Annotated in this window: 35 protein-coding genes and 1 pseudogene (2 of these 36 cut by a window edge); 10 read left to right on the top strand and 26 right to left on the bottom strand. The window is 71.6% G+C overall.

The genetic code is table 11. The features are described from left to right. The 4 genes from ACZ6K0_RS28000 to ACZ6K0_RS27985 form a co-directional block, all read right to left on the bottom strand. Positions 1–93, bottom strand: the 5' portion of a protein-coding gene (locus ACZ6K0_RS28000; protein ID WP_469232253.1) for a BTAD domain-containing putative transcriptional regulator. It extends 1,968 nt beyond the left edge of the window; 93 of the gene's 2,061 nt are visible here — the first part of the coding sequence; the start codon lies at positions 91–93; the stop codon falls past the left edge of the window. 70 nt (positions 94–163) lie between these two features. After that, a complete protein-coding gene (locus ACZ6K0_RS27995) occupies positions 164–358 on the bottom strand; it encodes a hypothetical protein (RefSeq protein ID WP_376396259.1) in 195 nt (64 codons plus the stop codon). Positions 359–493: 135 nt separating this feature from the next. Beyond that, positions 494–3,550 (bottom strand): AfsR/SARP family transcriptional regulator, encoded by a 3,057-nt coding sequence (locus ACZ6K0_RS27990; protein ID WP_469232255.1) that lies wholly within the window; start codon positions 3,548–3,550, stop codon positions 494–496. A gap of 173 nt (positions 3,551–3,723) precedes the next feature. Continuing rightward, positions 3,724–5,580: a hypothetical protein gene (locus ACZ6K0_RS27985; RefSeq protein WP_469232257.1), complete on the bottom strand. Its 1,857-nt coding sequence runs from the start codon at positions 5,578–5,580 to the stop codon at positions 3,724–3,726. 422 nt (positions 5,581–6,002) lie between these two features. Here ACZ6K0_RS27985 and ACZ6K0_RS27980 point away from each other — a divergent pair. Then, positions 6,003–6,251 (top strand): annotated as a pseudogene (locus tag ACZ6K0_RS27980) (MobF family relaxase); the annotation flags it as partial. A 690-nt stretch (positions 6,252–6,941) separates the two neighbouring features. Next, positions 6,942–7,709, top strand: a complete 768-nt coding sequence (locus tag ACZ6K0_RS27975) for a transposase (RefSeq protein WP_376396268.1) — start codon at positions 6,942–6,944, stop codon at positions 7,707–7,709. A gap of 22 nt (positions 7,710–7,731) precedes the next feature. Here ACZ6K0_RS27975 and ACZ6K0_RS27970 read toward each other — a convergent pair whose 3' ends face one another. Beyond that, on the bottom strand, positions 7,732–8,235 hold the full coding sequence (locus ACZ6K0_RS27970; RefSeq protein ID WP_376396271.1) for a hypothetical protein: 504 nt from the start codon (positions 8,233–8,235) through the stop codon (positions 7,732–7,734). A 467-nt stretch (positions 8,236–8,702) separates the two neighbouring features. On the opposite strand from ACZ6K0_RS27970, the gene ACZ6K0_RS27965 reads away from it, so the two are divergent. Next, a protein-coding gene (locus ACZ6K0_RS27965; RefSeq protein WP_469232259.1) for an IS5 family transposase occupies positions 8,703–9,520 on the top strand; the annotation gives its coding sequence in 2 pieces (ribosomal slippage) (positions 8,703–9,050 and positions 9,053–9,520; 816 coding nt in all). A gap of 365 nt (positions 9,521–9,885) precedes the next feature. Then, positions 9,886–10,218, top strand: a complete 333-nt coding sequence (locus ACZ6K0_RS27960; protein ID WP_376396277.1) for a hypothetical protein — start codon at positions 9,886–9,888, stop codon at positions 10,216–10,218. A 196-nt stretch (positions 10,219–10,414) separates the two neighbouring features. On the opposite strand, the gene ACZ6K0_RS27955 is transcribed toward ACZ6K0_RS27960, so the two are convergent. The 10 genes from ACZ6K0_RS27955 to ACZ6K0_RS27910 form a co-directional block, all read right to left on the bottom strand. Continuing rightward, complete coding sequence (locus ACZ6K0_RS27955) at positions 10,415–10,633, bottom strand: MbtH family protein (RefSeq protein ID WP_365781151.1); 219 nt, start codon at positions 10,631–10,633, stop codon at positions 10,415–10,417. Positions 10,634–10,723: 90 nt separating this feature from the next. After that, on the bottom strand, positions 10,724–20,824 hold the full coding sequence (locus ACZ6K0_RS27950; RefSeq protein WP_469232262.1) for an amino acid adenylation domain-containing protein: 10,101 nt from the start codon (positions 20,822–20,824) through the stop codon (positions 10,724–10,726). Positions 20,825–20,934: 110 nt separating this feature from the next. Next, entirely contained in the window at positions 20,935–21,939 is a 1,005-nt protein-coding gene (locus tag ACZ6K0_RS27945) for a TauD/TfdA family dioxygenase (protein ID WP_376396284.1), read from the bottom strand. A gap of 23 nt (positions 21,940–21,962) precedes the next feature. Continuing rightward, positions 21,963–22,739, bottom strand: coding sequence for an SDR family NAD(P)-dependent oxidoreductase (locus ACZ6K0_RS27940; RefSeq protein WP_376396287.1), 777 nt, complete (start codon positions 22,737–22,739; stop codon positions 21,963–21,965). An 85-nt stretch (positions 22,740–22,824) separates the two neighbouring features. After that, positions 22,825–29,214: an amino acid adenylation domain-containing protein gene (locus tag ACZ6K0_RS27935; RefSeq protein ID WP_469232264.1), complete on the bottom strand. Its 6,390-nt coding sequence runs from the start codon at positions 29,212–29,214 to the stop codon at positions 22,825–22,827. Between the two features lie 225 nt (positions 29,215–29,439). After that, positions 29,440–30,198 (bottom strand): thioesterase II family protein, encoded by a 759-nt coding sequence (locus tag ACZ6K0_RS27930; RefSeq protein WP_376396293.1) that lies wholly within the window; start codon positions 30,196–30,198, stop codon positions 29,440–29,442. Further along, the gene (locus tag ACZ6K0_RS27925; protein ID WP_376396296.1) at positions 30,195–31,364 is read right to left on the bottom strand and encodes a 50S ribosomal protein L11 methyltransferase; all 1,170 of its coding nucleotides are present in this window, start codon (positions 31,362–31,364) and stop codon (positions 30,195–30,197) included. Before ACZ6K0_RS27925 ends, ACZ6K0_RS27930 begins: the two co-directional genes overlap by 4 nt. Positions 31,365–31,370: 6 nt before the next feature. Next, positions 31,371–31,640 (bottom strand): phosphopantetheine-binding protein, encoded by a 270-nt coding sequence (locus tag ACZ6K0_RS27920; protein WP_365781143.1) that lies wholly within the window; start codon positions 31,638–31,640, stop codon positions 31,371–31,373. A gap of 14 nt (positions 31,641–31,654) precedes the next feature. After that, positions 31,655–34,840, bottom strand: a complete 3,186-nt coding sequence (locus ACZ6K0_RS27915) for a non-ribosomal peptide synthetase (protein WP_469577220.1) — start codon at positions 34,838–34,840, stop codon at positions 31,655–31,657. A 31-nt stretch (positions 34,841–34,871) separates the two neighbouring features. Then, positions 34,872–36,179 (bottom strand): cytochrome P450, encoded by a 1,308-nt coding sequence (locus ACZ6K0_RS27910; RefSeq protein ID WP_376396303.1) that lies wholly within the window; start codon positions 36,177–36,179, stop codon positions 34,872–34,874. Between the two features lie 241 nt (positions 36,180–36,420). Here ACZ6K0_RS27910 and ACZ6K0_RS27905 point away from each other — a divergent pair, with 241 nt between their 5' ends. Beyond that, positions 36,421–37,752 (top strand): MFS transporter, encoded by a 1,332-nt coding sequence (locus ACZ6K0_RS27905; protein WP_376396306.1) that lies wholly within the window; start codon positions 36,421–36,423, stop codon positions 37,750–37,752. A 153-nt stretch (positions 37,753–37,905) separates the two neighbouring features. On the opposite strand, the gene ACZ6K0_RS27900 is transcribed toward ACZ6K0_RS27905, so the two are convergent. Continuing rightward, a complete protein-coding gene (locus tag ACZ6K0_RS27900; RefSeq protein ID WP_376396309.1) occupies positions 37,906–39,192 on the bottom strand; it encodes a helix-turn-helix domain-containing protein in 1,287 nt (428 codons plus the stop codon). 222 nt (positions 39,193–39,414) lie between these two features. After that, the gene (locus ACZ6K0_RS27895; protein WP_376396312.1) at positions 39,415–40,203 is read right to left on the bottom strand and encodes a thioesterase II family protein; all 789 of its coding nucleotides are present in this window, start codon (positions 40,201–40,203) and stop codon (positions 39,415–39,417) included. Positions 40,204–40,576: 373 nt separating this feature from the next. Here ACZ6K0_RS27895 and ACZ6K0_RS27890 point away from each other — a divergent pair, with 373 nt between their 5' ends. Both ACZ6K0_RS27890 and ACZ6K0_RS27885 read left to right on the top strand, forming a co-directional pair. Then, positions 40,577–40,792, top strand: a complete 216-nt coding sequence (locus ACZ6K0_RS27890; protein ID WP_469232269.1) for a hypothetical protein — start codon at positions 40,577–40,579, stop codon at positions 40,790–40,792. 105 nt (positions 40,793–40,897) lie between these two features. Further along, positions 40,898–41,050 (top strand): hypothetical protein, encoded by a 153-nt coding sequence (locus tag ACZ6K0_RS27885; protein WP_376396317.1) that lies wholly within the window; start codon positions 40,898–40,900, stop codon positions 41,048–41,050. A gap of 45 nt (positions 41,051–41,095) precedes the next feature. On the opposite strand, the gene ACZ6K0_RS27880 is transcribed toward ACZ6K0_RS27885, so the two are convergent. The 3 genes from ACZ6K0_RS27880 to ACZ6K0_RS27870 all read right to left on the bottom strand — a co-directional run bounded on the left by ACZ6K0_RS27880 (position 41,096) and on the right by ACZ6K0_RS27870 (position 45,773). Then, a complete protein-coding gene (locus ACZ6K0_RS27880) occupies positions 41,096–44,140 on the bottom strand; it encodes an AfsR/SARP family transcriptional regulator (protein WP_376396320.1) in 3,045 nt (1,014 codons plus the stop codon). A gap of 494 nt (positions 44,141–44,634) precedes the next feature. Then, complete coding sequence (locus tag ACZ6K0_RS27875; RefSeq protein WP_469577238.1) at positions 44,635–45,213, bottom strand: ATP-dependent nuclease; 579 nt, start codon at positions 45,211–45,213, stop codon at positions 44,635–44,637. A 245-nt stretch (positions 45,214–45,458) separates the two neighbouring features. After that, positions 45,459–45,773 (bottom strand): AAA family ATPase, encoded by a 315-nt coding sequence (locus tag ACZ6K0_RS27870; protein WP_469577216.1) that lies wholly within the window; start codon positions 45,771–45,773, stop codon positions 45,459–45,461. Between the two features lie 479 nt (positions 45,774–46,252). Between ACZ6K0_RS27870 and ACZ6K0_RS27865 the strand changes: the two genes are divergently transcribed. Then, complete coding sequence (locus tag ACZ6K0_RS27865; protein ID WP_376396329.1) at positions 46,253–47,620, top strand: MFS transporter; 1,368 nt, start codon at positions 46,253–46,255, stop codon at positions 47,618–47,620. Between the two features lie 61 nt (positions 47,621–47,681). Here the strand turns inward: ACZ6K0_RS27865 and ACZ6K0_RS27860 are convergent, their stop codons facing one another. From ACZ6K0_RS27860 to ACZ6K0_RS27835, 6 genes are all read right to left on the bottom strand, one after another. Next, complete coding sequence (locus ACZ6K0_RS27860; RefSeq protein WP_376396331.1) at positions 47,682–49,574, bottom strand: helix-turn-helix domain-containing protein; 1,893 nt, start codon at positions 49,572–49,574, stop codon at positions 47,682–47,684. 80 nt (positions 49,575–49,654) lie between these two features. After that, on the bottom strand, positions 49,655–50,482 hold the full coding sequence (locus ACZ6K0_RS27855; RefSeq protein WP_469232273.1) for a 3-hydroxybutyrate dehydrogenase: 828 nt from the start codon (positions 50,480–50,482) through the stop codon (positions 49,655–49,657). Positions 50,483–50,537: 55 nt separating this feature from the next. Continuing rightward, entirely contained in the window at positions 50,538–51,020 is a 483-nt protein-coding gene (locus ACZ6K0_RS27850; protein ID WP_376396336.1) for an NUDIX hydrolase, read from the bottom strand. 29 nt (positions 51,021–51,049) lie between these two features. Then, positions 51,050–52,654: an apolipoprotein N-acyltransferase gene (gene lnt, locus ACZ6K0_RS27845; protein ID WP_469232275.1), complete on the bottom strand. Its 1,605-nt coding sequence runs from the start codon at positions 52,652–52,654 to the stop codon at positions 51,050–51,052. A 198-nt stretch (positions 52,655–52,852) separates the two neighbouring features. Further along, positions 52,853–53,419, bottom strand: coding sequence for a hypothetical protein (locus tag ACZ6K0_RS27840; RefSeq protein ID WP_376396342.1), 567 nt, complete (start codon positions 53,417–53,419; stop codon positions 52,853–52,855). 62 nt (positions 53,420–53,481) lie between these two features. Next, complete coding sequence (locus ACZ6K0_RS27835) at positions 53,482–54,276, bottom strand: glutamate racemase (protein WP_469232277.1); 795 nt, start codon at positions 54,274–54,276, stop codon at positions 53,482–53,484. Positions 54,277–54,334: 58 nt separating this feature from the next. Here ACZ6K0_RS27835 and ACZ6K0_RS27830 point away from each other — a divergent pair, with 58 nt between their 5' ends. Then, positions 54,335–55,684, top strand: a complete 1,350-nt coding sequence (locus ACZ6K0_RS27830) for a glycosyltransferase (protein ID WP_469232278.1) — start codon at positions 54,335–54,337, stop codon at positions 55,682–55,684. Between the two features lie 378 nt (positions 55,685–56,062). Continuing rightward, a protein-coding gene (locus tag ACZ6K0_RS27825; RefSeq protein ID WP_469232280.1) for an ATP-binding protein crosses the window boundary here: on the top strand, positions 56,063–57,671 show its 5' portion. Its footprint extends 755 nt past the window's final position; only the first 1,609 of its 2,364 coding nucleotides appear in the window; its start codon is at positions 56,063–56,065; its stop codon lies off the right edge, out of view.

The raw sequence follows: 57,671 nt of genomic DNA, 5'->3' as shown, positions 1-57,671 counted from the left end.
GTCCCGCTGGCTGACCCCGTTGCGGGTCCGCGCGGCACGGACCAGGGTGGCGACGTCTCGTTCCGCCAACGCCGCCGGACTACCACCCGTCATGACTCCCCCATGCATGCTCGTTCGTTTCGCCGTCCGTCCCCGTCGTCCGCGACGGACCGCGCCGACGTGGTCAGCCGCGGCTGTTCCACTCCTCCTGGGGGTCGGTGACGATCGGGCCGTCGGCCACGACGGTGCTCGGCGCGGGGGCCGAGAGCTGCTGTTCGGCGACGGCCAGAACCGAGAGGCCGAGCATCAGCGCGGTGGCCGCGACGCAGGCGGTGCGCAGGGTGTGGGCGGTGCGGGTGGTGGAGGTGATCGCTCGCATGTCTCGGTCTTCCGTTCGCTCGTCGTTCGTGCTGCCGAGTGAGACTCTGCCAACTGTCGATCTACGCTGGATAAATCCTGGATATGCGCTCTGAGCTGCGGATATATCGTTCCTGCCGGAGGGCCGGGGGCAGCTTCACAGGGGTTCACCGAGGGCTGTGAGGAGGGCCGCCGCGTGGTCGGCGTCGGGCAGCCCGAGCCGGGTGAACAGCGTGTGGGCCTGCCGGGCCCTGGCCGCCGCGACCCCGGAGTCGCCGAGGTCGGCGAGGGTACGGCCGAGCACCAGGAGGGCGAGCCCCTGGTCGCGCTCCGCGCAGCGCTGCTCGCACAGCACCAGCGCACGGCTCGCCTCCCTGACGGCCTCCTCCCGGCGGCCCGTGGTCCGCAGGGTCTCGGCCAGCCGGAAGCGGGCCTGCGCCTCCTGTCCGCGGATCTGCCAGGCCGCGCACAGGTCCAGGCACCGGGTGTGGCTCGCGACCGCCTCGTCGTACCGCCCCAGTTCGTGCAGGGCCATGCCCTGCACGTAGAGCGCGTAGGCGGCGCCGTGATGGTCCTCGACCTCCCGCAGCGCGGCCAGCGCCTCGGCGCACGCGACGAGCGCCTCCTCGGCGCGGCCGCCGCTCAGCCGGGCCTGCGCCGCGTTGAGCCGCGTCACCAGTTCGCCCGAGCGGTGCCCGAGCTTCTCCGCCAGCTCGATCGCCTGGTCGTAGCAGTGCACCGCGTCCTCGTAGCGGTGCTGGAACTGCGCTATCAGACCCCGGTCGTTGAGCGTCTGCCGGAGGATCACCCGGTCGCCGACCCGCTCGCAGGCCTCCGCTGCGAGCCGGGTGAACAGCTCGGCCTCGGCGAGCCGGACGCTCTGCAGGGCGGCGTTCCCGCAGACGAAGCGGGCCCGCCCTGCGACATGGTCGTCGCCGCGCAGCGCGGCGGTCTCGGCCAGCGCCTGCGCGGCGGCGGCGAGCTGCCCGTACGGGATGTCCTTGCCGAACGGCGTGAGGGCGATGAGCAGGTCGGCGGCTACGCGCAGGATCCGCGGGGCCGCCCCGGCGGGGCTGCGGGCGGCCAGCATCACCGCGTTGGTGAGGCATTCGAACTCGGCGGTCACCCAGGCGCGGGCCGCCGCTAACCCGGCGAAGTGAGGCGCGGGCACGGAGCCGGGGGTGAGGAAGATTCCGTCCGGGTCGCCGGGCACCATGCACTGGAAGGCGGCGCGCCCGGCGGCCAGCAGGTGGTCGAGGAGCGGCGGCAGCACGGGGATGCCGGCCTCGGCACCGCCGTCGCCCGGCGACACGCCGAGCTGGAGCGCGAAGGACCAGACGAGGTCGTGGTAGCGATACCGGCCGGGCTGCGGGGCCTCCAGCATGGCCGCGTCGACCAGGGACTCGAGGATCTCCTCGGTGTCGTACGGGTCGAGACCGAGGGCCGCGGCGGCCACCCCCAGTCCGATGCTGGGCCGGGCGACCGGGGCGAGGAGCTGGAAGGCGCGCGCCTGTTCCTGCGGGAGCTGGCGGTAACCGAGTTCGAAGGTGGCCGCGACGGCCAGGTCACCGGCGCGGAGCTCGCCGATGCGGCGGCGCTCGTCGGCGAGCCGACGGGTCATGGTCTCGATCTGCCAGCGCGGCCGGGCGGCGAGGCGGGCGGCCACGATCCGGACGGCGAGCGGGAGATGTCCGCACGCGGTCACCAGTTCGGTCGCTGCGGCGGGCTCCGCCTCCACGCGTGCGGCGCCGACGATCGCGGTGAGCAGCTCGATCGCCTCGTCGGCCGCGAAAACGTCCAGGGCCACGGCGGTGACCGCGCTGGGGATGCCGACGAGCCGGGTCCGGCTGGTGACGATCACGGCGCAGCCGGCCGAGCCGGGCAGCAGCGGGCCCACCTGGGCGGGGTCCCGGGCGTTGTCGAGGAGCAGCAGCATGCGCCGGCCGTCGAGCAGGGTGCGCAGGAGCCGGGCGCGGTCGTCGGTCATGACCGGGAGCGCGTGCGGCGGCACGCCCATCGCGGCGAGCATGCTGCCGAGGACGGCCGACGGGTCGGCGGGCTCGAGACCGCTGCCGCGCAGATCGACGTAGAGCTGCCCGTCGGGGAACTCGTGCTTGATCCGGTGGGCGACCCGCAGGGCGAGGGTGGTCTTGCCGAGGCCGCCCATGCCGCTGATGGACGCGACCGGGAGCGAGGTCCGATCCGGGGCGGTGAGGACCCGGCTCAACTCCTCGACCTGTTCGGCGCGGCCGGTGAAGTCGAATGCGTCGGCGGGGAGTTGGGCGGGGCGGGCCAGAACCGGTGCGGCGGACTCGGGGTCGGGTGCGGAAGTGGTGCCGGTGTCGGGTTCGACGGTCCGAAGCGCCGGGGAGGGCTGCGGATCCTCGGGACTCCGCGGGTCGCGGGGGGCCTCGGGGGCGGCTGCGGCCGGCGCGGTGCCGCGGACCGAGACGTCGAGGAGCGGGTCGCCCGCGAGGACCCGTTCGTGCAGCGCGGTCAGTTCGGGACCGGGGTCGACGCCGAGTTCCTCGGCGAGGACACGGCGTGCTCGCGCGTAGACCGCCAGCGCGTCCGCCTGCCGCCCGGAGGCGTACAGGGCGCGCATGAGAAAGCCGTACGGCCGCTCCTGGAGCGGGTGTTCCTGTGTGAACACGGTGAGGTCGGGAATGACCGCGCCGTACCGGCCCGCCTGCAGCTCATGAGCGAAACGTTCCTCCTCCAGCCCCATCCGCAGCTCGGTGAAACGAGCCCGCTGCTGCTCGGCGTAGGGGCCGGGCACTCCCGCCAGCGGCGCGCCCTGCCAGAGGCCGAGCGCCTCGGCCAGCAGCCGCCCGCAGGCCTCGTCGTCGCCCCCGGCCCGGGCCCGGCCGGCCTCGGCGGCGAGCTGCTCGGCACGGTGCAGGTCCACCGAGAGCGGCGGCGCCACCATGCGGTAGCCGTCGGGCTGGGAGAGCAGCAGCCGAGGTGCGGCGGAGTCCTCCTCCAGGAGCTGCCGCAGCCGCCACACGTAGGTGCGCAGGCTCGCCAGCGCGGAGCCCGGGGGCTCCTCGCCCCAGACCGAAGCGATCAGTTCGTGCGTGGAGGCGACCCGGCCGGAGCGCAGCAGCAGCGCCACGAGCAGGGCCTGCTGCTGGGGAGAACCGATGGTGATCGGCGTCTCGCCCCGGTGCACGGACACGGCTCCGAGCACGCTGAACCGAATCGACCCCCCCATGGATCCTGCCTTCTGCACTCGCGTCTTCGCGACCCCCCGTCGCACAGTCGCCGGACGCCAGGCGTCCGGTCACGAGATCATTACACGGCCCGCAAGGAAGCGGCACCTGCCCCCGGGAATGTTTCCCGCGAACCCGTGCCCGGCATCGGGCCCGAACCGGGCATGAGGGGGCGTCAGCCATCAAGCAGCGCCACATGGACAAGATACGGGAGGAGGCGGACGGCCTCCGGATCGTGGTCGAGCAACACCGCGACGGGAGTGCGCCCTTGGGCCCGGAGCACCTCGACGAGCCCCGCTCGCGCGGACACCCCGTCCTCCACCGGGAGCGGCCGGGCGGCCGCCTCCCGGTCCGGTGTGACGGAGGGGACGGTCGGGACGGCGGGGCCGGTGGGAGGGGCGCCCTTCTCCCGGGCGATCAGGGCGCGTTCCGCGGCGGCCGCAAGGGCCTCGCTCCATGTGGCGGCGACGGCGACGACGGTGTCGTCCCCGAGCCGGATCGCGCAGGCCGGAACGGAGAGCAGCGCGGACAGGTCGTGGGCGACGGGTTCACCCGCCGCACGCAACGCGTGGAGGGCGGCGGGGCCCCCGTGACCCGGGAGCGCGAGCCGGGGGACGCGTACGCCCGGCTGGGCGAGTCGGTGGGTCACCAGCACCTCGCAGTGCCCGGTCAGCGCGGCCTCCACCGCGGCCGCCCAGGTGAGCCCGGCCGCCGCGCCCGCCGGCAGCCGGTAGGGCGTGCCCGGCGCCGGGGCCGGGTACGCCTCGGCCGCGGGGACCAGGCGCAGCCGGTCGGTGACGAGGTCCAGGCCCCAGACCTCACGACCGCTCCGGGCGTTCGGGGCGGCGGCGAGGGTCCCGTACGTGGCGAGCGCGTCGAGCAGGGCCGCGAGGCGGGCGCTCCGGGCGTCCCGCCCGTGACCCCACACGGTGACACCCGGCGCCTCGGCGGGCAGCGGCCCGAACGGGTCGGGCACCGCGACCGCGCACCCCCACAGGCCGGTCGGCCCCGGCGTAGCCTCCGGGACCGGACCGAGAAGCCCGGTCCGGGCGTCCGCCACGGCGTCGATCAGCTCCAACAGCCGTGCGGGCTCGACGGCCGCACCCCCGATCCGCCCGAGGAACGCGACCCGCGCCCCCGTCTCGGTACTGGCCCGGGTGGCCGATCGAGCGGGCCGGGGCAGGGGCACGACGGGGTGCCGGCTGCTGGACGACGTCCGCACGTCGGTACGCACGAGGTACGGCTCTTCGGGGTGCCCGAGGCCGCCTGCGACGCCTCCGACCCGTGCCGCTCCAGCGGCTCCGGCCTCTCCCGCTCCCGCGGCTCCGACGCTTCCCGCTCCTCCCGCTCTTGCGGCTCCGGCGCTCCCGGTCCCTTCCACGGCGCCCGCCACCCCTGCGCCGCCGCGGCCCAGCCAGGCGCTCAGGAGCCGGTCGGCGATCCATTCCGTCCGCCCGACGGCGAGCACCGCGCCGGCGGGGCCGTCCACCGCACCGCCCACCGGCGCGGCGCCGAAGCCGTCCGGCGCGGTGCCCACCGGCCCGTCCAGCCGGCCCTGCGGCGGAAAACCGCGCAGTCGCCGCCAGGCCGAGGCCGCGGCGGTGCGGTCCGCGGGACCGAGCGGACCGGTCCACAGTTCGTCTTCGTGCACCAGCACCTGCCCCAGCCAGGCCCCGACGTCGGCGCACCGGTCGGCCGTGGCCGCCAACTCGGCTGTCGAACGCGCGACGTGAAGCACGGTGTCGGCGGCCGTGAGCCTCTCCCTCTCCGCCCACTCCGCGAGGCCGCCGAGAGCCTCGGCACCGCCCTCGTCCGTCCGGCGGACCCGGACGTCAGGGCACCCGGCCCGCTCCGCGGCCGCCGTGAGCGCCCGGAGCGCGTGGCCCTCGCCGGCGAGCAGCAGCCGCCCGTCCGGAGCCCGTCCGGGCCCGGTCCCCCGGACGGGCGGGCAGACGTAGGCGTCGCCGTCCGCGCTGCCCTGTGGCGCGACCTCGTCACGAGGCCGGTCGTCGTCACTCCATCGCGGACGCATGCGTCGGCTCCTGTCCCCTGGCTCACTGACGGTCGGTCGAGGGGCTCCGCGCCCCCGGCCTTGATGAAAGAGGAAGGAGATAGGCAAACGATCAACGCGGGATATAGCGGGCCGGTTTCCACTCCCCTCCAGCGCGTCCAGCCGGTCGCCGTCGTAGCCCTTCGCCTCGCCGAAGCAGGAGCCGGTCATCCAGTCCTCCCTCGCCTTCCGCATCTCCTCGTCCGTACGGCCGACGAAGTTCCACCACGACACAGAAATCCGTCCCGCCGACACACACCAGGCCGCTGGTGATGGCCTCCCGCCCGGCGGGAAGGACCCCGGATCGCGCTTTTGTGCCGGTCAGCGCCAAGGTTCCAGGGCCGATGATCAGCATGTCCCCAGTTCGCCCGGGGAACGGGCGGCGCTACCTGTTCCGTGGCGTGATGGTCGGCGACGGCCACCGCCCCGCGGACACGCCGCTGCGCTCCGCCCAGGACGAAGCCCGTGTCCCGCCCGGAGTGTGGAAGAGCCGGGGCCTGGCCGCGCTCGGCCTGACGGACGGGGACGTGGTGACCGAGCGGCAGGCCGAACTCCTCCTGGAGGAGGGCCGGCACCCGGACGCCGACCGGATCGAGCACGGGCTCCTGGCGCAGGGCAAGAGCCCGGAGCAGGGCCGACGGGCGACCGTGCTGGACGGGCGAGGCCCTGGGGAGCCGGACAAGTCCTGAGCAGGCACACATGAGGACCCATCCTGATCCTGAGCGGAATAGTGCCGACCGCTGCCATGACGACCGTGCCCGGTCTGCCCCATGTACGCAGGTTCCACTCACTGTAGTCAGCACGAAGTCAGCACGGGAGGGATGAACACGGGTGCTGGCATGGGACTTCAGTCAGCACCGAACCAGCACGGGAGTCAGCACCGCACCACCAAAACGTGCCCGATCAGTGCAACCCGGACAGCCCCTCCCCAGGCCCCTCGAAGGCCTTCGGCAGGGTCGCAGCAGCAGGCCATGGAGGCTGGGCGCACACGGCACACCCGAACTATGGTGTCCCACCACATACGCCGCTGACCTGCGTTTTCCTACGGTGTGGCGACACGAACACGTCCCCGCCCTTGCCTGGAAGTGGTGCACATGGCCGCCGCAACTCCCTCCCCGACCCCGCCCGGTTCCCTGAAGCGCATCGTCGCCGCCAGTCTCATCGGCACGACCATCGAGTGGTACGACAACTCATCAGACTGAAGCTCCGACCTGCGCTTTCCTCGTCGCCATGCCCCCGAAGTCAGCACCAAACCAGCACGGGAAAGTGCTGTGCTGATCGAGGAGACGAAGGCGAGCTAAGGGTTGTCCCGTAAGTGATCTTGCTCTGCGATGATCTCAACCGTGTCAGGCGTGATCACGGCATCCGAGCCGTCATGGATAGCTCCGTTCACCGGTCTGAGTCCCCGCGTCTTCGGCAGGTTGGTGACCGCGCTGCGTCGCGAAGGGGCCGAATCTCAGGGTCGGGGCCGACCGTGGAAGCTGTCGTTGGAGGACCGGGTGCTGCTGGTCGCCGCGTATTGGCGGACGAACTTGACGATGCGGCAGTTGGCCCTGCTGTTCGGAGTGTCGAAGTCGGCGGTGGACCGGGTGGTCGACGACCTCGGCCCGAGGTTTGCGCTGCTCCCTCGTCGGCGGTTCGCCAAGGACGCGGTGCTGATCGTGGACGGCACCTTGGTACCCACCCGGGACCACACCGTGGCCGAGCGGTCAAAGAACTATCGCTATTCCACCAACCATCAGGTGGTCATCGACGCCGACACCCGCCTGGTCGTGGTGGTCGGTCGGCCGTTGCCTGGCAACCGCAACGACTGCAAGGCGTGGGCACTGTCCGGAGCCGAGGAAGCCGTCGGCCGCACCACCGCGATCGCCGACGGAGGCTACCGGGGCACCGGCCTGGTCATCCCGCACCGCCGCGAGCGCGGGCAGCACGAACTGCCAGCCTGGAAGGAAGAGCACAACGCTTCCCACCGCCAGGTCCGTGCCCGTGTCGAGCACGCCTTCGCCCGCATAAAGACCTGGAAGATCCTCCGCGACTGCCGTTTGAAGGGCGACGGCGTCCATTACGCGATGAGTGGCATCGCCCGCCTGCACAACCTCGCACTCAGCTGACAGGCGAGCAGCAGATGAGGACCTACCCTGCCCAGATTTCCGGCCCCTGCTTGACGATGACGAGTCCGTACGTCCGGTCGGAGGGCCAGAGATCCACCTGATACAGAAAGTGGTCACCAGGACCGCCACCAGTGCCGTCCGGTGGTGGTCCGGCCGGGACGTAAGAGACCCGAGCACGGAGCAATCCAGCGGGAACGGCCAGGCTCGGCCCGTCGGCAGGATCGGTCCCGGGACTGGACATGGTGAGCTGACCCGTGGGGGCGTCAAGGTCGGTCTCCACGATGTGTTCGGCCGCCGGGTCCGTCGTGGGCGCGGAAGCGTGAACAGTGATGAGCGACTCGACCATGTCGTCCCGAGCCGTGCCGACGGAGATCGAGTGCGGTTCCACACCGATGCGGTGGACGTAGACTGCTTCGTCCGTCCAGCCGGCGGGTGCCAGGTCCGGGTCCATCGCGTGCTCGGCGATCCACGCGTCATAGGGATCAAGGTCTTGGACGTAGAACTGCCCGTGATCGGCGTCGATCATGAATCTCAGCGAAGCATCAGCCACTAGCGCAGACTATCGAAGCCGATGTGAGCTGCTGAGACAGGTGTAACCCAACTGGTCAGCCCAGGGCAGACCAGACCGGGCGGCCACCGAACCCCGCCTCGATCGCTCAGTCGACCACGTGGTCCAGAGCGGCACCAGACCCGTTTGCGGGACAGCCCTTAGTCGACGCCGCCGTAGGCCCAACCATTGACCCATCAGATGGTCACTCACAGCCACCAAATCGCCCGATGTTGACCGCTAACCGCTGGCCACCGATCTCACCACACCCAACGCGCACTGCATGCCCACAACAGGCGGAACGCGTGGTGCCGCAAGCCGGCCGGCCGAGTGGCCAGGGACTCGCGATGTCAGGTGGACTCGAGCACCGACTCGAACTCCAGCGGCAGGTGCAACTCAGAGGACGTCTCACGTGGAGAGTTGATGGTGCGGCATGATGCTGTCTCGTGAGGGTTGATCTGTCGCGCCGGCTGGTTCCGGATGAACTGTGGGAGCTGACAGCTCCGTTGTTGCCGAAGTTCGCCACCCGTCCGCAGGGCGGGGGTACTGCTCCGGTGGACGAGCGGGCGGTGTTCGCGGCCGTGGTGTACGTACTGACGAGCGGGTGTGCCTGGCGGGATCTGCCGGAGTCCTTCGGTGTCTCCCCGGCCACCGCGCACCGCCGGTTCACTGTGTGGACCGAAGCGGGGTTGTGGCGGCGGCTGCACCGGGCGGTGCTGGACGGGCTGGGTGCCAGGGGCGAGTTGGACTGGACGTCCGCGATCGTCGATGCCGCGTCGGTGCGGGCGAAAAGGGGGGCTCGTTGACCGGTCCGAATCCGGTCGATCGGGGCAAGAAGGGCAGCAAACTGCATGCGCTGTCCGAGGCCCAGGGCCTGCCGCTGGCCGTCGCGGTGTCCGGTGCGAACGTGCACGACAGCCAGGCGTTCAAGCCGCTGATCATGGGCATACCCGCCGTCCGTTCCCAGCGCGGACCACGCCGCAGACGGCCGGTGAAAATCCGCGCGGACAAGGCGTATTACTCCGCCGAACACCTCCGCTGGCTCCGCGGCCGGAATCTCGTCCCACGGATCGCCCGGCCCGGCATCGAGTCCGGCGAGCGACTCGGCCGGCACCGCTGGAAGATCGAGCGGTCGATCTCCTGGCTCTTCGACTACCGCCGCCTCACCGTCCGGTACGAGCGAAAAGGCAGCCACTTCCTCGCCTTCCTCGCCCTCGCCGCAGCCCTCGCCTGCTACAAGAAACTCGCCAAACTCACCACGTGAGACATCCTCTTATTGATCCGGAAGAATTGGGGTTCTGAGTCGTTGCTCCCTGCGTGAGTGAACTGGTGGGGACGCGGCAGTTCTCGCCTTTGGCGCAGGAGGCCCTTGGAAACCTGTTACGACTCACGGGAGTTCCTGGCATCCCCGTGGCCCGGCAGTTCATGGCCACGCCGGTCCGACAGGGCTGCTGGGCCGTTGGCGGTGACCGGCTGATTACCTCGGAGGTCATTGATGCCCTTCCGTGGGCCGCCCTGATGTACGAGAGGAAGACGACAGTGGCTTCGACGCAGTACGACCGGGTTGCCTCATCCGCAAGGGCGACAGGATCCGACGGTTTCGCGAGGCTGGCGCTCAGGCTGGACGCCGTGGTCACCGGTCTCAACGGCATCGCCTACCTGGCGCTCGCCACGGTCCTCGAATCCTTCTTCGGCGTCCCGACGGCGGTCCAATACCCGGTCGGGGTGTTCCTGCTCCTCTACTCGCTCGGAGTGCTGGCCCTCGGGACGCGGAAGGAGATCAACCGCACGGGACTGGCGGCGGTCATCGTGGCGAACCTGTTGTGGGTCGTGCTCAGCCTGGTGGCGGTGGGCTCCGGCCTGCTGTCCCCGACCGGCGTCGGCGCGGTCTGGACCGTGCTGCAGAGCCTGGTGGTCGGTGGCTTCGCCGCCCTCCAGTACGTCGGACTCAAGCGGCTGTGACCTCGTCCGGGCCCGGCCCGGGAGGGCCGCGGCGAGCAGCACGGCGCTCGGCGCCGGGAACACCCGCGAAGCAGCGCCACGTCATCGAGACGTCAGGGGTGCCCGGCAGGCGTTCGAGCAGGCGGACCCGTGCGTGGACGGGTGGACGGTAGGAGGCCCGGCCGCCGGGCGGCCGGGCCTCCTACTGGTTCTCTGCTCAGACCGCTGTGGCGCTCATCGCTGCGACGAGGCTCTTGGGGCGCATGTCCGTCCAGTGCTCGTTGATGTGGCCGAGGCAGACGTCCCTGTCCGCAGGGCCGCGGACGACTGTCCAGCCTGCGGGCACCTCGGCGAATGCGGGCCACAGGGAGAACTGGCCTTCGTCGTTGACCAGTGCCAGGTAGGAGTAGTTCTCGTTCTCGAACGGGTTCGTCATGACGTCCTCAATTCCTTTGGTGTGTGGAGTGGGGTGGGGGGGTGTGGAGTGTGGGGTGGGGTTCGGCTCTTGGGTGGCGGAGCGGGCGTCTCACTCGTCCCAGGGCGCCTCGAACTCCTCCAGCTCCTCGGCGCTGAGTGAGATCAGCGGAGCGGTTGCCGGTACCGGCGTCGGCGTTCCCGCCGCCGGAATCTCGATCACGGTGGCGATGCGGGCGATGCCAGCCACCGTCTTCGCTTCGAAGACGTCGCGCGGGGCCAGCCCGAGGCCGACCTTGCGTGCCCGTGCCACCAGTTGGATCGAAGCGATGGAGTCCCCGCCCAGCGTGAAGAAGTCGTCGTCGATGCCGGCCCTCGCGATGCCGAGCACGTCGGCGAACAGGTCGCACAGCAGTTCCTCGTGCGGGGTGCGGGGCGCCCTGCTGTCCGGTGCACCGGCGAACTCCGGCTCCGGCAGGGCCCGGTGGTCGAGCTTTCCGGTCACGGTCACCGGCAGCGTGTCCAGGGCGACGAAGGCGGACGGCACCATGTAGGCGGGCAGGCTCGACTCGACCCGTCGGCGCAGTGCGTCGAGGTCCAGCCGGTCCGCCGGGCCCGCTGCCGGGACCACGTACGCGATCAGGCGCTTGGTACCGGGCTGGTCCTCGCGGGCGACCACTGCCGCCCCTGCGACCTCGGGGTGGGACCGCAGGGCCGACTCGACCTCGCCGAGCTCGATCCGGAAGCCGCGGATCTTGACCTGGTCGTCGGCGCGTCCGACGAACTCCAGTTCACCGTCCGCCGTCCAGCGCACGACGTCACCCGTGCGGTACATCCGGGCACCCGGTGCGCCGAACGGGCAGGCCACGAACCGCTCGGCGGTCAGAGCGGATTGGCCGACGTACCCCCGGGCCAGTCCGGCGCCCGCCACGTACAGCTCACCCGCGGTGCCGGGAGCAACCGGCCGCAGCATCGCGTCGAGGACGTACACCTCGGTGTTGACGAGCGGGCGGCCGATCGGCGGCGTTTTTTCCGCGAGCAGCGGCCGGGAGATCGTCGCGCAGATGGTCGACTCGGTCGGACCGTAGGCGTTGTGCATCTGCCGCCCCGGGGCCCATCGGTCCACCATTTCCTGCGGCAGTGCCTCACCGGCGACGACCAGGGAGGAGATCGACGGTACGGACTCCGCGTCGATCGCCGCCAGCACCGAGGGGACGACGACGGCGTGCGTGACGCCCTGGGCGCCGATCAGGTCGACCAGCTGGTCGCCTGGCAGACGTGACTCGCCGGGGGCGAGCACCAGCCGGGCCCCTGTGAGGAGCGACATGCACAGCTCGAACACGATGGCGTCGAAGCCGGGCGAGGAGAACTGGAGCACCACGCTCCGGGGGGTCAGCCCGGTGGCGGCCACCTGGGCCCGTACCAGGCTCGCGATGCCCTGATGGGTGACCTCGACGCCCTTCGGCACGCCGGTCGAGCCGGAGGTGTAGATCACGTACGCCGCGTTCTGCGGACGGGCGGCGGCCGGTCGTTCGGCCGGGCCGAGTCCGGCAGCCGACCGCCTGGCCACGGAGTCGCGGAAGGCCGCGTCGTCGGCGAGGATCCGGTGTCCGGCGAAGGGTTCCCCAGCCCAGACCGACCCTGCCGAGGTGATCAGGCAGAACGGTGCGGCGTCGGCCAGGACGTGCCGTACCCGCTCCGGCGGGTACGCCAGGTCCACCGGCGCGAACACACCGCCGGCCTTGAGCACCGCCAGTACCGCGGTCACCCAGTCCATGCCGCGGGGCAGGGCGACGACCACCCGGGTCTCGGGGCCGACCCCGGCGGCGAGCAGCTCGCGGGCCCACTGGTTGGCGCGGCCGTCGAGCTCGGCGTACGACCACCGGGTGCCCTCGCACACCACGGCCACCGCGCCACCGTCGCGTGCCACGTGCCCCTCGAACAGTTCCGCCATCGTCGCGGCCTCGACCGGGCTGTGGGTGTCGTTCCACTCCTTCACCACCAGCGACCGTTCCCGCTCGGACAGCGCGTCCAGCCGTCCGACGAGCCGCCCGGGGGCCTTCGCCGCCGTCACGAGGAAGCTCTTCAGCCGCTCCAGCAGCTGCCGCCCCTGCGCCGCGCCGTAGAGGTCGGGCCGGTAGTTCACCTCCAGCCGGAGCCGCGCGCCCGGGTAGACCGTCAGGCTCAACGGGTAGTGGATGACCGGGGTGTCCTCCTCGGTGAGGGGGCCGACCTCCAGGCCAGGGGCGCGCAGGGTGTCGGCGTCCCACGGGACGTTCTGGAACGCCGTGGAGGTGTCGAAGAGTTCGCCGAGTCCCAGGTGGCGCTGGATGTCGGTCAGTCCGAGGTGGTGGTACGGGGTGAGGTCGGCCTGCTGCCGCTGGATCTCGGACAGGAGCCCTTCCAGGGGCTGGGCGGGGTCGATGCGGACGCGCACCGGGACGGTGTTGATGAGCAGGCCGACGATGTCGTCCATGCCGGGGATCTCGGGCGGGCGGCCGGAGACGGTGGCGCCGAAGACCACGTCCTGCTGCCCGGTGAGGCCCGCCAGCAGGAGCGCCCAGACGCCCTGCACGACCGTGTTCATGGTCAGTCCGCGGCTACGGGCGACGGCGGTCAGCCGCCGGGTGGTCTCCTCGTCGAGGTGGTCGAGGGTACGCACGGGGAGCACGGTCAGCGACGTCTCGGCCCCGGGGGCGACGAGCGTGGGTTCCTCCAGCCCGTCGAGGGCCTGGCTCCACGCGCCGCGGGCCTTCTCACCGTCCTGGGCCGAGAGCCAGGCCAGGTAGTCCCGGAAGGAGACCGCCGCGGGCAGTGCGCCGTCGTCGCCCCGGGTCTCGTAGAGGTCGAAGACGTCGGCCAGCGCCCGGGTCATCGACCAGCCGTCCCAGATGAGGTGGTGGCTGGTGAGGACCAGCGCGTGCCGCTCGGCGCCGAGACGGACGAGCAGGACCCGCAGCAGTGGCGGTACGGCCGGGTCGAACCGGTCGAGCCGGTCCTCGCGCAGCAGTTGCTCGATATGCGTCCGCTGCTCGGCCTCCGGCAGGTCGCTGAGGTCGAGTTCCCGCCAGGGCACCGTCAGTGCTTCCGGTACGACCTGGACGGCGTCACCGGAGCGGCGCACCAGGAAACCGGCGCGCAGGCTCGCGTGGCGTCGTACCAGTCCCTGGAAGGCCGCCTGGAGCGCGGTGACGTCCAGCGCACCGGTCAGGACCATCGGCGCCTGCATCACATAAGGGTCGGCCTTCTGGTCGTCGTAGTGGGCGTGGAAGAGGAGGCCTTCCTGGAGGGGGGTGAGCGGCCAGATGTCGTGGAGCGGACCCGAGGGCGCGAACGCTGTCTCGATCTCGGCGCGTTCGTCGGTGCTCAGCGTCACCAGCGGCCCGTCCACGGGGGCGAATCCGGTGGTGGGCGCCGCCTTGTCGGAGATCTCCGCCAGGGCTGCGACGGTCCTCGCGGTGAACAGGTCACGAGGGGTGAGGTGGAGTCCGGTGTTGCGGGCGCGGGCGGCGAACTGGATGGAGGCGATGGAGTCGCCGCCGAGTTCGAAGAAGCTGTCGTCGATGCCGACGCCGCTCACGCCGAGGATTTCGGCGAACAGCTCGCACAGGATCGCTTCGCGCGGGGTGCGCGGGGCGCGGCTGTCGGCTGCTCCGGTGAACTCCGGCTCGGGCAGGGCCCGGCGGTCCAGCTTGCCGATGGGCGTCAGCGGCAGCGCGTCCAGGGCCATCACCGCGGCGGGCACCATGTAGTCGGGAAGGCGCGCGGCGACCGCCTCGCGCAGTGCGTCGGTGTCGAGGCCCTCGGGAGTGCCGGTCGCGGGCACCACGTAGGCGACCAGACGCTTCACCCCTGGCTGGCCCTCACGTGCGAGCACCACCACCTGGCCCACCGGTGCCTGGGCTCCCAGCACCGCTTCGATCTCCCCGAGTTCGATGCGGAAGCCGCGGATCTTGACCTGGTGGTCGGTGCGTCCGACGAACTCCAGCTCACCGTCCGCCGTCCACCGCACCACGTCCCCGGTGCGGTACATCCGGGTGCCGCTCTCACCGAACGGGCAGGCCACGAACCGTTCCGCCGTCAGGCCCGCTCTGCCGAAGTAGCCACGGGCCAGTCCCGCGCCGGCGATGTACAGCTCGCCCGGGACCCCCGGCGGCACCAGGCGCAGCGCCGCGTCGAGGACGTACAGCCGGGTGTTCTCCAGGGGGCGGCCGATGCGGGCCCGGGTACCGCCGATCACGCGGCCGTACGTCGAGTCCACGGCGCATTCGCTCGGTCCGTAGAGGTTGTAGGTGGCCACGCCGCTCGCGCCGAGCTCGCTCCACAGCGACTCGTCGACCGCCTCGCCGCCGAGCGAGATCAGCCGCGGCCGGTATCCGGGGGTGCGCAGCAGGCCGGCGGAGAGCAGTTGCCTGGCATGCAGCGGAGTGAGGTTGAGCGAGTCCACCCCGTGCCGTGCGCAGTAGTCGACCAGGCCCTGCGCGTCCCGGCGCAGTTCGTCCCCGATCAGGTGCAGTTCGTGGCCCGAGACCATCCGCAGCAGGTCGGCCCATGCCGCGTCGAAGCCCAGGGCGGCCACCAGCGCGACCTTGAGCCTGCGGGACCCGGTGCCGGATTCGGCGGGCAGGGAGGCGCTGATCTGGGCGTGGTGCAGGTTGACGAGGTTGCGGTGGGTGATGGCGACCCCCTTGGGGCGGCCCGTCGACCCCGAGGTGTGGATCACGTAGGCGAGGTGCGAGGGCAGCAGCGGCCGGACGCGTTCCGTGTCCCGCGGGTCGTGGGACGGGGAGCCGGTGCCCGGTGTGTCGACGAGCAGAAACGGTGAGCCGTTGTCCGCGGGAACCTTGTGGGCGGCGTCGGTCACGGTCAGCACCGCGGCCGGGCGCACCTCGGCGAGGAGCGAGGCGATGCGATCGGCCGGCCAGGACAGCTCGACCGGCAGGTGGACGCAGCCGGCCTTCATCGTTCCCAGCACCGCGACGACCGCGTCGACGGAACGGGGCACCATGACCGCCACCGGCTCGTCCGGTCCTGCGGCCAGGGCGATCAGCCGGTGGGCGAGTCGGTTGGCACGACGGTTGAGTTCGCGGTACGTCACCTGCTCGTCGCCGAACACCACGGCGACGTCGTCGGGGGTCGCGGCGGCCTGGGCCTCGAACAGCTCCGGCACGGTCAGTTCCGGCACGGGAACCTGCGTACCGCTGCCCGCTTCGAGCAGCGGGAGGCGCTCCTGCGGGGTGAGGGTGTCGACCCTTCCGACGAGGCGTGCGGGGTCGTTCGCGAAGACGGTGAGGAGTCCCTCGACCCGCTCCGCGACCCGCTCGGCCTCCGGGGCGGTGAACACGTCGGGCCGGTAGCTGACTTCGATGCGCAGCTCGTTCCCGGGGAAGACGTCGATGCTGAGCGGGAAGTGCGTGAACCCCTGGGTCTCGTCGTCGAACGGGCTGACCTCCAGGCCCGCGGTGCACAGCACGTCGTCGTCCCACGGGATGTTCTGGAACACGGTCGAGGTGTCGAAGAGTTCGCCGAGTCCCAGGTGGCGCTGGATGTCGGTCAGTCCGAGGTGGTGGTACGGGGTGAGGTCGGCCTGCTGCCGCTGGATCCCGGACAGGAGCCCTTCCAGGGGCTGGGCGGGATCGATGCGGACGCGAACGGGGACCGTGTTGATGAGCAGGCCGACGATGTCGTCCATGCCGGGGATCTCGGGCGGGCGGCCGGAGACGGTCGAGCCGAAGACCACGTCCTGCTGCCCGGTGAGCCCCGCCAGCAGGAGCGCCCAGACGCCCTGCACGACCGTGTTCATCGTCAGTCCGCGACTGCGGGCGACGGCGGTCAGCCGCCGGGTGGTCTCCTCGTCGAGGTGACCGAGGCAACGGGTGGGCAGGGCCGCCGCGGTGCTGTCGGCACCGGGGGCGGCCAGGGTGGGTTCCGCCAGGCCCTCCAGGGCCGAGGCCCACGCGGTGAGTGCTTCGTCCTGGTCCTGGACCGACAGCCAGGCCAGGTAGTCCCGGAACGGCACCACGTCGGGCAGCTCCGCGCACCCGTCCTGGGCCTCGTACAGGCCGAAGACGTCACCCATCGCACGCGACATCGACCAGCCGTCCCAGAGGATGTGATGCCCCGTCAGCACGAGGACGTGGCGCTCGGGTGCGAGCCGGACGAGCAGGGCGCGCAGCAACGGCGGGGCGGTCAGGTCGAACCGGACGTGGCGGTCCTTCCGGAGGAGGTCGCGCAGGCGTGCCTCGCGCTCCGGTTCCGGGACGACGGTCAGGTCGATCTCCCGCCAGGGGATCGTCGCCCCCGCGGGGATCACCTGCACGGGCCGGCCGGCCCGGCGCACCAGGAAACCGGCACGCAGATTCGCGTGGCGCTCCACCAGCCCCTGGAGCGCACCGCGCAGCGCACTCGGGTTCACCCTTCCCGACAGGACCAACGGCATCTGGGTGAGGTAGGCGTCCGGCGGCCCGGCGGAATCCCGGTCCGTCCCGACGCCGTGTCCTGCGCCCTGCCCGTCGTACAGGGCGTGGAAGAGAAGGCCTTCCTGGAGGGGGGTGAGCGGCCAGATGTCCTGGACCGGGCCCGCCGCCGCGAACGCGGCCTCGATCTCGGTGCGCTCCTCGTCCTCTAGGGCCACCAGGGGGCCCTGGACCGGTACGAAGGCGGGGGCGTGCGTCGTGAGGGTGGCAGCGGTCTCGGCGAGCGCGGCCACGGTCAGGCGGGCGAAGACGTCGCGTGGTGTGAGGTTCAGTCCGGCGCTGTGGGCGCGGGCGGCGAGCTGGATGGAGGTGATGGAGTCACCGCCCAGCTCGAAGAAGCTGTCGTCGATGCCGACCGTCGCCACGCCGAGGACCTCGCAGAACAGCTCGCACAGCAGCACCTCGCGCGGGGTGCGCGGGGTGCGGCTGTCGGCGGCTGCGGTGAACTCGGGTTCCGGCAGGGCCCGGCGGTCCAGCTTGCCCGTCGCGGCGACCGGGAAGCTCTCCAGCACGACGAAGACCGCGGGCACCATGTAGTCGGGGAGGCGCGCGGCGACCGCCTCGCGGAGGGCGTCGGTGTCCAGTGCGGCGGGAGTGCCGGTCGCGGGTACCACGTAGGCGACCAGACGCTTGGTGCCCCGTTCGTCCTCACGGGCCATCACCACCACCTGCCCGACCTCGGGCACAGTGCTGAGCACGGCCTCGACCTCACCCGGTTCGATGCGGAAGCCGCGGATCTTGACCTGGTGGTCTGTGCGTCCGACGAACTCCAGCTGGCCGTCCGCCGTCCAGCGGACCACGTCCCCGGTGCGGTACATCCGGGTGCCGCTCTCGCCGAACGGGCAGGCCACGAAGCGTTCCGCGGTCAGGTCCGGACGGTTCAGATAGCCCCTGGCCAGCCCCGCACCTGCGATGTACAGCTCGCCCGAGACGCCCGGGGCCACCGGCCGCAGGGCGGGGTCGAGGACGTAGGTCCGCATTCCGTCCAGCGGGCGCCCGATGGGCATCGACGCGGGCAGGCCGTCCGAGGGGGCCAGGGCGAAGGCGGTGGCGAAGGCGGTCGTCTCCGTCGGCCCGTACACGTCCACGACCACGAGGCCGGGGCAGGCCTCGCGCACCCGTCGCACCGCTTCCGCGCGCACGGCCTCGCCGCCGGTCCACAGTTCGCGCAGTCCGGCCAGGCAGCCGGGGTCGTCCTGGGCGAACGAGTGGAACAGCGCCGTCGTCAGGAACATCCCGGTGACGCGGTGCCGCTCGGTCAGTTCCCGTACGAGCAGGGCGGTCAGGGGTTCGGCGGGCGCGAGCACGACCCGGCCGCCGGAGAGCAGGGGCACCCACAGCTCGTAGGTGGAGCCGTCGAAGGTGAGTGCCGAGTGGGCCAGTACGACCTCGTGCCCCTCGGAGAACCGGCTGTCCCGTGCCAGCGCCACCACGTCGGCATGGGTCGCCTCGACGCCCTTGGGCACACCGGTCGACCCCGACGTGAACATCACGTACGCGGCACTGCTGGGGAACAGTCCGCCCGCGCGCTCCGCCTCGGTGAGGTCGGCCGGGGAGCGGCCGGCGACGGCGGTCCTGGTCGCCTCCTCGTCGAGGAGCACGTGGGTTCCCGCGAAGGGCTCCCGGGACCACGGGGAGTCACCCGAGGTGACCAGCAGTGCGGGGGCGGCGTCCGTGAGGACGGCCCGGGACCGCTCGTTCGGGGAGGCGGGGCCCACCGGTACGAACGAGCCGCCCGCTTTGAGCACCGCCAGCACGGCGGTCATCCAGTCCATGCCGCGGGGAACCGCCACGGCGACGCGCGCTTCGGGGCCCATGCCCGCGGCGATGAGTTCGCGGGCCAGCCGGTTCGCCCGGTCGTTCAGCTGCCGGTAGGACCACTGGTCGTCACCGTGGGCCAGGGCGATCGTGTCGGGGTCGCGGGCGACCTGTGCCTCGAACGCGGCGACGATCGTCGAGGTGGCGCCCTCGCGCACGGCTCCGGCGCCGCTCCACTCCTTCAGTACCAGCGACCGCTCCTGTCCGGAGAGCAGGTCGATCCGGCCGACGGGGAGGCCGGGGTCGGCGGCGAGGAAGGTGAGCAGCCTGCACAGCCGCTCCACCAGGGCTTCGGCGAACGCGGTGTCGAACAGGTCGCCGCGGTAACTGACCTCGAAGTTCAGGCCCTTGCCGGGGAACACCGCGAGGCTCAGCGGGTAGTGGGCGAATCCCGGCGAGTGGCTCTCCTCGGACGACAGCAGGTCCATGTCCTGGCCGCGGAGGAATCCGGCGTCCCAGGAGTCGTCGTGGGCCGTTTCCCTGGAGAAGTTCTCGAACGCGGTGGAGGTGTCGAAGAGTTCGCCGATTCCCTGGTGGCGCTGGATGCTCTGGAGGCCGAGGTAGTGGTACGCCGTGAGCGCCGACTGCTGCTCCTGGATGCGGGCCAGCAGCGCGTCCACCGGCTCCTGCGGGTCCAGACGGACCCGGACGGGGACGGTGTTGATGAGCAGGCCCACGATCTCCTCGACGCCAGGTACCTGCGGCGGGCGGCCCGAGACGGTGGAACCGAAGACCACGTCCTGCTGTCCGGTCAGACCGGACAGCAGGAGCGCCCAGGCGCCCTGCACCACCGTGTTCATGGTCAGCCCGCGGGTCCGTGCGACCGATTCCAGCCGGGCGAAGGCTGCCTCGTCCAGGCGGCCGACGGTCCTGGCGGGCAGCGAGGGCAGCGAACCGTCGACGCCGGGGGCGACCAGGGTGGGCTCTTCGAGTCCCTCCAGGGCCGCGGCCCACGCGGTGAGCGCCTCGTCCTGGTCCTGGACCGACAGCCAGGCCAGGTAGTCGCGGAACGGCACGACCTCCGGAAGTCCGGCGCTCCCCTCCCCCAGCCCGCGGCCGAAGACCTCGCCCAGCGCCCGCGACATCGACCAGCCGTCCCAAAGGATGTGATGGCTCGTCAGTACCAGGACGTGCCGCTCCGCCGACAGGCGGACCAGCGTCGCGCGCATCAACGGCGGTGCCACCGGGTCGAACCTGTCCAGCCGGTCCTGTGCCAGCAGTCGGCCGAGCCGTGCCGGGTGCTCCGCTTCGTCGACGCCGCTGAGGTCGACCTCGCACCACGGGAGCTCGACCCCGGCCGGCACCACCTGCACCGGCGTACCGGTACGACGTACCAGGAAGCCCGCGCGCAGGCTCGCATGCCGGTCCAGCAACTCCGCGAACGCCGCCCGCAGCCGCCCGGTGTCCACCTCTCCCGACAGCACCAGCGGTGCCTGGACCAGATAGGGGTCGGCCTTGTCCTGGTCGTACAGGGCGTGGAAGAGCAGGCCCTCCTGGAGCGGGGTGAGCGGCCACACCTCCTGCACCGGGCCCGACGAGGCGAACGCGGCCTCCACGTCCGCCTGCTCGTCGGCGTCGAGCGGCACCAGCGGCCCCTGGGCAGGTACGAAGTCCGACCCCGCCACGACCTCCGTGGCGGCCTCGGCCAGCGCCGCGACCGTCTCGCCCTCGAAGATGTCGCGGTACTCCAGGGCGAGGCCCGCCGCGCGGGCCCGGGTGACCAGTTCGATCGAGGCGATGGAGTCGCCGCCCAGTTCGAAGAAGCTGTCGTCGATGCCGACGTCCGTCGCCCCGAGGATCTCTTCGAACAGGGTGCTCAGCAGATCCTGGCGCTGCGTTCGGTGTGTTCGCGGCGTGCGGGAGTCCGCCGTGCTGATGGCCTCCGGCGCCTGCGCGGTCTGCACGGCGGGCTGGTTCATGTCTCTTCTTTTCCTTTGCTGATCGGCGAATGCGCGGGGCGGCGTGTGCCGGTGTGGCGGGCGAACGCCGGTGTGGTGTGCGTCCGGGAGGGCTACAGGGGCTACGGGGGCTACAGCAGGACCCGGCTCAGGGGCCGGACGCCGTCGGTGGACAGGTCGCGGCTGACGACGATCTTGCGGAGCCAGCGGTCGGTGCCGTCGTAGCGCGCCTGGAAGGACTCGCGGGCGTGCACGACACTGCGGTTGTCGAGGATCAGGAGCGTTCCGCGGGCCGCGACCAGTGGCCGTCGCACCCGTTCCAGCTCGTCGAGCAGGGCGCGCAGCGCCCGTTCGGCCGCCGGGTCGTCATCGACGCAGCGCATGAACGGCACGTCCAGCCGGACGTGGGGGTTGCGCGGATCGTCGAAGAGAACGGAGACCGGCTCCGGGCGGTCGCGCATCTCGACGGCACGCCGGAGCGCGGGATCGCCGGGCGCCCTCAGCGCCAGCTGCCGTATGTGCTCGTCGTCGGGAAGGATGTGGAAGCGCTTCTCGGACAGCAGGGCGCGGTCCTCGTCACGGAGGACGACGTCCTGCACGGCCGCCACGTACGTCGGGACGACGTCGGGGTTGCGCACGCCGAAGAGCAGCAGGTAGTCGCAGGAGTCGGGGCGGAACGCGTCGTCGGTGTGGAAGTTCAGATACGCGTCGCTGCCGTGCCCGCTCTCGCGCCGCTCGTCGCCCCTGATCGGGAAGACGTCCTGCACCATGCGTCCGTACTGGAGCGTCGCCCAGGCGAACGGGTCGCCCAGCGCCGAGCCGCACATGGCCAGGTAGATGTCCGACTCGACGGTGGACCCGTAACCCTCGGGCCGCTCCCAGTGTTCCGGGGTCGGCCCCGCGGCGGCGTCGTCGACGGGGAATCCGTGAACCTGGCAGACGGCCGATGCCGGGTCGTCACGGAATTTCTCCAGGAATCTCCGCAGGCCGACCGGAAGGATTTCCTGAAAGTTCTGGTACTTTTCGTAGAACTCCGGTTCGACCGGCGAGAGGCCGCCTTCTCTCAATTCGCTCACGGATTTCATGAGGCCATCGACCTCGTCGCCGCTCAGTGTGTAGTCAATTGAATTTCTCATGACGTCTCCCTTCGGATAGTGCGTTACCGGGAACGGATTTCGATTCGGTCCGTCTCGGCCGTCGCGCAATGCGCCGTACCGAAGTCGGAAGTCGTGGAACCGGTGATCTCCCCGCCGTCGATGACGAGTTCCTGGCCGGTCATGAAGCCGGCCTCGGGTGAAGCGAGGTAGTGGAAGGCCGCCGCGATCTCCGCAGGATCTGCGTGCCGGCCCGCGGGAATCCGGGCGTTCACCTCCGCCAGCATCCGCGGTGTGTACTCCGCCAGCTGCATGGGCGTCAGCACCGCGCCGGGCGAGACGCAGGCCACCCGGACCACGGGGCTCAGCTCCATCGCGAAGGTCCTGCACAGTGCCGCCACACCGGCTTTGGTGGCGTTGTAGTCCGCGTAGTGGGGGAACCCTCTATGGCCGTTCACCGAGGCGGTGGCCAGCAGGATTCCCTCACCCCTGGCCACCATCCGGCGCGCTGCCGCCCGCCAGGTGCCCAGCACGCCGAGCAGGTTGACGTCGACGACCCGGCGTGCCTGCTCCTCGGTGATGTCCAGTACGCCGTGCCGGATGCTGATGCCCGCGTTCGCGATCACCACGTCGAGGCGGCCGTGCTCGTCGTGAATGCGGCCGAGCGTGCTGTCGACGGCGTCCCAGCCGGCGACGTCCGTCTCGCACCACGTCACGCCCTCGTGCCGGGCCAGGGGCCGCTGCGTGTCCAGGTTGTAGACCCGGTCGCCGCCCTCGGCGAAACGTGCCGCCGTCGCAAGCCCTATTCCACTTGAGGCACCGGTTATCGCGATGATCCGCACGGTCGAGCTCCTTGCTGCTGAGGTTCGTTGCTTTTTTATGGTGGCAAAGTGCGGATTCCCGGAACAGGCAGCGGCCCGGCAATTCTCATGAGGTGTGGCGCACTCCGGAAATACCGGTTCCCTGCCGTGCCAGTACTGCCGCCATTCCGGCAGGTGTGCGGCCGCGGAATACGACAGAGACATCGACAGGAGCGCCGAACACCTCGCGCATACGTCCGGCCAGTCGCAATGCCCGCAAGGAATCGCCGCCGAGCGCAAAGAAGTCGGCGTCCGCGGAGAGCTCCTGCCTGCCCAGTACCGCCCCGGCCAGGGCGCACAGTTCCGCCACCGCGCGGGGTGCCCCCCGCGTGACGGGGGCGGGCGCGGCGGGGCCCGTGGTCACGGGAGCGACGGGCTCAGACGCGGGCCGCAGCAGGCCGTCAACCCGCACGGACGGGTCGGCGGCGAATTCCGTCAGCAGCGTCCGCAGGCGCCCGAGGGCCTCCTCGGCCTGTGCGGCGGTGACGAGTTCGGGACGGTGGCTGACCTCCAGGTACAGCCGGTCACCGGGAACGGCCATGAGCTTGAGCGGGTAGTGGTACGCGTCGCGGCCCGAGAATCCGGCGATCCGCAGGCCCGTACCCGGCAGCTCGGGATGATCGGCGGTACGCGGGAAGTTCTCGAACACCATGGAGGTGTCGTACAGCGGCCCCAGCCCGGCCACGCGTTGTACCGCCGCCGGGCCCAGGTGCGCGTGCGGGGCCAGCGCGACCTGCTCCGTCTGCACCCGGTCAAGGAGAGCCGCCAGTGTCTCGGCGGGGTCCAGCCGGACCCGTACGGGCACCGTGCTGATCAGCAGCCCGACCATTTCCTCGACGCCGGGCAGCTCCGGCGGGCGCACCGACACCGTCGCCCCGTACACCACGTCCCGTTGGCCGGTGAGGTGGTGGAGCACCAGCGCCCACGCCCCCTGCACCACGGTGTTGAGCGTCAGCCCGCAGGAGCGTGCCCGGGCAGCCACTTCGGCCGTGAGGTCCTCGGGGAGTTCGACGCCGGAGCTCAGCGGTAGCGACGGCAGGGAACCGGTGTCCGCGGCCACCGCGAGCAGGGTGGGGCCACTCAGGCCGTCCAGCGCCGCCCGCCAGGCGCACTCCGCGGCGGCCGTGTCCTGTGCGACCAGCCACTCGTAGTAGCGGCGTACCGGAACCGGGGGTGTCCGGCCGACGTCCTGGGCGTCCGGCGACCAGAGCGCGAAGAGGTCCCGCAGCATCAGGGAGACCGACCAGCCGTCGGCGAGCAGGTGGTGGCTGGTGAAGACCAGCGCGTGGCGCTCCTCGCCCAGCCGCAGCAGGGTGAAGCGAAGCAACGGGGCACGGGACGGGTCGAACCTGCGGATCCGGTCCTCGGTGAGGAACGCGTCCAGCCGTTCTCGTGCACGGCCGTCCTCGGTCGGCCCGTCGCCCTGCGGTCCGTCGCCCCTCCGTCCGTCGCCCCTCCGTCCGTCGTCCGCCGGTCCGTTGCCCGTCCGTCCGTCGCCCCGCAGGTCCTCCTCGTGCCACGGCACCGGCACGCTGCCGGGGATCAGCTGCACCGGGGTGCCGGAAGCCGTCTGGGTGAAGGCCGCGCGCAGCGCGGGGTGCCGGTCGGTCAAGGCCTGGCACACGGCACGCAGTCCCTCCGCGTCGAGTGCGCCCTCCAGCTCGACGACCAGCTGTACGTGGTACACGTCCGGTGCCTGCCTGTCGTAGCAGGCGTGAAAGAGCAGCCCCTCCTGTACGGGGGTCAGCGGCAGGACGTCCTGAAGTCCGCGGTCCGCCCACGCCGACTCCAGAAGTTCCAGCTCCCGCTGTCCCACCACGGCCGGCAGCACGTCCGTGGGGGTGAGCCCGCCGGAACCCTGCCGGGAGGTGTGCGCGACCAGCGCACGGAGCGCGGCCAGCCAGGCCTCCCCCAGCCGTCGCACATCGTCCTCGGCCAGCAGCGCGCCGGGCCAGGTGAACGAGGCGACCAGCTGCGGGCCGGTCGGCAGGTCCTCGGTCACCGCGTTGATGTCGAGCACGTGCGGCAGGGACAGCCCGGCGTCCGCCGCCGGACCCGTGGCGTCCGACTCGGCCGCGGGCTGCCAGTGTCCGCCGTCGGAACCCGCGAAACGGCCCAGGTAGTTGAAGCCCAGCTGCGGGACGGGCAGCGCGCCGAGCACGGCGGCCGTCTGCGGATTGAGGTGGCGCAGCATTCCGTAGCCGATGCCATGGTCGGGAATCGCGCGCAGCTGCTCCTTGACCCGCTTGAGGGCCGTGCCCAGCAGGGGTCCTACCCCGTCCGCCTCCTCCCAGTCCCGCACGCCGGGATCGAGGCGTACGGGATAGAGACTGGTGAACCAGCCCACGGTGCGCGACAGGTCGAGCTCCGCCGCGATCTCCTCGCGGCCGTGCCCCTCCAGGTTCACCAGCACCCCGGTGCCCTCGCCCAGGCCGCGCTCCCGCCGCCACGATGCGACCGCCAGTGCGAGCGCCGTCAGCAGGACGTCGTCGATTCCCGCGCGGTAGGCGGCAGGCACCGTGGTGAGCAGGGGCTCGGTGTGTTCGGCGGTCAGTCGCAGGGTCAGCGACCGGGCGGTGCCGTGCACGTCACGTGTGTGGTCCAACGGGCTCGCCGCCAGCGCGGGATCGTCTCCGGCACGCAACATGCCCTGCCACAGCGGGAGTTCGGCGGTCCTGGCCGGATCGGCGGCCGCTTCGGACAGCCGGTGCGCCCAGGTGCGCAGCGAGGTCGGGACGGGGGCGAGGTCGGGTGTTCCGCCGCCCTCGACCGCCTCCCACGCCGCCCGCAGATCAGGCAGCAGGATCCGCCAGGAAACGCCGTCCACGACGAGGTGGTGGGCCACCACGAGCAGCCGTCCCGCGTCCCGGGGACCGGCGTCGAACCAGACGAAGCGCACCATCCGCCGCTCGTCAGGGGCGAGTTCGGCGACCGCGCGGGCCGACTCCGTGGTGATACGGGCCCGCAGAGCGGCGGCGTCCAGCCCCTCGACTCCGACGCGGCGCACGCAGTCCTCGGCCCGTACGGCCGCGGCCGGTGCGATGTCCAGCTCCCACGTGGGGCCCGCGTCCCGCGCCGTGCGCCGCATCCGCAGGGCGTCGTGTCTGTCCAGCACCGCCTGTACGGAGGCGGTGAGCAGGTCCGTGCGGGCGAGCGGGGGCACCTGGAGCAGGGTCGCCTGGTGGAAGCCGTCGCTCGGCCCCTTGCGCTCGCTCAGCCAGTGCGTGATCGGGGTCGCGGGCATCTCTCCGACGCCGGCCCCGGGCGCCTCCTGCAGGGCGTCCCGCACGGGGCGCGCCACCAGGGCGAGCGCGGCGACGGTGCGGTGGGTGAACACGTCCTTGGGGGTGAGCGCCAGTCCGGCCCGGCGGGCCCGCGCGACGAGCTGGATCGAGACGATCGAGTCGCCGCCCAGGTCGAAGAAGCTGTCCTCCGCTCCCACCTCCGGCACGGCGAGCACCGCCGCGAACAGCTCCGCGAGCTGCTTCTCGACGGCGCCGTGCGCCGCTCTGCCGCCGACGGCGCGAACGAGCGCGGGAGCCGGCAGCGCCTTGCGGTCGAGCTTGCCGTTGGGCGTCAGGGGCAGCTCGGCCACCTGTACGAGCGCCGCGGGCACCATGTAGTCGGGCAGCGCGGCCGCCGCCAGGTCCAGCAGCTCCTGCGGGTCAGCCGAAGGTCCGGCCGGCACGGTGTAGGCGACCAGGCGCTGCACGCCCGGCTGGTCCTCCCGCACCACGACCGCGACCTGGGCGACGGCTTCGTGCCGGGCCAGTACCGCCTCGATCTCGCCGAGCTCCACGCGCAGGCCGCGGATCTTCACCTGGTCGTCCGACCGCCCGAGGTATTCGAGGTCACCGTCGGGGGTGCGGCGCACCACGTCCCCCGTGCGGTACATCCGCTTTCCCTCGGGGGCGAACGGGTTGGCGACGAACCGTTCGGCTGTCAGCCCCGGCCGGTCCACGTATCCCGAGGCGAGCTGCCGCCCTGCCAGGTACAGCTCGCCGGGTACGCCCGGGGCGACCGGACGCAGGGCCGGATCCAGCACGTACACCTGGGTGTTCCACACCGGCCTGCCGATCGGGACGGACGTACTGGCCGTGTGCTCCTCGTCGGGGCGGCAGTCCCAGTGGGTGACGTCGACGGCCGCCTCCGTGGGTCCGTAGAGGTTGTGCAGGCTCGCGCCGAGGCGCTCGAAGAAACGGTTCTGGGTTTCCGAGGACAGCGCCTCCCCGCTGGAGAAGACCTGCCGCAGGCTGGTGCAGCCGTCGGCGGTCGGCTCCTGGAGGAAGACCTGGAGCATCGAAGGGACGAAGTGGGCGACGGTCACCGACTCGCGCCGGATCAGGGCGGCCAGATAGGCGGCGTCCTTGTGTCCGCCCGGTGCGGCGACCACCAGCGCCGCACCGGTCTGCAGCGGCCAGAAGAACTCCCACACCGATACGTCGAACCCCGACGGGGTCTTCTGCAGTACCCGGTCGCCCGGCTCCAGCGGGTAGCGGTCCTGCATCCACAGAAGCCGGTTGACGATCGCGGAGTGCGGCACCACGACGCCCTTGGGGCGCCCCGTGGAGCCGGAGGTGAAGATCACGTAGGCCGGGTCGGCGCCGACCGGCCGCCGGGCCGGGGCGGCCGGGGCGGCCGGGGCGGCCGACGGCAGCGGCTGGTCGAGGAGGAGCCGGGGCACCGGGCACGGCGGCAGGAGCGCCGCGACCGCGGCGGTGGTCAACAGCAGCCGGGGGGCCGAGTCCTCAAGGATCCAGCCGATCCGCTGCGCCGGGTAGTCGGGGTCCACAGGGACGTAGGCGGCCCCGGCGGCCAGTACCGCGTGCAGCGCCACCACCAGTTCCACCGAGCGGGGCACCGCCACCGCCACGAAGTCCCCGGCGCCCACTCCGCGCGCCCGCAGCACATCCGCGAGCTCCGCCACCCGGCGGGCGAAGGCCCCGTAGGACAGCGAGCGGTCCTCGAACACCAGGGCCGTGGCCTCGGGCGTGCGGGCGGTCTGTGCCGCGAACAGGGCGGGCAGAGTCGTGTCCGGCACCGGCTGCCGGGTGTCGTTCCCATGGTGCACGGCCCGCGCCCGCTCCTCCTGCGTGAACAGCTCGATGCGGCCGACCAAGGTGCGGGGGGCATCCAGATACGTGCTGAGCAGCATGCGCAGCCGGGTCATGAGCCGGTCGGCGGCAGGTCCTTCGAAGAGGTCGCCGTCGTAGCTGAGTGCCAGTCGCAGGGTCCGGCCCGGCTGGGCGGACAGGTTGAGCGGATAGTGGGTCCAGCCCTCGGGCTGCTCCTGGGCCGCGTCCTCCGCAAGAGTGACCCGCAGGTCGCGGTAGGTCGGTACGGCATCCCAGTCCAGCGGTGCGCTGGCGAACGCGACGGCGGTGTCGTACAGGTCGCCCAGACCAGCGCCGCGCTGTATCTCGGCCAGACCCAGGTGGTGGAACGGCTCCAGATCGGCCTGCTCGCGCTGTACGCGGGCGAGGAGCGCCGCCAGCGGCTCGGCCGGGTCGAGTCTTACCCGTACGGGAGCGGCATTGATGAACAGGCCGACCATGCCCTCGACGCCGTCCAGCTCGGCGGGCCGTCCCGACACCGTTTGGCCGAACACCACGTCCTGGCGTCCCGTCAGACCGCTGAGCGTCAGCGCCCAGATGCCCTGGAGCACGGTGTTGAGGGTCAGCCCTGCGGCGCGTACGGCTTCCGTCAGGTCGGCGGTCAGCTCCGGGGAGAGCTCGGTGGAGGCCAGCCTCGGCAGCTTCGCCGGTCCCCGTGCGGGGCGGCCGGCGGCGATGAGGGTCCCTTCCTCCAGCCCGTCCAGGGCGGCGGCCCAGGCGTCCTGCGCGGCCTGCCGGTCCTGGGCGGCCAGCCAGGCCAGGTACCCCTCGAAGGGCACGACGCGGACGAGACCGGCCGGGTCGGCGTCCTGGGCGTACAGCGTGAACAGGTCGTCCAGCACGATCTGGAAGGACCATGCATCGAGGAGGATGTGGTGGTACGTCATCACCAGGACGTGACGCCGGTCGGCCAGGCGCACCAGTGTCAGCCGGATCAGTGGCGGACGTGCCATGTCGAAGCCCTCGGCCCGGTCCGCGGCCCGGTAGCGGTTCAGCCGCCGTTGCTGCTCGTCCGGCAGCAGGCCGCGGAGGTCCAGCTCGGACCATGGGACGCGGACGTCGCGGCGGACGAGCTGGACCGGCAGGCCGGACTTGCGGAGCTGGAAGCCGGCGCGCAGTGCCGCGTGCCTGCCGAGCACCTCGTCCGCTGCCGCCCGCAGCGCGTCCGCCGACAGCGGCCCGTCCAGCGCGAGCGCGACCTGGATCGCGTAGACGTCGATCGCCTCGTCGTCGTACAGCGCGTGGAAGAGCATTCCCTCCTGGAGCGGAGTCAGCGGCAGTGCCGCCTCCAGGGACGACCGCGCGGGAGGCGGGCTCTCCTGCGTCCTTGTGCTGGTGGGCATCGCGGCTCCTTCGTCCGGCTCACGGGCTTACCCCCGGATCTTGCCGACCGGCCGCCCGTCGACTCCAGGCAGCGGACGGGCAGTCGAGCGGTGAAGCGCGGCGGCCCGCCCCTGCCGGTTGTCTGCCTGCTTGCCGGTGCGCGCACGCGGAAGCGGTGAAGGGTCCCCACGGATGCCTGGTGCGTTCCGTGGAAGCCCTCCACCACCTGGGGGCCGCGCGTGGTCTCAGACCGGCAGCGGCTCGGACACGGCGTGGACGAGACCGGCAATCGCGTCGAGCACCGCCTGGCTGGTGTCGGTGTCGAGGAGGAAGAAGTGCCCGCCGGGGAAGACCTCGACCGTGCATCCGCCGGTGGTCAGCTCCGCCCACTCGCCCAGTTCGCTCACGTCGATGTCCGGGTCCTCGCTGCCGCCCAGGACCAGGAGCCGCTCCCGCAGGACGCCTCCGGCGATGACCTCCGCGGTCCGCAGGTCGAGTGCGGCGTCGCTACGGAACAGCTGGAGCAGCCGATCGCGCCAGAACGCGTCGCGGACCAGCTCGGGACGGGTGTTGCCGACCCTGGCGAGGAAGGAGACGATCTCCTCGTCGCTGAACCCCTGCAGGGCGGAGCGCCCGGCGGAGCGCGGCGGGCGCCCGCTGAGGACCAGCCCCTCGCAGGATCCGGGATGTGCCAGGGCGAAGGCCACGGCCAGTCCGGCACCCATGCTGTGGCCGAAGAGATACGTGGGCAGTTCCTCCCGTGCCGCCAGTCCTTCGGCGACGCCGCTCACGATCTCGGCGACCGTGGTGGCCGGTGGTTCCCCGAAGCGGCGCTCGCGCCCCGGCAGGGCGGCGCCCAGCACCTCCACCGTCTCGGGCAGCCGGTTGAGCAGGGGGCGCAGGGACGTCGGGCCCGAGGCCCCGTAGGGGAAGACGACCAGCCGCGAGGTGGGGCTCCCGGTCGGTTTGCGCAGGGGGAATATCCAGTCCGGTGCCTTGGTCATGGGAATCTGGACCCTTCTGTGGAGGAGGTCCGCAGCGCGACGAGCACCGGCACGACGGATCCGGTGCCTCGTGCGGCCAGGGCGGACAGCAGTTGCTGCGCGTGGGCGGTTCCGGACGAGAGCAGGCTCTGCCTGTCCAGCCGTCGGTCCTGGAGCTGGCGTTCGGTGACCCGGAGGTACGGGGAGTCGACCTCTTGGACCGTCACATCGGCGGCGTGGGTGCCGGTCAGCCAGCCCTCGACGACCTCGCGGGCCGACCCGGCCGACCGGGGCACCTCGACGACGGTCAGTACGTGCGCGGTGCCGCCGGGGCGCAGGACGTACGGGGCGACGGCCGCGGTCCGCCGGAGCACCTGCCGTGCCGTGCTCTGGCCGAACTCGCCGGCATCGCTCTCGATCCGCGGCATGGTCGGACTGTTGAAGACGAGGCTGCCGAACCTGCCGGTGTCGCCCAGCTCTGCGCGGCCGAGCGCGGTCGGGTCGGTGAAGTCCGCGACCGTGAAGCGGACGTCGCGTCCGTTGAGGAGGGCGTTGGCCCTGGAGAAGCGGACGCTGCGCGGGTTGAGGTCGAATCCCGCGACCCGGCCGCATCCCGGGCCGGCGTTCAGCGCCAGGAATCCGCTGCCGCACCCCACATCGAGGAGCGACCCGTCGATCCGGTCGACCGCGTCGAGTGCCAGCAGGCTGGACGCGTGCGGCGGCATGGCGAGTTCGGCAGCGTCCCTCGTCACCACCTGCTGCGGAGCCGGGTTGTCGAAGAGCCGGTCGGACAGGAAGAACCGGGAGCGGTAGGGGGTCAGGGAGGCGGTGCCCAGGTAGTGGTCGCCGGACCTGGTAAGGAGGGCGAGTTCCTGGAGCAGGTCGGTCAGTTCGGGCTTGAGCGCGGCGTGCACCCACAGGTCGGGCACCGCGCGGTTGAGGAGGAACAGGGACGTCAGGACGCTCGGCGGCGCGTCCGCCGGGGCGGGGCGCGTGTGGTCACTGAAGAAGGCGTACCGGGCGGGATTGCTCAGCAGATGCCCGGAGCTTGGCGCCCGGAGCAGCCCGGCTGCCCGTTCTTCGCCGTACTCCGCCTCCCGGAGAAGGGCGGCGACCGAGCGCAGGGCTTCCCCCGCCTCCCGCGAGGTGAACACCGGGCCGTCGGCGAGGCTCCTCGCAGCGGTCATCGGCGATCACCCCGCCTGCGGGGTCGCGAGCCGGTTCTCGGCGATGAGCCCGGCGATCTCCCGCAGCACGGGGTGGTCGTAGAAGGCGTCCAGGGGCAGGACTCCTTCGCCGAAGGCGTCCTCGACCGAGGCGATCAGCCGCATGGCCGCCAGCGAGGTGCCGCCGCACGAGAAGAAGTCGACGTCCGCGTCGTCCACCCGCAGGCCCAGGCCGCGGCAGGTGGCGACGACCCATCGTTCGATGTCATCGGCGGTGTGCGTGTCACGTGTATCCATGTTCCGGTCTCTTCTCAGGTCGAAAGGGCGTGGTCGTCGGCGCGGAGCAGCGCGGCCAGTTCGTTGATGGTGGAGAAGGCGTAGAGATCGGCGACCGTGAGGCGCCGGTCCGGCAGCGCGTTGTCGAGGATCGTGTGCACGCGCACCAGGCTGAGCGAATCGCCGCCCACGTCGAGGAACCAGTCGTCGGGTCCGAAGTCCCGGTGCCCGAGCACCTCGTGCCAGGCCTGGGCGATGATGTCCTCCATCGAGGCGACACCCGTGCAGGGCAGCTCCTGCGCCTGCGCCTGCTGCTGGTCCTTCTCTTCCAGTACGCGGCCGGGGTGCGCCGCCTGTTCCGGCGGGGTGGCGGCGGTGCCGACGGGGGCGGCTCCCGCCGTCAGCGCGGCGATGTCGATCTTGCCGTTCTTCGTCATGGGGAGCTCGTCGACCACCGTCCACAGATGCGGGACCGAATAGGCGGGCAGCGTGCGGGAGACGAAGGCCCTCAGCGCGGCGGCCTGCGGGGTCACGCCCTGCGGGGTCACGGCGGCGAGGATCTGCTTGTCGCCGTTGCCCACGGAGACCACGACGACGGTGGCGTCGTGCACCTCCGGGTGTTGACGCAGGAGCCGGGCCACACTGTCGGGTTCGATCCGGAAGCCGCGGACCTTCACCTGGCTGTCGCGGCGTCCGTGGAAGCGCAGGTTACCGTCGGCGTCCCAGCGCGCGAGGTCGCCGGTGCGGTAGAAGAGACGTCCGTCGTCGTCGGTGCCGAACGCGCGAGCGGTCTCGTCCGGCATGCCCACGTACCCGAGGGCGACTCCTTCGCCGAACGCGACCAGTTCGCCGATTCCGCCCGGTGGCACGGGGCGCCCCGTACCGTCGAGGATCTTGATGCCGGTACCCAGGATCGGCCGCCCGATCGGCAGGGCGCCGCCGGTGACGCCGGTGAGGTCGTCGATGTGGTGGGCGGCGGTGATGGTGGTGTTCTCGGTGGGCCCGTAGCCGTTCGTCACCCGGATTCCCGGACAGGCGCGCACGATGGCCGCCACGTGCGGAGGAGAGATGACGTCGCCGCCGGTCATCAGCTGGACGAGACCGCGGAAGGCGTCCGGACGGAAGTCCGCCACCAGCCGGAAGAGACCGGACGTGAGGAACATCCCGGTGACCTCGCGCCGCTCCAGGAAGGTCGCCAGTGCGTTGGGGGTCACATGGGCGTCGGGGTGGACCTCGATCGTTCCGCCCGCCAGCAGCGGGTAGAAGATCTCGATGGTGGAGGCGTCGAACGCCAACGGGGCCAGGCGGACGTAGCGTTCGTACGCCCTCGCAGGGAACAGCTCCGTGTCCAGGGCGAGTCTGACGACGCCGCGGCAGGGAACCATCGCGCCCTTCGGGACCCCGGTCGTACCGGAGGTGAAGGCCACGTACGCGGCGCGTTCGGGGTCCGCCGGTGCGGCGGCGGGCGCCAGTCCCGTCCGCGGCGGGTCCGCGGGATCGACGACCGCCATCGCGATACGGCCTTCCGTGGCCGGCCCCAGCGCCGCGAGCCCGTCGGCTGTGCCGAGGATCACCCGTACCCCGGCCCGTTCCAGGATCGACGAGGTCGTCCTGGCGGGGCTGCCGGAGTCGATGCCGACATAGGCCGCACCCGTCCGGAGAATCGCCAGGACGGCGATGATCTCCTCGATGGAACGGGGGGCGACGAGGGCCACCCGGTCGCCCTCACGGACGCCCGCCTCGCTCAGCAGGGCCGACTGGGCGGTGACGGCGGCCATCAGCCGACGGTAGGTCACCCTGCGGTCCGGGTCGCCGTCCCGGACGGCGACGGTGTCCGGACGGCGCTCCGCCGCTGCCTCGATCAGCTGCCACAGTCCCTCGGTGGGCTCGGTACCTGTGCCCTGCTCCCACTGGTCCAGCAGTCGGCGCTGGGCGCCGGTCACGGTGGTGATCGCGGCCAGCGGGCCTTCCGGGTCGGCGGCCATGTCGACGAGCGCGCGGTCGAAGCCACCGGCCAGCGAGGTGGCCTCGCCCGGCGTCAGTACGGTGGTCGCGTATTCGAGTTCGAGCGCGGCAACCGGATCCCAGGACATCACGTGCAGCATCGCGTCGTACATCGTGCCGCCGGTGTGGCCGATGCGGATGCTGAAGCGCACGTCGCCCGCGGTCAGCGTCGCGGGCAGTACGTCGTTCTGCGCGGCGAAGACGATCTGCGCCAGGGGGTTGCGGGCCGGGTCCGCGCCCGTCGAGAGTGCCGTGGCGATGTCCTCGAAGGGGACGTCACCGTGCCGGAAGGTGTCCCGCAGCGCCCGGGCCGTCAGCCGTACGTAGTCCGCGACGCTCGCCTCTGCCGGCGTTTCGCAGGCGATCGGGGTGAGACCGGTAGCACCGCCGATGACCTGCATGGTGGTGCGGGAAGTCCGGCCGTTCGTCGGCACGCCGACCACCAGCCGGTTCTGTCCGGCGCGGCGGGCGACCGTCAGGGCCCAGGCCGCCAGGAGGACGACATTGCGGCTCACCTTCAGGGTGCTCGCCAGCTCGACGCATCCCGTCCGGGCCGCCTCAGTGAGCAGGAAGGGAACCCTGGCCCCCGTGAAGGCACGGGTCTGCGGACGCTCCAGATCACCCGGCAGTTCGACGACGGTCGGCCAGCCTTCGAGCAGGGCCGCGCGGGCGGCGACGGCTTCGGGAGCAACCCCGGTCCGCTCCGCCGCGACGAACACCTCCATGCCCGGCGCCTCGGCGTCTGCGGGGTCCCCGTCGGCGTATCCCTCGGCGATCTGCTCCCACAGCAGGCCGTAGCTCCAGCCGTCCAGCAGCACGTGGTGGGCGAGGACGGACAGCACCGTGCGCTCCGGTCCGGCGGCGGTGAGTACGAAGACCAGGGGCGGTTCGGCGTACGGTCGCAGCAGCTGCGGCGCCAGCGGGGAGATCAGCCTTTCGGCCAGGCCGACCACGTCCGTGCCCGGCGGCTGCGGCGGCAGTTCCTGCTCGATGACCTTCGGGCCCCGGGAGCGGGCCACCCGGCGGCCGACCATGCCCGTGTCGGCGTCGCGTGTGAAGACGGTGCGCAGCGCGGAGTTGCGCCGCACGACCCGGGCCAGCGCGACGGTGAGCCGTCCGGTGTCGAGCGGACCGGTGATCTCGGCGCTGGTGAGCACGTGGAAGGGGGAGGGTCTGCCGGTCAGGGTGCCCTCGACGGAGAGCATTCCCTCCTGCACACGGGTCGCCCTGGTGTGTACGTCGTGTGACTCATCGGGAAGCACGGTGGCTGACCTCAACTCTCTCGTGGGCCGACGGAACGGACAGGGTGTCGAGTCCCCTCTCGTCCGGCGTGAAGTGGACGGGCAGGGAACTGAGCCCGGTCAGGAAGTTCGAGTGGAAGTGCTGGACCTCTCCGGTGACCTCGATCTCCGCGGCACAGGTCCGCAGCGCGTCGAGCAACGCGGTCACCTCCACCCGCGCCAGATGGGCGCCGAGGCAGAAGTGGGGTCCGTAACCGAAGGTGAGGTGCTTGTTCGGGGTACGCCCCAGGTCGAAGGTGTCGGGGGCGGCGAAGACGCTCTCGTCGCGGTTGGCCGAGGAGTGCCACACGGTGACGATGTCGCCTGCCTGGATCTCCTGGCCTGCCAGCACGACGCGGTTCAGTGCGGTCCGGCCGAAGTGCATGGTGGGTGAGGCCCAGCGCAGGGCCTCTTCGGCGGCCGAGTCGAGGGTGACACTGCCCTCCCGCAGGCGCCGCCATTGCCCGGCGTCACCGGCCAGCATGTGGACCACGTCGTTCATGGTGAGCCGGCTGGTCTCCTCGCCGCCGAGGATCAGGCTGTAGCAGTTGAGCACCACCTCGTCCCGGGTCAGCGGCTTGCCGTCCACGAGGCTGTTGGTGAGGACGGTGATCACGTCGTCGGTCGCGTGGCCCCTCCGCTGTTCCATGAGGTCGGCGAAGTACAGCAGGATGTCGCTGCGTGCGGCCCAGGCCTCCGGTACGGACTGGCCGGCCGTGTCGGAGCTGAGGGCGGCCCGGGTCCGCGACAGCAGGAACTCCCTGTCGCTGTGCGGGACTCCGAGCAGGTCGGAGATGGTGGAGATCGGGATGTTCTCCGAGATCTCGGTGGCGAAGTCGCACTCGCCCCGGCGTACCGCGTCGGCGACCAGCCGCCGGGTGTTGGCCCGCACGCGGCGGGTCACGCCTTCCATGGCCCGTGGCGAGAACGCCTTGAGCAGCGCGTTGCGCATCTGGCGGTGCCGGGCGCCGTCGGTGACCGCGCACATGCGGCCTGCCGCCGAATCGCCTCCGGCCAGCAGCGTGACGAGTACGTTGCCCTTCTCCGACGTGTAGTTCCGGGTGTCGCGGTACACCGTCATCACGTCCTGGTACCGGCTGACGACCCAGAAGCCCGGGCGGCCCTCGGCCCCGGGGTGCCGGTGGACGGGGCGCTCCCGGCGCAGCGTTCTCCAGTAGCCGCTCAGATCGGTTCCCGCGAACGTCTCGGGGTCCGTCAGGTCGACGGCGTCGAGGGACTCGTCGGGCCAGGTGGTTCCAGAAGCCTCGGCATGCACGAAGCGACCTCCGGTGCGTGGCATGCAGGGCGCATGCGGAAGGGAATCGCCGCCGGAATTCCGGTGGCTCGAAAGGGATGCGTCGATTGGAGTCCAGGGCCTGCCACCGCCGCCAGGCAGCGGACCGGCAGATTCGCGGCCGGTGAATTGCCCACGACCTTGCCCGCGCAGTGCCTGGCCGTGAACCGGTGCACTGCACAAGGCTCCTGGCGGAGCATCGTCAGCAGAAGGAGACCCCTCGATGGACCGGCCCGATGACAGAGCGCCCGATGACAAAGAAGTCGATGGCAGAGGAGCCGACGGCAAGGCCCCCGTCGTTTCGCTGTGGCGGAACACGGACTACCTCGGATGGTGGACGGGCAATACGCTCTCCGCGGTGGGGACGAGCGTCTCGTCCATCGCCTATCCGCTGCTGGCCCTGTCCCTCACCGGGTCGGTGACGAAAGCCGGGTTCATCGGTTCGGCGAATCTCATCGGGGTGCTCGTCACCACGCTGTGGGGCGGCGCGCTGGCGGACCGGGTGTCGCGCCGCGCCATCCTGGTGGCCGGGCCGCTCGTACAGGCGGCGGTCCTGACCGCGGTCGGCCTGTCCGTGCACAACGGTCGCATCAGCATCCCGCTGCTGGTCGTCACCGCGCTGGTGAGCGGACTGTGCTCAGGGGTCATCCTCGGTGCCAGTACGCCGTCGCTCCGGCGGGTCGTTTCCAAGGAGCAGTTGGCCACCGCCAACGGGCAGGCGATGAGCCGCGACATGGCCGCGCAGCTGGTGGGACCGCCCCTGGGCGGTGTCCTGTTCGGGCTCGGCCGCAGCATTCCCTTCTTCGCCGACGCGCTCTCCTTCGTCTTCGCCGCGCTGGGGGCGCTCAACATCCGGCGTCCGCTCGGGCCCGACCGGGCGCCGGACGGGCCGCGCACCACGATGCTCCAGGACGTCGGCCAGGGGATCGGGTTCGTCCGGCGGCATCCTTTCCTGCGGTTCGTCGTGGTCATGGCGTCCCTGCTCAACATGATCGACCAGGCGTTCCTTCTGCTGCTCATCGCCGTGGTCGCGCACCGAGGCGGCGGCCCGACCGAGATCGGCCTGGTCAGCGGTGCCGCGGTGGCCGGGGCGCTGGTCGGCGCGGTGTTCGCCTCCTCGGTCATGAAGCGGGTATCCGCACGCCCTCTGCTGTGCGTGTCGGTCTGGCTGCTGACGGGTTCCTTCGCGCTCACGGCAGTGGTGCCCGAGGTGTGGCAGATCGGCGTGGTCGTCTGCCTGGCGGGGCTGACCGCGGTCCCCGTCAACGTCATCCTGCAGACGTACGTCATGCAGCTCGTCCCCGACGAACTGCTGGGCCGGGTGGCGGCGGTGAACCGGTTCGGGGCGTACTCGCTGGAGTGGGCCGGCCCGATGCTGGCCGGCGGTCTGGTCTTCGTGTTCGGAGTGGCGGGAGGCGTCCTGGCGCTTCTCGTCCTGCTGGTTCCGCTCGGTGTCACGGTCACGGCTTCCCGGTCGCTCGACATCCTCGCCACCCCGGTCAACGAGGTGAACGAGGCGACCGCAGAGCGGCCGTCCCTCCAGCCCGCGGCCTGACCGCGTGGCTCGTACCACCCGGTGGCCCGGTCGGGACAGGACGCTCGGGCAGTGGCCCGGTCGGGGCAGGAGCCTCGGGGCGGGCGCGAACAACCCCGTGGAGGTGCCTCCCTGTCGGGAGGCACCTCCACGGGGCCATGGTCCTGCGGGGGCTCACCCGCTCAGCGCCAGGGCCTGTTCCTCCGCGACGGATCTGAGGGGCTCCGCGGCCGGCGCTGCCGCCAGGAAGGCGTGGACGTGCCGCAGCATGCGGTACTCGTACCGGCTCCCCCGGTCCACCTGAAGGAGGGAGGAGTCGACCAGCTCGGAGAGCATGTCGATCGCTGCCGTGTCCCAGGCCTCCTTGCCTGCGGCCCCCCGGCCGTCCGCGGCGAGGACCTGGGCCGCGGGGAGCCGGGCCAGACCGGCCAGGAAGTCCCGCTGACGTTCGTCCAGCAGGTTCAGGCTCCAGCGGACGCTGGCCTCGACCGACTGCTGGTGGGGCAGCATCGAGTGGTCCGCCGAGCCGAGCAGCCTCCGCGCACGGCTGTCGGAGCGCAGCGTGGGCAGCGACACCATCCGCAGCCGCTGGGCCGCGAACTCGACCAGCCGGGGCAGCAGATCCAGGTCCTGGCACAGCTCGCCGAGCTGTGCGCGTTCACCGGACAGGTCCAGCGTCGGGCAGACCCTCTTCAGTCTTTCCAGCAGCAGTTCCACCGCCGCCTCCACCGTCAGCGACGGGATCTCCCAGAGGGTGACCCCGCTCCACCGCGGAGGGCGGCGGGAGGTGATGAGTATGCGCAGCTGTGGATGGCCGGCGATCAACCGGTCCACCAGCCGGTCCGTGGTTCTCGGCAGGTGCTCGGTGTTGTCGAGTACCAGCAGCAGGCGCCGTCCGGTGTCCGGCGTCCCGTCGTCGAGCAGCCCCTCGACGGCTCCCCACGCCAGCTCCATGACCGAGTCGAGGTCCAGGTCCTGTTCCGAGGGGATTCGGCCCATCTCGGCGACGGCCACGCCGTCGGCGAACAGGCGGCAGACCTTTTCGGCGACCGCCTGGGCCACCCGCGACTTGCCGACTCCGCCGGGTCCGGTCAGCACGGTCACCTGATTGTCAGTCACCAGTTCCGCTATTTGCCGCACTTCGCTCTCCCGCCCGATCATCGGTGTGCGCGGCGGTTTCGGCCCTCGCCAGACGCCCTTGCCGGGGCTGACCATGTGCATCCATTCGGCGACGGCGGAGGAGGACGAGTCCGCGCCGTCGGCGGGCAACGCCTGCAATTCCTGGCGCAGGCCGGGGTCGAGAACGGCGAGGAGCATGTCGACGGAGCTGCGGCGCGGCTTGACGATCTGCCCGCGTTCCAGATTCCTGATGGTCCGGACACTGATTCCCGACAGCACGGAGAGTTCCTCCTGCGTGTATCCGCGCATCAGACGCAAACGGACCAGTGCGTTGTTGGACATGTCAGTTCCCCCAGTTCCCTTCGTGCGGCGTTGCCGCAGGCTTCCGGCAGCGGGACGCACCAGCGGGTGCGTCGGCAAGGGGAGTATCCGTCCGACCGTTCCCGTTCGCCTCCCGCGGGGATACCGAAAGGGGCCATTCGGGGAATGGCCCCTCGCCGCGCCGCGGGGAACACCCTGCGACGCGGCGTGCGACTGCTTCGTCCGGCCGCTTCAGCTGTGTGCTCAGCTGTGTGCGGGCTCCCTCCCGGGCCGGACTGCCGCCGGGCCGGTGGGAAGCAGTCGGCCGATCGCGGCCATCATCGCCCCGGGATCGGCGTACGGATATCCGTGGTCGCCCGGAAGCGTCGTGACGGTGAACTCCCCGGCGGCGCAACGCTCCCAGTGCGGCAGGGCATCGGGCGGCGTGACCAGGTCGTCGGCCCCGCCGAAGGCGTACAGCGGAGTGTCGATCCGCGTCGGTTGCGGCACGAGGTAGGACTCCGCGTAGCCGAGGTCCATCCGTACGGCCCGGGTGACCTCCGTCAGGAACGCAGGGTAGTCCAGCAACTCGGCGGGCAGCCCTCCGTTGTCGGACAGCCAGGTGAGCAGGGTCCGTTCGTCGCTGTGGGCGAGCCTGCGACGCGGCGGCACCTGGGGAGCCCGGGTGCCGGAGATCAGGGCGGCCAGTGGGGCGCGCACGTGGTCCCGTTCGGCCCGTACGGCAACCTCGTAGGCGAGCATTCCGCCGAAGCTGTGCCCGAACAGCAGGTACGGCATGTCGAGTTCGGGGCGCAGCCCCTCGTAGAGCGCGTCAGCCAGGGCGCCCATGCCCACCGGCATCCGTTCGCGGGCCCGGGTGCCCCGCTCCGGGAGTTCGACCGGAGCCAGTTCGACACCGTCCGGGAGGTGCGCGCGCCAGCTGGAGAACGCACCGGCTCCACCACCGGACTGCGGTATGCAGATCAGCCGTACCCGCGGCGTTCCGGCGCGGCACCTGCCGGTGATCCAGCGACTCTGGGGCTCAGGTCTCATGCTTTCGGCTCCCTGTTCCTTCTCCTGCTCGGGACGACCGCACCGGCGGTCCGGGACAGGAGCCTCCCAGTGCGGGACGGCGGGCCGCCAGGACAGAGAGGGGCAACTCAACGGCAAATGGCGGCTGTTGTAGGCGAGGTAACGCCGAGGGAGAGAAACGGTATGGCGTGCGGAGATCCTTCCACCCGGAAAAACGTTCACGGAGGAGTACCACATGACACATCCCACGCCCCCTCGCGATGACGGGCTGGTGGAGATCGAACTGAGCGATGTCCTAAGGGAATTCGCGGCGACGGAGCGATGCTCCCGGAGCTCCGCGGCCTTCCGTAGGACCGAAGGCGCCGAGCCCGGCAGAAGATTCACCATCGAGACCATGACCACGGACGGCATGCACCGCGTTGTCGCACTCCGGTCCGAGGACTGTGTGCCTGTGACCGGGGAGGACCGGGCCGTGCTGCGGTCCACGGTCACGGCTCTGCTCGATCTCACCGACCATCAGGAAGGAGCGGCACGGACCGAGGTGACCCTGTCGGCGCACGGCCCCCGCATCGCGGCGTGCTTCCTCGAAGGAGGTCACAAGACCCACTGAATCTCCGGGGGAACGGGGGCGGGAACCGCACAGGAACCGTTCGGGAAGCCCTTCGGCGAATGTCTGTCTCGTCAGCAGGACACCAAGCGGGGGGGAAGCGGAATCATGGGACGCAATCTGACGGGACTCATCGCGGTGGCCATGACGGTACTGGTTCTCGGCACGGCGGCCGCGGTGGAGTCCGGTGCGTCGGACGGGCCGGGGAAGGGATACCACGTCATCGCCGAGGACAAGGGACCCACCGCTGTCAGGGTGTGAACTCCGCCCGAAGTCCGCACTCCGCCGCACCCTGCTCCGGTGCGGTCAGCTCCTGCGGCAGGACCCGGGAATCCCCAGTTCCGCGAACAACTCCTCGGCGGACCTGCGATGTTCGTCGGCGGTGCGTCCGTCGCCCAGTGCCCCGGCCGCCTCGGCCATGCCCGCCAGCGCGTACGCCTCCTCGGCCCGGTAGCCGACCGAGGAGGCGAGTTCGTACGCGCGGCGGTGCACGGTCAGCGCCTCGTCGTACTGGTGGTTCCTGCGGAGCAGGCGCGCGACCAGGTTCTCCACCTTGGCCCTGCGGAGCGGGGAAAGGCTCTGCCGGACAAGGGCCCGGGCCTGCTCCGTGAACTCGGACTCCTGCCGGGAGCGGCCGAGCCGGTGGGCACTCTCGGCCGACAGGGCCAGGACCAGGGCCACCTGCCCCGGCTCCCGCGTGCCGTCGCACAGCTCCCGCGCACGCGCCAGCCGTACCTCGGCCTCGGCGTACTCTTCGAGGCCGAAGTGGGCGAAGGCCAGATCGGTGAGCGCCACCAGTTCGTTCTCGTGCTGCTCCAGTTGCCCCGTGAGTTCGACGGCCCGCAGGGCCGCTTCGACGGCCTCGCGGTAACGGCCCCACTGCTCGTACAACGCGCTCAGAATGGTGAGGCTCTCGGCCTCGGCCCGGACGGAGCCCAGCTCCCTTTCCGTCGCGATCGCCTCCTGGAGGTCGGCGAGCGCCTCGGGGAAGCGTCCGAGGAGACTATTGTACAGACCCAGCGTGCTTCCGCAGTGGGCTTCCGTGTGCCGGTCTCCGAGAAGCTGGGCCACCTTGCGCCCCTCCTCGGCCACCTCGATGCCCTCCGCGAAGCGGCCGAGCTTCCAGCAGGCGACGCCCAGGTTGGACAGGGCCACACCCAAGAGAGCCAGGTCGTTGAGGCGACGGGCCGCGGCGACCGCGGTCCGGCTCAGATCCGCGAACTCCTCAAGAGAGCCACGTGCGTTGAGCTGGAACGACAGATTGCGTGCCAGGCAGGCCGCATGCCGGTCGTACCCGCGTGCCTCGGCCAGGCCGACGGTGGCGAGCAAAGTGGTGTGCTCCCGCACGAACCACGCCCCGGCCTGGGCGGCACTGTGGATGTCGGGCAGTTCGGTGGGAGCCTCGGACACCCCGGTGGGCCGCCGCCGACGGCCGGGGAAGAGGAACTCGCACGACACCTCGGTCGCCGCGAGGTAGTAGTCGAGGAGCCGCCCGACCGATGTGGCGTCCTCCTCCTCGGTCGTCCCGCAGAGCAGGCCCCGGGCGAAGGCGCGCACCAGATCGTGCAGGCTGTAGAGGCCCATCTCCGGTTGCTGCAGCAGGTGGACGTCCAACAGGAACTCCAGGACGTCCTCGGCCTCCCGGGTGGCCAGACCCAGCAGCGCCGCTGCCGAGCAGAGGTCGATGTCGCCCCCCGGGTGCAGCGCGAGGACCCGGAAGGCGGTACGGCACTCCTCGTTCAGCGCCTGGTAGGAGAGTCGCAGGGTGGCGGCGACGCTGCGCTCGCCGAGACTCAGCTCGTCCAGCCTGCGGGTCTCGTCACGAAGCCGGTCGGTCAGGTACTGCACGGTCCAACGGGGCCGGTTGTGCAGCCGGGCGGCCGCGATGCGCAGGGCCAGCGGCAGGTGCCCGCAGAGCTGGGCGAGTTCCCTGGCGGCCTCGGGTTCCGCGGCGACCCGGTGTGCGCCCACCGTCTCGGCGACCAGGGCGGCGCTCTCGTCCGGGGCCAGCACGTCGACGGATATCCACTTCGCTCCGTCCAGGTCGACCAGCCGCGCACGGCTGGTCACGATGGCCAGGCAGCCGGGCGACGTGGGCAGCAGGGGGACGACGCCGGCGGCGTCCGGTGCGTTGTCGAGCAGGAGCAGCACCCGCTTTCCCGCAAGAGTGGACCGCCACAGCGCTGTGCGGCCCGGCACGTCCTCCGGGATGCTCCCTCCCGGCACATCCAGTGACCGCAGCAGGATGTCGAGTGCGGTGCCCACGGTGACGGGCAGCTCTCCGGGGGTGTGGCCGCGCAGGTCGATGTGCAGCTGTCCGTCCGGGTGGGCGGCTGCGAGCCGGTAGGCGGCTCGTACGGCCAAGGAGGTCTTGCCGCTGCCGCCCATGCCGTCGATCGCCACGATCCGGCTGCGGTCGTCCGCCTCGTGCGCGCACGCCAGCAGTTCTCTCAGCTCCCGCTCGCGCCCGGTGAAGTCCGCCAGGTCGTACGGCAGGTCGCAGGGCACCCGGTGCGCGGTGGGAGGGGTGACGGCCGGAGTCACTGCCGGAGGGGAGACGGGAGCGGCAAGTTCCGGGCTCTCCCGGAGGATGCCCTCATGGAGCCGGGTCAGCTCCGGTCCGGGGTCGATACCGAGCTCCTCGGCCAGTAACTCGCGGACGGCGCCGTACTCCCCCAGCGCCTCGGCCTGCCTGCCCGACCGGTACAGCGCGAGCATGAGCTGTGCCCGGAAGGCTTCCCGCAGCGGATGGCTGGTGACCAGCTCCCGCAGTTCGACCACCAGCATCGATGCCTCGCCCAGGCGCAGCCGGAGATCGAAGTACCTCTCCGCCGCGGCCAGCCGCCCCTCTTCGAGTGCTACCGCCGAGGCGTCGACAACAGGGCCGCCCTGTCCGGAGAGCACCGAGCCCCTCCACAGCGCGAGGGCCGCGTTCAGTGCCTCGACCGCGTCGGCGGGCGCTCCCGCCGCCGACGCCAGCCTGGCGTCGTGGACCCGCGCCTCGAACTCGCACAGGTCCAGTTGGGGCACCGACACCACGGCGCGGTAGCCCGGCCCGTCGGTGACCAGCACACTGCTGCCTTGAGGAATCCGCCGGCGCAGGTCGGCGACGGCCTTGCGCACCTGATGCGCGGCGGTCGCCGGAGGCTCCTCGTCCCAGACACCGGCCACCAGACGGGAGACGGGCAGTACTTTGCCGTGCTCCAGGAGCAGCATGACGAGCACGCGCTCCTGAATCGCTCCGCCGAGCCGCAGCCGGTTCCCGTCCGTCCACACCTCCAACGGCCCGCAGATGTTGAAGCGCAACAGTCTCTCGTCCGGTTCGGTCCCTGTGGATTCCGATTCCGTCATCCGTAGCCCCCCACGTACCCCATGGTTAGCTGGATGATAGACGCCGCGATCACGCTTGGATACGCAACGTGAAACCGGAGTCGCGCAGGCCTCTGGCAGGACTACCTCCCCTCGTCGAGTGCACGGCCCGGAGGAGATGTCACCGGCTCCAAAGGCGCTGACAGACCGCTGTTTGATGCCTCTGTACGCACCGGGGCCGCGGCCTTACGAGGGGTCTGGCGGGGAGCTGTCCGGCTGCCCCCGGGGGGGCATGGGGTGTGGGAAAGGACGCAAACCCCTTGAGTGGCAGACGTCCAGCCCTGGGCGAGAAGTGCCAGTTTGAGACCGACCAGGCTCGTCTTACCGGAGCCCGGCGCTGCCTGCAGGTCCATGGTGTGGAGGCTCTGGAGGAAGTCCCATTGCTCCTGGTGCGGGAGGGTGAGCCCCATCTCGGCCGCGACCGTCTCGGCCTTGTCCTTGGACAGCGTGTCCGGCGTCAGAGGCAGTTCCATGACTCACGCCGCTCCACAGAGGTAGCCGAACGCGTCGCGCAGGTAAGGGGGGAGGTTATCTCGGGCGAGGGACCTCGGCGTGAGCAGCTGGGAGGCGAGGTGCGGGCTGTGTGTGGTGGGGACGACCTGGACCCTCGGGTCACCGGCGCTCGCCCCACCTGCTGCCCGATCGAGCAGCAGATCCATCACGCGTGTCTGCGGGTGAATGTGCGCCTCGGGTTCCTCAATCAGAAGCAGCGGAGCCACATTGTTGTTGCCCAGCAGCAGGAGTTCGGCTGCCATGAACATCGCGTTGGTGTATCCGAGCCCGCGACGGGTCCATTCCGGCTCGCCACTCGCAAGCCCGAGTTCGAGACGCTGCAGAGCGCGGGAGAGAGTGGCATCCCCGGCGACCCCGATCTCGCCTTGGAGGACGTCGCTTCCGATGGAGAACTTCTCCAGGTACCCCTTGTTGATGTCCTCCAGGGCATCCTTCACGGCCCTGTTGGAGCGGATGTGGTGCTTGGCACGGCGCAGGATGCCGACCAGCGTGCTGGCCGAGTCGTCACCGGCTGCGAAATCGTCCGTGCCCTCGGCCTTCATCGTGGGATATCCGGCAAGGATCTGCGACAGCCGGGAACCCCGGCCGGCCCGCAGCTCCCCCTCGGCGTCACGAAGCGGGCGAAGGTGCGTCGCCTTCAAGTGCTCCCGCGCCTTGCCGTCCAGCGTGGGCCCATCGCCATTCGGCCCCATACGAGTCGTGACCGAAACGCGATGTGGGGGCAAGGAATCCATCAACTCGGCCCTGAAGCTGATGTACAGCGACGACGTTCCCTGCGCGTCGGTGGTCAGATGCTCGAGGAAAATTCCCTGCTCCTCCTCCGAGAGCTCCTGGAAGCGACAGGTGATCGTGAAGAAGTCCGCGCGCGCCCGCCTGACCCAACGTGGAAATCGTCTTTGGTGACGCGGTAGAAATCCGCGGCTGTCGTCAGGAGGCACAACCGAACGGCGTCGACGACGGCCGTCTTCCCGGCGTCGTTCTCGCCCAGGAGAACGGTTACACCGGGCGCCAGGTCTAGTTCGAGCGCATCTCCCGCATCCTCGGGCGAGCTCCGGGCACCGAAGATACGGAAGTTCTCAGCCGTCAGCGTGGCCAGATACATGGCACCCCCACCGAAGGGCAAGTGCCACAGGTGGGCACCGGCGCATCCCCCGCGCCCCACTCCCCAGCTGTGCGCGGCTATTCGGGAAATCGTACGACTCGAACCAGCCTCCGCGGACGGCTGTCCGACCCACGGCACCGGCAGCGTCACGCATGGGGGATCGCAACCTACGACCGGCCTTGGCGCATCCATCGGAACCCGGTCTGTCGCAGATGTCCGAGTTCAACGCTGCGTAGTCAGCACCAAGTCAGCACGGGAGCCAGCACCGCACCACCAAAACGTGCCCGATCAGCGCAACCCGGACAGCCCCCACGACCGGCTTCTCGCGGGCCTTCGGCGAGTCGCAACAGCAGGCCATGGAGGCCGGGCGCATGCGGAAGCGTCGAACTATGGTGTCCCACCACATACGCCTCTGACCTGCGTCTTCTTACGGTGTGGCGACACGAAAACGTCCCCGTACCTGCCTGGAAGTGGTGCACATGGCCGCCGCAACACCCTCCCCGACGCCACCCAACTCCCTCAAGAAGATCGTCGCCGCCAGCCTCATCGGGACCACCATCGAGTGGTACGACTTCTTCCTGTACGGGTCCGCCGCGGCGCTCGTGTTCAACAAGTTGTTCTTCCCCGAGTCCGATCCGCTGGTCGGGACCCTGCTGTCCTTCCTGACGTACGCGGTCGGGTTCGCCGCCCGGCCGCTCGGGGCGCTGGTGTTCGGGCACTACGGGGACCGGCTCGGGCGGAAGAAGCTGCTCGTGCTGAGCCTGCTCCTGATGGGTGGGGCGACGTTCGCGATCGGGCTGCTCCCCACCCACGCGACCGTCGGCTCCGCCGCTCCGGTGCTGCTGACCGTCCTGCGCCTCGTGCAGGGGTTCGCGCTCGGTGGCGAGTGGGGCGGGGCCGTGCTCCTCGTGTCCGAGCACGGGGACGCGAAGCGGCGCGGGTTCTGGGCCTCGTGGCCGCAGACCGGGGCGCCGGCCGGGCAGTTGCTCGCGACCGGTGTGCTGTCCGCGCTCACCGCGCTGCTCTCGGACGCCGCCTTCGCCTCCTGGGGCTGGCGCGTTCCGTTCCTGCTCTCCGGCGTCCTCGTGATCGTCGGGCTCTGGATCCGGCTCTCCGTCGACGAGTCGCCCGTCTTCAAGGCCGCGCTCGCCGCCGCCGAGGAGCGCAAGGCCGTTGCCGGGCAGGCCGAGAAGACGCCGCTGGTCGCGGTCCTGCGCCACCACTGGCGGGACGTGCTCATCGCGATGGGCGCCCGCATGGCCGAGAACATCTCGTACTACGTCATCACCGCGTTCATCCTCGTCTACGCGACCACCCAGGTCGGCCTCTCCAAGCAGACCGCCCTGAACGCCGTCCTCATCGGCTCCGCCGTCCACTTCGCGGTGATCCCGCTCTGGGGCGCGCTCTCCGACCGGCTCGGCCGCCGTCCCGTGTACCTGATCGGCGCGATCGGCGTCGGCGCCTGGATGTTCCCGTTCTTCACGCTGATCGACCGGGGCACCTTCGGCTCCCTGCTGCTCGCCGTGACCGTCGGCCTCGTCCTCCACGGCGCGATGTACGCGCCGCAGGCCGCCTTCTTCTCCGAGATGTTCGCGACCCGGATGCGCTACTCCGGTGCCTCCATCGGCGCCCAGTTCGCCTCCGTGGCCGCCGGCGCACCGGCGCCGCTCATCGCGACCGCGCTGCTCGCCGACTACGGCGACTCGACCCCGATCGCCCTGTACGTCATCGCCGCCGCGCTGCTCACCGTCATCGCCATCGCCTGCGCCAAGGAGACCCGCGACCGCGACCTCGGCGAGATCGAGGAGCGCACCCCCCGGGAGTCCCGGGTCGGGGCCGACGTCTGACGGACGGCGAGCAGCCCCGTGCCCCGCTCACCACGAGCGGGGCACGGGGCTCTTCGCGTGGTCACTTCGCCGGGACCGCCGCCGAGAGCGCGTGCAGGCGCAGGGCCAGCTGGATCTCCAGGGCGCGGGCCGGGGACTGCCAGTCAGGGCCGAGGAGCCGGCCGACCCGCTCCAGGCGCTGGGCCACCGTGTTGACGTGGACGTGGAGTTCGTCCTTGGTGCGGGCCGGGCTCATGCCGCTCGCGAAGTAGGCGTCCAGGGTGCGGACGAGGTCGGTGCCGCGGCGGCGGTCGTACGCGACGACCTGGCCCACGGTCCGTTCGACGAACCCGTCGATGTCCCGGCTGTCGGCGAGGAGCAGCCCGAGGAAGCCCAGGTCCTCGGCGGCGGCGCCCTGACCGGAGCGGTGCAGGAGCCGGAGCGCGTCGAGGCAGCGGCGGGCCTCCTCGTACGCGACGGCGACCTGGTCCGGGCGGTCGAGGGGGGCTCGTACGGGGGCGGAGGCGCCGACGGTGACCGGCTCGTGCAGGGTGCCGCCGAGGTGGCGGGCGGTCTGGCGGGCCAGGTCGGCGGCGCTCTCGCCGGGGCCGAGCGGCAGCAGCAGGACCGTGCCGCCGTCGCGGGCCGAGGCGAGTCCGTGGCGGGTGGCGGCCAGGTGGGTGGCCGCCGACCAGAGGCGCTGGCGGTCGGCGCTCTCGCGCCCGCCGGTATCGGGGTCGGCCGCGGTGCCGGCCCGGTCGATGCGGGCGGCGAGCACCACGTGCGGGGCCGCGCTGTCGGTACGGAGCCGGGCGGCGCGCTCGCGGAGCAGGCGGCGGTCCCGGTCGGGGGCGTCGAGGAGGTCGTCGAGGAGTTCGCCGCGTACCCGCTGCTCGGCCTCGCCCGCGGAGCGGCGGGCGAGCAGCAGCAGGGAGGTGACCAGGGCCGCCCGTTCCAGGGTGCGCTGGTCGACCGGGTCGAGGTCGGGCTGGCCGTGGAGCACGAGGGCGCCGAGGGTCTCGCCGCCCGCGGAGACGGCGGCGACCCAGTCGTCGCCCTCGCGGACCGCGTGGCCCCCGGCGTGGCGGGCGGCTCCGGCGCCCTCCTCGGTGAACTCGACCGTACCGCCGAGGACCTCGGAGACGGCGTCGGCCACGTCGTGGACGCCGCCGCCGTGCAGGACGAGCTCGGAGAGCCGGTCGTGGACCTCCGAGGCCCGCTCGATCACTCCGCTGTGCTCGCGGATGATGTCGTTGGCGCGCTCCAGCTCCGCGAGGGCGGAGCGGGTCTCGGCGAGGAGGTTGGCCGTGTCGATGGCGACGGCGGCGTGCGCGGCGAAGGAGCCGAGCAGCGCGACCTGCTCGCGCTCGAAGACCCTGGCCCTGCGGTCGGCGGCGAACAGGACGCCGATGACCTGGCTGCCGAGGCTGAGCGGGACGCCGAGGATGGCGACGAGGCCCTCGTCCCGTACGGCCGTGTCGATGGTCCGGGTGTGCTGGAAGCGCGCGTCGTCGAAGTAGTCGTCGGTGACGTACGGGCGGGCCGTCTGGGCGACGAGGCCGCCGAGCCCTTCGCCCATGCCCAGTCTGAGCTGCTGGAAGCGGGCGGAGACAGAGCCGTCGGTGACCCGCATGTACGTGTCCCCGGCGGCCGGGTCGTTGAGGCTCAGATAGGCGCACTCGGTGCCGAGCAGCGCGCGGGCGCGCTGGACGATGGCGCGCAGCACGGCGTCGAGGTCGCGGAGTCCCGCGAGGTCGTGGGCGGTCGCGAAGAGCGCGGAGAGCTCCGCCTCGCGGCGGCGCCGCCCCTCCAGCTCGGCCCGGACGCGCAGGGCGAGCAGCTTGGCCTCTTCGAGCTCGGCCAGCGCCTCGGGGCCCGCGCCGCTCGCACGGGCGAGCAGCACGGGCCGGTCGTAGGCCTCCGTCGCGGCTCCTCGGGTGAGGAGTTCCAGGTAGGAGACGTGTTCGTGGGACATGGACACAGGGATACCTGCCGAACGTGTGGTCGCACCACCCCTGTGGACAACCGGTTCCGCGGCATCCGCAGGGGCGTTCCTCAGTGGGCGGTCCAGCCGCCGTCGAGGGTGAGCGAGGTGCCGGTGATGAACGAGGCCTGCGGGGTGCAGAGGTAGAGGACGGCCTCGGCGACCTCCTCGGGTTCGATGAGCCGCTTGAGCGCCGAGTCCTTGAGCATCACCTCGGCCAGGACCCGCTCCGGGGGGATGCCGTGGGCGGTGGCCTGGTCGGCGACCTGCCGCTCGACGAGCGGGGTGCGTACGTAGCCGGGGTTGACGCAGTTGGAGGTGACGCCGTGCGGGGCGCCTTCGAGGGCGGCGGTCTTCGAGAGGCCTTCCAGACCGTGTTTGGCGGCCACATAGGCGGACTTGAAGGCGGAGGCGCGCAGCCCGTGGACGGAGGAGAGGTTGACGATCCGCCCCCAGCCCTGGGCGTACATGTGCGGCAGCGCGCCCCGGATGAGCCGGAAGGGTGCCTCCAGCATCACCGTGAGCACGGTGTGGAAGACGTCCGGCGGAAAGTCCTCGATGGGGCGGACGAGCTGGAGTCCGGCGTTGTTCACCAGGATGTCGGCTCCCGCGGCGGCGGCCTCGGCGGCGTCCAGGTCGGTGAGGTCGAGGAGCCGGGGTTCGACGCTCCCGGGGAGGCCGGCGGCCTCTCCCGCCAGGGTCTCCAGGCCCTCGGCCGCCCGGTCGACGGCTCTGACCCGGGCCCCTGCGGCGGCGAGCCGCAGCGCGCAGGCCCGCCCGATGCCGCTGGCCGCGCCCGTGACGAGCGCGGTGCGACCGGTGAGATCGAGGGCGACGACCCCGGGCAGCGGGGAGGGCGAGGCCGAGTCGGACACGGGGGCGGTGAAGGGGGCGCTCATGCTCCGCACCCTATGAAGGGGCCACTCCCCCACCGATGTGGTCCCCGCCCATAGTTCAGCTGGTCTCTGTGGTGCGGAACCATGTGGGGTCGTCGGCGAGCGCCTTCTCGATCCGGAGGTACGAGAAACGCTTCATCTCCGGCAGGTCGTCCACCTCGAACCAGCCGACCTCGGTCGACTCGTCGTCGTTGACCCGGGCCTCGCCACCCACCGCACGGCAGCGGAAGGCCACGTCCATGTACTGGCAGGTGTCGCCGTTGGGGTAGACGACGGGCTTGCGCAGGGTCTCGACGAGCAGGATCCGCTCGGGCACGCAGTGCACGGCCGTCTCCTCGTACACCTCGCGCACCGCGCAGTCGGCGGGCTGCTCCCCGGGCTCGACGATGCCTCCGATGACCGCCCACGTTCCGTTGTCGGCCCGTCGCCCGAGGAGGACCCGGCCCCGGTCGTCGAAGACGACGGCGCTCACTCCCGGCAGGAAGAGGAGCTGGTGGCCGGCCGTCTCGCGCAGGGCGCGGATGAAGTCAGGGGTACCCATGACACCGACCCTAGATCATCGGATGATCATCACTCCGCGGGCGTGCGGCGGGCTCGTACGGAACGGAACGCCGACCAGCCGAGGCCGGCGACGGCGAGGGCCACGAGCAGGGCCTCCGGCAGGGTGCCCATGCGGGTCGCCGGGGTGAGCGAGGAGCGCAGCGGCACCTCCTCGACCAGGACGTCGGGGGTGAACATCTTGGTCTGCGCGACGATCTCGCCGTCGGGGCGGATGACGGCGCTGACGCCGCTGGTGACGGGCACGACCACGGAGCGGCTGTGCTCGACGGCCCGCACCCGGGACATGGCGAGCTGCTGGTAGGTCATCTCGCTGCGGCCGAAGGTGGCGTTGTTGCTGGGGACGGAGATGAGCTGGGCGCCGTGGGTGACGGTGTCGCGCACGGCCCAGTCGAAGGCCGCCTCGTAGCAGGTGGCGAGGCCGACCTTGGTCCCGGCGAGGTCGAAGACGCCGACCTTCGAACCGGGGCCGAAGTCGCGGCTGACCCGGTCGACGTTGCTGTTGAAGAGGCGGACGAGGGGCCGCATCGGGATGTACTCGCCGAAGGGCTGGACGTGCCGCTTGTCGTACGTGGCCACGGGGCCGCGCTCCGGGTCCCACTCGATGAGGGTGTTGCGGAGCTTGCCGGTCGGCGGGGAGATGACCGCGCCGATCACCGTGGGGACACCGATGTCGCGGACGGCGTCGTCGATGACGTCGGCCGCGTCGGGGTTCGCGTACGGGTCGATGTCCGAGGAGTTCTCCGGCCACAGGACGAAGTCGGGCTGCGGCTCGCGGCCGGCCTTGACGGCGTCGGCGAGCTCGTGGGTGCGGGCGGCGTGGTTGTCGAGGACGGCGCGGCGCTGGGAGTTGAAGTCCAGGCCGAGGCGGGGCACGTTGCCCTGGACGGCGGCGACGGTCGCGGTGCCGTCCTCCGCCGTGTCGTCGACGAGCGGCAGCGCCGCGAGCGCGCCCGTGACCGGGAGGAGCACGGAGAGCGCGGCGGCGGCGAGGGGACCGCGCGGGACGGTGCCGGTGGCGCGGTACGCGCGGAGCTGTCGGTACGCCTCGTACAGGCCGAAACCGCAGAGGGCGACCGCGAAGCCGAGCACCGGGGTGCCGCCGACGGCCGCGAGCGGCAGGAAGACGCCGTCCGCCTGCCCGAAGGCGATCTTGCCCCAGGGGAAGCCGCCGAAGGGCACGCGTGCGCGTGCCGCCTCGGCGAGGATCCACACCCCGGCCGCGAAGAAGGGCCACCACGGAAGCCGGGAGACGGCCGCGACGCCGAGCCCGGCGGCGGCCACGAAGAGCGCCTCGATCGCGGCGAGGGCGAGCCACGGGACGGGGCCGACCTCCTCGCCGGTCCAGACGAGCAGCGGGAGCATGAAGCCGAGACCGGCCAGGTAGCCGAGGCCGAAACCGGCGCGGAGGCGTCGGCCCCGCAGGGTCCAGCCGAGCAGCGCGAACGCGGGCAGGGCGAGCCACCACAGGGGGCGCGGCGGGAAGCTCAGGAAGAGCAGGAGCCCGGACAGCAGGGCCGTCCCGGGCCGCACGAACCGTCGCAGCGGGGAACCCGGCGCGGACGAGCCTTCGGCTCCGGACGCGGGGGCGGGTGCGGGGGTGATGGTGGCGCTCACCTTGCGGAGTCTACGGGGCTTCCCTGTCGACACCGAGGCGGGTACGAGCCGTGTACGAGCCGGGTCACCGGCCGAAGAGGTGCGGTCCTGCCGCCGCCGAGCCGCTGTGGTGCCGCGGGTCGAGCCGCCGTCGTGCCCACCGTGGTGCCGCGGTCGCTGGGGCGTCCTGCCGCCGCCCTGCCTGCGGGGACGGCGCGGTCAGACTCCCGTCGGGGCGGACGGTCCCGGCGGGGCCGGGTGGCGGAGGCGGTCGCGGATGACCCGGACCGCGGACTCGGCGTCGTCGACGGTGACCGTGAACGTCAGGCCGTCACCGAGGCGCAGGACCAGGGCCTCGCCCCGCCGGACGATCACCGCCGTGCCCTTCTCGGGGCGCCAGCGGTAGCCCCAGCCGCCCCACTGGCGCGGGGTGACGCTCGGGGCGAAGTCGGCGCCGACGACATGGGAGAGGGGGATGCGCCGGCGCGGCAGACCGATGTGACCGCAGCGAACCTCCATGGCGCGGTCGTCAACCCTGACGGCCACGTGGACGAACGCGAGCGTGCCGAAGAGGACGAGCAGTCCGGCCGCGACGCAGCCGATCACCGCCATGAGGAGGGCCGCGATGCCCGAGGTCCAGGCCGACTCGACGGCGATCGTGATGCCGAGGGCCATACAGGCGGCGCCGGCGGCCGCTGCCAGCCACTGGAGGCGATTGGTGGCGCGGCCGGTCCAGACGGCGGGTTTCCGCTCGTCGGCACGCTGGTCCCGCGGGTACTGCCTCATACCAGGAAGCGTACTCAGGTTCGTCCAGCGCGGCGCGTCGGAGCGCGGTCACTCCCTCACGGTCAGTGAGCGGGGGCGGTCGCCGCGAGGAGACGGCCTTCGGCGTAGCCGAGGGCGGTGGCGGGGAGCTGTCCGGGGCGCCCGCTGAGCAGGACGGAGAGGCCGCCGGTCGGGTCCGCGTCGGGCGCGGGCTCGGCGCCGATCCGGCGCAGCGCCTGCGCGGCGACGGCGTCGGCGGAGCCGTGGAAGACGATCGGCGGCAGTCCGCCCCGGTCGCGCGCCTCCAGGGCGGCGACGATGCGCTCCTCGACCAGCTCGTAGTGGGTGCAGCCGAGGACGACGGCGCGGACGTCGGCCGGGGTGAGGGCGGCGGCCGCGGCGACGGCCCGGTCCACGGCCTCCGGGTCGGCGTGCTCCACGGCGTCGGCGAGCCCCGGGCAGGGCACCTCGGTGACCTCGGCGCCGTCCGCGAAGTCGCGGATCAGTCCGCGCTGGTAGGCGCTGCCGGTGGTGGCCGGCGTGGCCCAGATGGCGACCTTGCCGCCGCCGGCGGCCGCGGGCTTGATGGCGGGGACCGTGCCGATGACGGCGATGTCCGGTTCGAGTGCGGCGCGCAGGGCGGGCAGGGCGTGCACGGTGGCGGTGTTGCAGGCCACGATGAGGACGCGCGGGCCGTGCTCGGCGGCGGCGCGGGCGACCGCGAGGGCGCGCTCGGTGAGGTCCTCGGGGGTGCGCGGACCCCACGGCATGCCGTCGGGGTCGTTCGAGAGGAGCAGATCCGCGTCCGGCCGGAGCCGACGCACCGCGGCTGCTGCCGGGAGCAGGCCGATTCCGGAATCCATGAGCGCGATCTTCACCCGGTCACCCTAGCCGATGGGCCTTGTACGCCCGGCGATCTGGGGCAGACTGCGGCAAATGAGCACCCTCGCCTGGTTCGCGATCGCTTCCCTGGCCGTCTGGCTCTGGCTGCTGCTCGGCCAGGGCTTCTTCTGGAGGACGGACCAGCGTCTGCCGCCCGTCGACGCAGGCCGCGATCTGCCGGCCGGGGGCGGATGGCCACGGGTGGTGGTCGTCGTACCGGCACGGGACGAGGCCGAGGTCCTCCCCTTGAGCCTGCCGTCGCTGCTGGCGCAGGACTATCCCGGCGAGGCCGAGGTGATCCTCGTCGACGACGGGAGCACGGACGGTACGGGGCGGCTGGCCGCCGAACTGGCCGAGCGCCACCGGGACGGGCCGACCGATCGGCACGACGGGTCGGCCGGTCCGCATGCCGGGTCGGACGAGGCGGCCGGTCCGCACGACGGCTCGGAAAAGGCGGCCGGTCGGCACGACGGGTCGGACGAGCCGGCCGGTCGGCGTGGTGAGGTGATCGAGGCGCGCGGCGGGCTGCCGCTCACCGTCGTGTCGCCGGGTGAGCCGGAGCCCGGATGGACGGGGAAGCTGTGGGCGCTGCGGCACGGCATCGCCCTGGCGCGCACGCGCGAGCCGGAGTTCCTGCTCCTCACGGACGCGGACATCGCCCACGAACCGGACAGTCTGCGGCTGCTCGTCGCGGCGGCGGTGGCGAACGACCTGGACCTGGTCTCGCAGATGGCGCGGCTGCGGGTCGCGAGCCGGTGGGAGCGGCTCGTCGTGCCCGCGTTCGTCTACTTCTTCGCGCAGCTCTATCCCTTCCGCTGGATCAACCGGGCGCGGCCCCGCGCGACGGCCGCGGCGGGCGGCTGTGTGCTGCTGCGGACGGAGACGGCGGTGGCGGCCGGCGTGCCGGACGCGATCCGGCAGGCGGTGATCGACGACGTGTCGCTGGCGCGGGCGGTACGGCGCGCGGGCGGGCGGATCTGGCTCGGGCTCGCGGAGCGGGTCGACAGCATCCGCCCCTACCCGGGCCTCGGCGAGCTGTGGCGGATGGTGTCGCGGAGCGCGTACGCGCAGCTGCGGTACAGCCCGCTGGTGCTCGCCGGGACGGTGGCGGGTCTCGCGGTGATCTATCTCGTGCCGCCGGTGGCCCTGGCGGCGGGTGCGGTGACGCGGGACGCGACGGCGGCCTGGGCGGGCGGCGCGGCCTGGGCGGTGATGGCGGGGACGTACCTGCCGATGCTCCGCTACTACCGGCAGCCGCTGTGGCTCGCGCCCCTGCTCCCCTTCACCGCTCTCCTCTATCTCCTGATGACCGTGGACTCGGCCGTGCAGCACTACCGCGGCCGGGGGGCGGCGTGGAAGGGACGGACGTACGCGGGGAACTACGTTTCCCGACCCGAGGAGTAGGGAGGGCATGATCTGAGCCACTTCACGCGGGTGGACTGGTGTGAATGAGCCAGCGTCTTCCGTTGGTGCAGGCCACGGTGAGAGCCTGGTAAGAGACAGCAGCACATGCGTCTTGGCGCAGTGACGAATTGAGGCCCTCTTGACAACGGTAAAGGAGTTGACTCCCCCGCCCGCACCGCTCGCGCGATCGCAGGACGGGCCGTTGGATCGCCCTTGCCCAAGAGCCGCTTGACCTCTTCTTGACTGTCCGCCTATCGTCGATGAGTTCGCCTGGCATTTCATTGTTCGTGACGCTCGCGATTTCCGTTTGATGCGGCATCCCGTTGACCGAGACCATCATTCAAGGGAAGGGGGGCAGTCGTCGTGGAGAAAAGCGGCATGCCGTCACCGTTCGTCGAGGAACTGCAGCGTCTGCTGACTCAGCGACACATGTCCTGGCGCCGGCTCGCCGACCTCATCAGCTACCACCCCAGCTGGCTGAGCAAGGTCCGGCACGGCGCTCCCCCTTCGGCCAGCCTGGTCAGACGCTGCGACGAAGCCCTCGAAGCCGGCGGAAAGCTCATCGCACTCGCCGCGGTGAAGTCCGCCCAACGCCCGGCCCAGCTGCCGACGCCGCTGGCCGGTTTCATCGGCCGGGAAGCCGATCGCCGGCGAATCCGCGAGGTGCTGACGCAGGCCGCAACGGCGCACAGCACACCTGTCGTCTCGATCGACGGTCCGCCCGGTGTCGGGAAGACCGCACTGGCGCTCCGCTGCGCCGACGACATCATCAGGTCGGAGCCCGATGCTTTTCCCGACGGCCAGCTCTACGCGGACCTCAAGGGGTATTCGAAAACGGGCCTTTCCGCGCTTCCCGGAGAAATCCTCGAAGAGTTCCTGACTTCCCTCGGAGTTCCGGTCCACGACATCCCGGCGAAGACCGAGCGAAGGGAGAAGCTGTACCGCTCGCTCCTCTCTTCCCGGCGCGTCATCGTGGTGCTCGACAATGTGGCCTCCTCGGAGCAGGTGGAACCTCTGTTACCGGGGGCGGCCGGGTGCGCGGTCGTCCTGACGAGCCGCCGGAGGCTCGGTGGACTCGCCATGCGGGTGGGGGTGGAGCGGATCCTCCTGCGCCACCTCTCGCAGCAGGAGAGCGTGGAGGTCCTGTCCTCGGTCATCGGCTCCGTCCGCACCACCGCCGAGGCCGACGCCGTCACGGCCTTGACGGAGCTGTGCGGACGTCTCCCGCTGGCCCTGCGGATCGCCGCCGACCGGGTGGCGGCCCACCCCCACCATCCGATCGGCGAGCTCGTCGACGAGCTGGCGGCCGAACGACACCGCCTCGACGGCCTGGCCGTGCACGACTCGGTGACCGTCCGCTCGGCCTTCGAGTGGTCGTACTGCGACCTGAAGCCCGAGGAGGCCCGGACGTTCCGCTTCCTCAGCCTGCATCCCGGTCCGCACGCGAGCGTCGCGGCGACGGCGGCGCTCATCGGCAAGCCGGTCCTGAAGACCCAGCAGCTCCTGCAGCGGCTCCACGAGGTCCATCTCCTGGAGGGCGTGTCCTTCAGCCGCTACCGGTTCCACGACCTCCTTCGGCTCTACGCGGCGGAGCGCCTCGCGTCCGACGAGGAGGAGAAGGACCGTACGGCCGCCGTGGGCCGGCTCGCCGACTGGTATCTGCACTCGAGCCTCGCGGGCGTACGGACACTGGCTCCGTTCCGCCACAACATCCTGGACTTCCGGCAGTCCGCCGGCCGCGTCACCCCGCTCCGCTTCGAGGACGACGAGGCCGCGCTGCAGTGGTTCGACACCGAGGCCGCCAACTTCGCCCAGGTGATCCGGCTCGCCATGGACCACGGATTCCGTGACACGGCCTGGAAGTTGGCCGTCAGCCTCTACGACTACTTCTGTCTGCTCCGCAAGCCCGGAAGCATCTGGCTGGGCATCATGAAGGTGGCGCTGGAGGCGGCACGGGCGTCCGGTGACCGGTTCGCCGAAGGCTGGT

Source organism: Streptomyces sp. NPDC042346 (assembly GCF_055581845.1).
The sequence above is the reverse complement of the archived record's forward strand: the minus strand, read 5'-3'. Positions and strand labels throughout refer to the sequence as shown.

Coding starts and splice junctions, on each gene's coding strand:
- ACZ6K0_RS27995 (WP_376396259.1), bottom strand. CDS start 358: ATGCGAGCGATCACCTCCACCACCCGCACCGCCCACACCCTGCGCACC.
- ACZ6K0_RS27990 (WP_469232255.1), bottom strand. CDS start 3,550: ATGGGGGGGTCGATTCGGTTCAGCGTGCTCGGAGCCGTGTCCGTGCAC.
- ACZ6K0_RS27985 (WP_469232257.1), bottom strand. CDS start 5,580: ATGCGTCCGCGATGGAGTGACGACGACCGGCCTCGTGACGAGGTCGCG.
- ACZ6K0_RS27970 (WP_376396271.1), bottom strand. CDS start 8,235: ATGATCGACGCCGATCACGGGCAGTTCTACGTCCAAGACCTTGATCCC.
- ACZ6K0_RS27955 (WP_365781151.1), bottom strand. CDS start 10,633: ATGACGAACCCGTTCGAGAACGAGAACTACTCCTACCTGGCACTGGTC.
- ACZ6K0_RS27950 (WP_469232262.1), bottom strand. CDS start 20,824: ATGAACCAGCCCGCCGTGCAGACCGCGCAGGCGCCGGAGGCCATCAGC.
- ACZ6K0_RS27945 (WP_376396284.1), bottom strand. CDS start 21,939: ATGAGAAATTCAATTGACTACACACTGAGCGGCGACGAGGTCGATGGC.
- ACZ6K0_RS27935 (WP_469232264.1), bottom strand. CDS start 29,214: ATGCCCACCAGCACAAGGACGCAGGAGAGCCCGCCTCCCGCGCGGTCG.
- ACZ6K0_RS27930 (WP_376396293.1), bottom strand. CDS start 30,198: ATGACCAAGGCACCGGACTGGATATTCCCCCTGCGCAAACCGACCGGG.
- ACZ6K0_RS27925 (WP_376396296.1), bottom strand. CDS start 31,364: ATGACCGCTGCGAGGAGCCTCGCCGACGGCCCGGTGTTCACCTCGCGG.
- ACZ6K0_RS27920 (WP_365781143.1), bottom strand. CDS start 31,640: ATGGATACACGTGACACGCACACCGCCGATGACATCGAACGATGGGTC.
- ACZ6K0_RS27905 (WP_376396306.1), top strand. CDS start 36,421: ATGGACCGGCCCGATGACAGAGCGCCCGATGACAAAGAAGTCGATGGC.
- ACZ6K0_RS27900 (WP_376396309.1), bottom strand. CDS start 39,192: ATGTCCAACAACGCACTGGTCCGTTTGCGTCTGATGCGCGGATACACG.
- ACZ6K0_RS27895 (WP_376396312.1), bottom strand. CDS start 40,203: ATGAGACCTGAGCCCCAGAGTCGCTGGATCACCGGCAGGTGCCGCGCC.
- ACZ6K0_RS27890 (WP_469232269.1), top strand. CDS start 40,577: ATGACCACGGACGGCATGCACCGCGTTGTCGCACTCCGGTCCGAGGAC.
- ACZ6K0_RS27885 (WP_376396317.1), top strand. CDS start 40,898: ATGGGACGCAATCTGACGGGACTCATCGCGGTGGCCATGACGGTACTG.
- ACZ6K0_RS27880 (WP_376396320.1), bottom strand. CDS start 44,140: ATGACGGAATCGGAATCCACAGGGACCGAACCGGACGAGAGACTGTTG.
- ACZ6K0_RS27875 (WP_469577238.1), bottom strand. CDS start 45,213: ATGAAGGCCGAGGGCACGGACGATTTCGCAGCCGGTGACGACTCGGCC.
- ACZ6K0_RS27870 (WP_469577216.1), bottom strand. CDS start 45,773: ATGTATCTGGCCACGCTGACGGCTGAGAACTTCCGTATCTTCGGTGCC.
- ACZ6K0_RS27865 (WP_376396329.1), top strand. CDS start 46,253: ATGGCCGCCGCAACACCCTCCCCGACGCCACCCAACTCCCTCAAGAAG.
- ACZ6K0_RS27860 (WP_376396331.1), bottom strand. CDS start 49,574: ATGTCCCACGAACACGTCTCCTACCTGGAACTCCTCACCCGAGGAGCC.
- ACZ6K0_RS27855 (WP_469232273.1), bottom strand. CDS start 50,482: ATGAGCGCCCCCTTCACCGCCCCCGTGTCCGACTCGGCCTCGCCCTCC.
- ACZ6K0_RS27850 (WP_376396336.1), bottom strand. CDS start 51,020: ATGGGTACCCCTGACTTCATCCGCGCCCTGCGCGAGACGGCCGGCCAC.
- ACZ6K0_RS27840 (WP_376396342.1), bottom strand. CDS start 53,419: ATGAGGCAGTACCCGCGGGACCAGCGTGCCGACGAGCGGAAACCCGCC.
- ACZ6K0_RS27830 (WP_469232278.1), top strand. CDS start 54,335: ATGAGCACCCTCGCCTGGTTCGCGATCGCTTCCCTGGCCGTCTGGCTC.